Source organism: Lampropedia cohaerens (assembly GCF_001005215.1).
Lineage (GTDB): Bacteria > Pseudomonadota > Gammaproteobacteria > Burkholderiales > Burkholderiaceae_C > Lampropedia > Lampropedia cohaerens.
This window is the reverse complement of the sequence record NZ_LBNQ01000033.1, coordinates 169,368-224,896: the sequence shown is the minus strand read 5'-3', so window position 1 is coordinate 224,896 and position 55,529 is coordinate 169,368. Positions and strand designations below refer to the sequence as shown.

At 63.9% G+C, this 55,529-nt stretch carries 58 protein-coding genes and 2 pseudogenes (2 of these 60 cut by a window edge); 23 read left to right on the top strand and 37 right to left on the bottom strand.

Annotated elements, in window-relative coordinates; translation table 11 throughout:
- The 4 genes from gltX to AAV94_RS11465 form a co-directional block, all read right to left on the bottom strand.
- A protein-coding gene (gene gltX, locus AAV94_RS11480) for a glutamate--tRNA ligase (protein ID WP_046742367.1) crosses the window boundary here: on the bottom strand, positions 1-50 show its start. Its footprint begins 1,384 nt before the window's first position; only the first 50 of its 1,434 coding nucleotides appear in the window; it begins with the start codon at positions 48-50; its stop codon lies off the left edge, out of view.
- A 69-nt stretch (positions 51-119) separates the two neighbouring features.
- On the bottom strand, positions 120-782 hold the full coding sequence (locus tag AAV94_RS11475) for a LysE family transporter (protein ID WP_197408066.1): 663 nt from the start codon (positions 780-782) through the stop codon (positions 120-122).
- 10 nt (positions 783-792) lie between these two features.
- Positions 793-2,031 (bottom strand): O-succinylhomoserine sulfhydrylase, encoded by a 1,239-nt coding sequence (locus tag AAV94_RS11470; protein WP_046742365.1) that lies wholly within the window; start codon positions 2,029-2,031, stop codon positions 793-795.
- Between the two features lie 98 nt (positions 2,032-2,129).
- Positions 2,130-3,026: a DMT family transporter gene (locus AAV94_RS11465; RefSeq protein ID WP_046742364.1), complete on the bottom strand. Its 897-nt coding sequence runs from the start codon at positions 3,024-3,026 to the stop codon at positions 2,130-2,132.
- Between the two features lie 230 nt (positions 3,027-3,256).
- On the opposite strand from AAV94_RS11465, the gene hemW reads away from it, so the two are divergent.
- The gene (gene hemW, locus AAV94_RS11460) at positions 3,257-4,465 is read left to right on the top strand and encodes a radical SAM family heme chaperone HemW (RefSeq protein ID WP_046742401.1); all 1,209 of its coding nucleotides are present in this window, start codon (positions 3,257-3,259) and stop codon (positions 4,463-4,465) included.
- Positions 4,466-4,671: 206 nt separating this feature from the next.
- Here hemW and AAV94_RS11455 read toward each other — a convergent pair whose 3' ends face one another.
- Positions 4,672-5,619: an NAD-dependent epimerase/dehydratase family protein gene (locus tag AAV94_RS11455; RefSeq protein WP_046742363.1), complete on the bottom strand. Its 948-nt coding sequence runs from the start codon at positions 5,617-5,619 to the stop codon at positions 4,672-4,674.
- A 125-nt stretch (positions 5,620-5,744) separates the two neighbouring features.
- Between AAV94_RS11455 and AAV94_RS11450 the strand changes: the two genes are divergently transcribed.
- From AAV94_RS11450 to trpA, 6 genes are all read left to right on the top strand, one after another.
- Positions 5,745-6,806 (top strand): CDP-6-deoxy-delta-3,4-glucoseen reductase, encoded by a 1,062-nt coding sequence (locus AAV94_RS11450; protein ID WP_046742362.1) that lies wholly within the window; start codon positions 5,745-5,747, stop codon positions 6,804-6,806.
- 274 nt (positions 6,807-7,080) lie between these two features.
- Entirely contained in the window at positions 7,081-10,056 is a 2,976-nt protein-coding gene (locus AAV94_RS11445) for a FimV/HubP family polar landmark protein (protein ID WP_046742361.1), read from the top strand.
- A 112-nt stretch (positions 10,057-10,168) separates the two neighbouring features.
- Positions 10,169-11,083, top strand: coding sequence for a tRNA pseudouridine(38-40) synthase TruA (gene truA / locus AAV94_RS11440; protein ID WP_084824887.1), 915 nt, complete (start codon positions 10,169-10,171; stop codon positions 11,081-11,083).
- Complete coding sequence (locus tag AAV94_RS11435) at positions 11,050-11,751, top strand: phosphoribosylanthranilate isomerase (RefSeq protein ID WP_046742360.1); 702 nt, start codon at positions 11,050-11,052, stop codon at positions 11,749-11,751. The genes truA and AAV94_RS11435 overlap by 34 nt, the downstream gene beginning before the upstream one ends.
- A gap of 37 nt (positions 11,752-11,788) precedes the next feature.
- Positions 11,789-13,075, top strand: coding sequence for a tryptophan synthase subunit beta (gene trpB, locus AAV94_RS11430; RefSeq protein ID WP_046742359.1), 1,287 nt, complete (start codon positions 11,789-11,791; stop codon positions 13,073-13,075).
- A complete protein-coding gene (trpA, locus tag AAV94_RS11425; RefSeq protein ID WP_046742358.1) occupies positions 13,072-13,917 on the top strand; it encodes a tryptophan synthase subunit alpha in 846 nt (281 codons plus the stop codon). Before trpB ends, trpA begins: the two co-directional genes overlap by 4 nt.
- 13 nt (positions 13,918-13,930) lie before the next feature.
- Here trpA and AAV94_RS11420 read toward each other — a convergent pair whose 3' ends face one another.
- From AAV94_RS11420 to AAV94_RS14420, 5 genes are read right to left on the bottom strand one after another with little or no spacing between them, the layout of a single operon-like run.
- Entirely contained in the window at positions 13,931-14,614 is a 684-nt protein-coding gene (locus tag AAV94_RS11420; RefSeq protein WP_046742357.1) for a response regulator, read from the bottom strand.
- Entirely contained in the window at positions 14,611-15,486 is an 876-nt protein-coding gene (locus AAV94_RS14435; protein ID WP_052755023.1) for a HAMP domain-containing sensor histidine kinase, read from the bottom strand. Before AAV94_RS14435 ends, AAV94_RS11420 begins: the two co-directional genes overlap by 4 nt.
- Positions 15,487-15,981, bottom strand: a complete 495-nt coding sequence (locus tag AAV94_RS14430) for a hypothetical protein (protein WP_052755022.1) — start codon at positions 15,979-15,981, stop codon at positions 15,487-15,489.
- Positions 15,978-16,295: an alpha/beta fold hydrolase gene (locus AAV94_RS14425; RefSeq protein WP_052755021.1), complete on the bottom strand. Its 318-nt coding sequence runs from the start codon at positions 16,293-16,295 to the stop codon at positions 15,978-15,980. Before AAV94_RS14425 ends, AAV94_RS14430 begins: the two co-directional genes overlap by 4 nt.
- A 6-nt stretch (positions 16,296-16,301) precedes the next feature.
- Positions 16,302-16,877, bottom strand: a complete 576-nt coding sequence (locus AAV94_RS14420; RefSeq protein WP_269430778.1) for an alpha/beta fold hydrolase — start codon at positions 16,875-16,877, stop codon at positions 16,302-16,304.
- Between the two features lie 238 nt (positions 16,878-17,115).
- Between AAV94_RS14420 and pqqA the strand changes: the two genes are divergently transcribed.
- From pqqA to pqqE, 5 genes and pseudogenes are all read left to right on the top strand, one after another.
- A complete protein-coding gene (pqqA, locus tag AAV94_RS15100) occupies positions 17,116-17,331 on the top strand; it encodes a pyrroloquinoline quinone precursor peptide PqqA (RefSeq protein ID WP_197408065.1) in 216 nt (71 codons plus the stop codon).
- Positions 17,332-17,409: 78 nt separating this feature from the next.
- Positions 17,410-18,291, top strand: a complete 882-nt coding sequence (gene pqqB / locus AAV94_RS11400) for a pyrroloquinoline quinone biosynthesis protein PqqB (RefSeq protein ID WP_046742355.1) — start codon at positions 17,410-17,412, stop codon at positions 18,289-18,291.
- A 20-nt stretch (positions 18,292-18,311) separates the two neighbouring features.
- The gene (pqqC, locus tag AAV94_RS11395) at positions 18,312-19,046 is read left to right on the top strand and encodes a pyrroloquinoline-quinone synthase PqqC (protein WP_046742354.1); all 735 of its coding nucleotides are present in this window, start codon (positions 18,312-18,314) and stop codon (positions 19,044-19,046) included.
- A complete protein-coding gene (gene pqqD / locus AAV94_RS11390; RefSeq protein ID WP_046742353.1) occupies positions 19,043-19,336 on the top strand; it encodes a pyrroloquinoline quinone biosynthesis peptide chaperone PqqD in 294 nt (97 codons plus the stop codon). The genes pqqC and pqqD overlap by 4 nt, the downstream gene beginning before the upstream one ends.
- Before the next feature lie 65 nt (positions 19,337-19,401).
- Positions 19,402-20,542: pseudogene (gene pqqE, locus AAV94_RS11385) on the top strand (pyrroloquinoline quinone biosynthesis protein PqqE).
- Between the two features lie 18 nt (positions 20,543-20,560).
- On the opposite strand, the gene AAV94_RS11380 reads toward pqqE, so the two are convergent.
- Positions 20,561-21,262, bottom strand: a complete 702-nt coding sequence (locus AAV94_RS11380; protein WP_231731369.1) for a uracil-DNA glycosylase — start codon at positions 21,260-21,262, stop codon at positions 20,561-20,563.
- A gap of 170 nt (positions 21,263-21,432) precedes the next feature.
- On the opposite strand from AAV94_RS11380, the gene AAV94_RS11375 reads away from it, so the two are divergent.
- Together AAV94_RS11375 and AAV94_RS11370 are read left to right on the top strand one after the other, a co-directional pair.
- Positions 21,433-21,816 carry a diacylglycerol kinase gene (locus tag AAV94_RS11375; RefSeq protein ID WP_046742351.1) on the top strand — a complete coding sequence of 128 codons (384 nt, stop codon included), beginning with the start codon at positions 21,433-21,435 and terminating at the stop codon, positions 21,814-21,816.
- Positions 21,813-22,412 (top strand): LOG family protein, encoded by a 600-nt coding sequence (locus AAV94_RS11370; RefSeq protein WP_046742350.1) that lies wholly within the window; start codon positions 21,813-21,815, stop codon positions 22,410-22,412. The genes AAV94_RS11375 and AAV94_RS11370 overlap by 4 nt, the downstream gene beginning before the upstream one ends.
- A gap of 42 nt (positions 22,413-22,454) precedes the next feature.
- Here AAV94_RS11370 and AAV94_RS11365 read toward each other — a convergent pair whose 3' ends face one another.
- Entirely contained in the window at positions 22,455-25,004 is a 2,550-nt protein-coding gene (locus AAV94_RS11365; protein ID WP_046742349.1) for an ABC transporter permease, read from the bottom strand.
- 442 nt (positions 25,005-25,446) lie between these two features.
- On the opposite strand from AAV94_RS11365, the gene urtA reads away from it, so the two are divergent.
- The 5 genes from urtA (at position 25,447) to urtE (ending at position 31,288) form a co-directional block, all read left to right on the top strand.
- Positions 25,447-26,709, top strand: coding sequence for an urea ABC transporter substrate-binding protein (gene urtA / locus AAV94_RS11360; protein WP_046742348.1), 1,263 nt, complete (start codon positions 25,447-25,449; stop codon positions 26,707-26,709).
- A 171-nt stretch (positions 26,710-26,880) separates the two neighbouring features.
- Positions 26,881-28,518: an urea ABC transporter permease subunit UrtB gene (urtB, locus tag AAV94_RS11355; RefSeq protein ID WP_052755019.1), complete on the top strand. Its 1,638-nt coding sequence runs from the start codon at positions 26,881-26,883 to the stop codon at positions 28,516-28,518.
- 23 nt (positions 28,519-28,541) lie between these two features.
- Complete coding sequence (gene urtC, locus AAV94_RS11350; protein ID WP_407927316.1) at positions 28,542-29,642, top strand: urea ABC transporter permease subunit UrtC; 1,101 nt, start codon at positions 28,542-28,544, stop codon at positions 29,640-29,642.
- Positions 29,635-30,501 (top strand): urea ABC transporter ATP-binding protein UrtD, encoded by an 867-nt coding sequence (urtD, locus tag AAV94_RS11345; protein ID WP_084824884.1) that lies wholly within the window; start codon positions 29,635-29,637, stop codon positions 30,499-30,501. Before urtC ends, urtD begins: the two co-directional genes overlap by 8 nt.
- A gap of 88 nt (positions 30,502-30,589) precedes the next feature.
- The gene (gene urtE, locus AAV94_RS11340; protein ID WP_046742346.1) at positions 30,590-31,288 is read left to right on the top strand and encodes an urea ABC transporter ATP-binding subunit UrtE; all 699 of its coding nucleotides are present in this window, start codon (positions 30,590-30,592) and stop codon (positions 31,286-31,288) included.
- A gap of 134 nt (positions 31,289-31,422) precedes the next feature.
- Here urtE and rarD read toward each other — a convergent pair whose 3' ends face one another.
- From rarD to AAV94_RS11310, 6 genes are all read right to left on the bottom strand, one after another.
- Positions 31,423-32,310: an EamA family transporter RarD gene (gene rarD, locus AAV94_RS11335; RefSeq protein ID WP_046742345.1), complete on the bottom strand. Its 888-nt coding sequence runs from the start codon at positions 32,308-32,310 to the stop codon at positions 31,423-31,425.
- 217 nt (positions 32,311-32,527) lie between these two features.
- Entirely contained in the window at positions 32,528-32,824 is a 297-nt protein-coding gene (rpsT, locus tag AAV94_RS11330) for a 30S ribosomal protein S20 (protein WP_046742344.1), read from the bottom strand.
- A 129-nt stretch (positions 32,825-32,953) separates the two neighbouring features.
- Complete coding sequence (locus tag AAV94_RS11325; protein WP_046742343.1) at positions 32,954-33,712, bottom strand: iron ABC transporter ATP-binding protein; 759 nt, start codon at positions 33,710-33,712, stop codon at positions 32,954-32,956.
- 21 nt (positions 33,713-33,733) lie between these two features.
- Positions 33,734-34,756, bottom strand: coding sequence for an iron chelate uptake ABC transporter family permease subunit (locus AAV94_RS11320; RefSeq protein ID WP_084824883.1), 1,023 nt, complete (start codon positions 34,754-34,756; stop codon positions 33,734-33,736).
- A gap of 5 nt (positions 34,757-34,761) precedes the next feature.
- Positions 34,762-35,721 (bottom strand): ABC transporter permease, encoded by a 960-nt coding sequence (locus tag AAV94_RS11315; RefSeq protein WP_046742396.1) that lies wholly within the window; start codon positions 35,719-35,721, stop codon positions 34,762-34,764.
- A 141-nt stretch (positions 35,722-35,862) separates the two neighbouring features.
- A complete protein-coding gene (locus tag AAV94_RS11310) occupies positions 35,863-36,786 on the bottom strand; it encodes a siderophore ABC transporter substrate-binding protein (RefSeq protein WP_046742342.1) in 924 nt (307 codons plus the stop codon).
- A 592-nt stretch (positions 36,787-37,378) separates the two neighbouring features.
- Between AAV94_RS11310 and AAV94_RS11305 the strand changes: the two genes are divergently transcribed.
- Positions 37,379-37,648: an SWIB/MDM2 domain-containing protein gene (locus AAV94_RS11305; protein WP_046742341.1), complete on the top strand. Its 270-nt coding sequence runs from the start codon at positions 37,379-37,381 to the stop codon at positions 37,646-37,648.
- 108 nt (positions 37,649-37,756) lie between these two features.
- Here AAV94_RS11305 and AAV94_RS11300 read toward each other — a convergent pair whose 3' ends face one another.
- From AAV94_RS11300 to AAV94_RS11290, 3 genes are read right to left on the bottom strand one after another with little or no spacing between them, the layout of a single operon-like run.
- Positions 37,757-38,740, bottom strand: coding sequence for a quinone oxidoreductase family protein (locus AAV94_RS11300; protein ID WP_046742340.1), 984 nt, complete (start codon positions 38,738-38,740; stop codon positions 37,757-37,759).
- Between the two features lie 12 nt (positions 38,741-38,752).
- The gene (locus AAV94_RS11295) at positions 38,753-39,556 is read right to left on the bottom strand and encodes an SDR family oxidoreductase (RefSeq protein WP_046742339.1); all 804 of its coding nucleotides are present in this window, start codon (positions 39,554-39,556) and stop codon (positions 38,753-38,755) included.
- A gap of 53 nt (positions 39,557-39,609) precedes the next feature.
- Positions 39,610-40,221 (bottom strand): isochorismatase family protein, encoded by a 612-nt coding sequence (locus AAV94_RS11290; RefSeq protein WP_046742338.1) that lies wholly within the window; start codon positions 40,219-40,221, stop codon positions 39,610-39,612.
- A 264-nt stretch (positions 40,222-40,485) separates the two neighbouring features.
- Here AAV94_RS11290 and AAV94_RS11285 point away from each other — a divergent pair, with 264 nt between their 5' ends.
- Entirely contained in the window at positions 40,486-41,112 is a 627-nt protein-coding gene (locus AAV94_RS11285) for a C40 family peptidase (protein WP_231731368.1), read from the top strand.
- Positions 41,113-41,127: 15 nt separating this feature from the next.
- Here the strand turns inward: AAV94_RS11285 and phaR are convergent, their stop codons facing one another.
- From phaR to AAV94_RS11265, 4 genes are all read right to left on the bottom strand, one after another.
- Complete coding sequence (gene phaR / locus AAV94_RS11280; protein ID WP_046742337.1) at positions 41,128-41,694, bottom strand: polyhydroxyalkanoate synthesis repressor PhaR; 567 nt, start codon at positions 41,692-41,694, stop codon at positions 41,128-41,130.
- 221 nt (positions 41,695-41,915) lie between these two features.
- Positions 41,916-42,404 carry an HIT family protein gene (locus AAV94_RS11275; RefSeq protein WP_046742336.1) on the bottom strand — a complete coding sequence of 163 codons (489 nt, stop codon included), beginning with the start codon at positions 42,402-42,404 and terminating at the stop codon, positions 41,916-41,918.
- Positions 42,401-43,042 carry a uracil phosphoribosyltransferase gene (gene upp / locus AAV94_RS11270; RefSeq protein ID WP_046742335.1) on the bottom strand — a complete coding sequence of 214 codons (642 nt, stop codon included), beginning with the start codon at positions 43,040-43,042 and terminating at the stop codon, positions 42,401-42,403. Before upp ends, AAV94_RS11275 begins: the two co-directional genes overlap by 4 nt.
- 105 nt (positions 43,043-43,147) lie before the next feature.
- Positions 43,148-44,602, bottom strand: coding sequence for a short-chain fatty acyl-CoA regulator family protein (locus tag AAV94_RS11265; RefSeq protein ID WP_046742334.1), 1,455 nt, complete (start codon positions 44,600-44,602; stop codon positions 43,148-43,150).
- A gap of 235 nt (positions 44,603-44,837) precedes the next feature.
- Here AAV94_RS11265 and tgt point away from each other — a divergent pair, with 235 nt between their 5' ends.
- Complete coding sequence (gene tgt, locus AAV94_RS11260; protein WP_046742394.1) at positions 44,838-46,010, top strand: tRNA guanosine(34) transglycosylase Tgt; 1,173 nt, start codon at positions 44,838-44,840, stop codon at positions 46,008-46,010.
- A 23-nt stretch (positions 46,011-46,033) separates the two neighbouring features.
- On the opposite strand, the gene AAV94_RS11255 is transcribed toward tgt, so the two are convergent.
- Entirely contained in the window at positions 46,034-47,050 is a 1,017-nt protein-coding gene (locus AAV94_RS11255; protein WP_046742333.1) for a zinc-binding alcohol dehydrogenase family protein, read from the bottom strand.
- Positions 47,051-47,150: 100 nt separating this feature from the next.
- On the opposite strand from AAV94_RS11255, the pseudogene AAV94_RS11250 reads away from it, so the two are divergent.
- A pseudogene (locus AAV94_RS11250) lies at positions 47,151-47,477 on the top strand (winged helix-turn-helix transcriptional regulator); the annotation flags it as partial.
- Between the two features lie 81 nt (positions 47,478-47,558).
- On the opposite strand, the gene AAV94_RS11245 reads toward AAV94_RS11250, so the two are convergent.
- From AAV94_RS11245 to cyoB, 11 genes are all read right to left on the bottom strand, one after another.
- Complete coding sequence (locus tag AAV94_RS11245) at positions 47,559-47,924, bottom strand: pyrimidine dimer DNA glycosylase/endonuclease V (RefSeq protein WP_046742332.1); 366 nt, start codon at positions 47,922-47,924, stop codon at positions 47,559-47,561.
- A gap of 30 nt (positions 47,925-47,954) precedes the next feature.
- Complete coding sequence (recR, locus tag AAV94_RS11240) at positions 47,955-48,548, bottom strand: recombination mediator RecR (protein WP_084824881.1); 594 nt, start codon at positions 48,546-48,548, stop codon at positions 47,955-47,957.
- 58 nt (positions 48,549-48,606) lie between these two features.
- A complete protein-coding gene (locus AAV94_RS11235) occupies positions 48,607-48,945 on the bottom strand; it encodes a YbaB/EbfC family nucleoid-associated protein (RefSeq protein ID WP_046742331.1) in 339 nt (112 codons plus the stop codon).
- 69 nt (positions 48,946-49,014) lie between these two features.
- A complete protein-coding gene (dnaX, locus tag AAV94_RS11230) occupies positions 49,015-51,030 on the bottom strand; it encodes a DNA polymerase III subunit gamma/tau (RefSeq protein WP_046742330.1) in 2,016 nt (671 codons plus the stop codon).
- A 70-nt stretch (positions 51,031-51,100) separates the two neighbouring features.
- A complete protein-coding gene (gene tolA, locus AAV94_RS11225) occupies positions 51,101-52,081 on the bottom strand; it encodes a cell envelope integrity protein TolA (RefSeq protein WP_197408064.1) in 981 nt (326 codons plus the stop codon).
- Between the two features lie 104 nt (positions 52,082-52,185).
- The gene (locus AAV94_RS11220; protein WP_331396816.1) at positions 52,186-52,584 is read right to left on the bottom strand and encodes a biopolymer transporter ExbD; all 399 of its coding nucleotides are present in this window, start codon (positions 52,582-52,584) and stop codon (positions 52,186-52,188) included.
- Between the two features lie 69 nt (positions 52,585-52,653).
- Positions 52,654-53,361, bottom strand: coding sequence for a protein TolQ (tolQ, locus tag AAV94_RS11215; protein WP_046742327.1), 708 nt, complete (start codon positions 53,359-53,361; stop codon positions 52,654-52,656).
- A complete protein-coding gene (gene ybgC, locus AAV94_RS11210) occupies positions 53,358-53,801 on the bottom strand; it encodes a tol-pal system-associated acyl-CoA thioesterase (RefSeq protein ID WP_046742326.1) in 444 nt (147 codons plus the stop codon). Before ybgC ends, tolQ begins: the two co-directional genes overlap by 4 nt.
- 150 nt (positions 53,802-53,951) lie before the next feature.
- Positions 53,952-54,356 (bottom strand): cytochrome o ubiquinol oxidase subunit IV, encoded by a 405-nt coding sequence (cyoD, locus tag AAV94_RS11205; protein WP_046742325.1) that lies wholly within the window; start codon positions 54,354-54,356, stop codon positions 53,952-53,954.
- Positions 54,353-54,997: a cytochrome o ubiquinol oxidase subunit III gene (gene cyoC / locus AAV94_RS11200; protein WP_046742324.1), complete on the bottom strand. Its 645-nt coding sequence runs from the start codon at positions 54,995-54,997 to the stop codon at positions 54,353-54,355. Before cyoC ends, cyoD begins: the two co-directional genes overlap by 4 nt.
- A 21-nt stretch (positions 54,998-55,018) precedes the next feature.
- Positions 55,019-55,529 carry the end of a cytochrome o ubiquinol oxidase subunit I gene (cyoB, locus tag AAV94_RS11195; protein WP_046742323.1) on the bottom strand. Its footprint extends 1,523 nt past the window's final position, so 511 of the gene's 2,034 nt are visible here — the last part of the coding sequence; the start codon falls outside the window, past its right edge; it ends in the stop codon at positions 55,019-55,021.

Below are 55,529 nucleotides of genomic sequence, written 5' to 3'. Positions count from 1 at the left end.
CGGGTGCGGACCTTGCCTTGGATAGGCGTGGAAGCAGTGGAAACAGTCATGAGAGAAATACAGCTATGGCATCCAGATCACTGCCTGCAGCAGCGCTCCGGATGCCGGTCAATGAATCATCAGGTCTGGCTGGCCGCGCCATGCACGACCTTGATGCCAATGGTGCCGAGCAACATGCCGGTGGCCTTGTCCAGGTAATAAATGCTGCGATCGAACCAGGCGCGCACCGCGCCTCGCGTGAGCAGCAGGACAATGGCCGCCTCCCAGAGAAAAACTACTGCGGTCATCCAGATGACTAGCAGCATTTTGAAGGCCAATCCGACGTCCGCCGTCAACACCAGCGAGAAAAGGCTGAGGTAGAACAACAAATTCTTTGGATTGAGAATGCCTGAAGCAAACCCGGCTGCGAACTCGTGCCAGAACGCCCGGCGGCAATCGGCGGGATCAGCCGCATCCAAGGCGCCTTCGCCGGCACGCGCAAGCAGCGCCGCGTAATCGCTTTTGCGTGCCCGCAGTGCGCACAGGCCCAGCCATATCAGAAACAGTCCACCGGCGATGCGCACAAGCATCAGCAAACCGGCCGACTGGCTGAGCAACGTCGCCACGCCGGCCAGACAAAGACCGATGTAGACAGCATTGGCCGCGGCAATTCCGGCCGCAACACCGATGGCCACACGGGCAGAATGGCGCACCGCGCTCTTGACGATCATGACGAAATCCGGTCCAGGACTAAGCAGGGCCAGAAAATGCGCCAGGGCCACCGCGGCGAAAATGGCGAGCATCTCCATGCGCCTATGGGCTCGGCGGAGACTGCACCGGCAGCGTCATCAACCCACCAAGCAAGTCGTTCTGGATGTCAAGCGGATACTCCAGTCCCACCGATATGCGCACCAGCCCCTGACCGACACCAGCGGCCTGGCGCTGGGCTTCGCTCAGACGCCCGTGCGACGTGGTGGCAGGGTGCGAAATCGTCGTCTTGGTATCGCCAAGATTGGTGGTCTTGCTGATTACACGGCACTGGTCGATGACGTGAAATGCATTGGCGCGCAACGTCTCGGGGCTGTCACCGCGCACATCGAATGCCAGCACCGCGCCTCCCGAACCGTTCTGCTGGCGCATCGCCAGTGCATGCTGCGGATGGCTGGCGAGGCCTGGATAGTACACGCGCGCAACCTGCGGCTGCTGCTCCAGCCATTGCGCAAGCGCCAGCGCGTTGCGGCTTTGCTCACGCATGCGGATGAACAAGGTTTCCATGCCCTTGAGCACCACCCAGGCATTGAATGGAGAAAGATTGAAGCCGGCGCTGCGAATGAACGCGCCCAGCTTCTCCTCGACGATAGCCCGCGGGCCACAGACGGCGCCAGCCAGCACCCTGCCCTGGCCTTCGAGGAACTTGGTGCCGGAATGCACCACCAAGTCCGCACCCAGCGCCGCCGCACGCTGCAGCGCCGGCGTCAGGAATGAGTTGTCGACGGCCAGCAGAGCCCCGGCATCGTGCGCCAGCTGCGCCAGTGCAGCGATGTCGCAGACGTCGGTCAGCGGATTGGTCGGCGTCTCGGCAAAAAACAGCTTGGTGCTGCCCGGGCGGATGGCCTGCTTCCACTCCTGCAGGTCGGTCTGCGCAACAAAGGTCGTCTCCACGCCAAAGCGCGCCAGCTCGGTGCCCAGCAACTTGATGGTCGAACCAAACAGCGAACGCGAGGCAACCACGTGATCGCCCGATCGAAGCAGGCCGAATGCCATCAGTGAAATCGCCGCCATACCGGTGGCCGTACCGATGGCGCATTCGGTGCCCTCCAGCCCGGCCAGCCGCTGCTCGAAGCTGGTCACGGTCGGATTGGCTGTGCGTGAGTAGGTGTAGCCTGCCTCCTCGTTGGCAAAGCGCCGCGCAGCCGATGCGGCGTCAGGCTGCACATAGCTGCTGGTCAGGTACAGGGCTTCGGAATGCTCGCCATACTGGCTGCGGGGAATGGCCTGACGGACTGCAAGCGTCTGCGGATGCAGGCCATCTGGCAAGAGTGAATCGGTCACCGTAGAGGTTCCTGTGGCAAAAGAAGCAAAGCGTTAGTTTAGAACCTGCCCGCATCGCGCGCAGGAATTGCAGCAGCATTGCATCGCGCGGGCAACCATCAGGCGGCCTTGCTGCTGCGAGCACGCAACAGCGTTGCCGCCAAGCCGCAGCCAATAATGATCGCCATCCCGACCCAGCCCCAGAACGGAATGGTGTCATCGAAGATCAATAGGCCATAACCGGAAGCGAACACGATCCCGGAGTATTGCAAGCTGGCCACCACCAGCGTATTGCGCGGGCTGGCGGCGGTGGAGTAGGCATGCGTCATGCACAGTTGGCCAAGCGTGGCAAACAGGCCCATTGGCAGCAGCCACAACGCAGCCGGTGTCCACAAGCTGTGCATGCCGGTGAAACACATGGCGATGCCTCCGGCGAGCGCGCCACCCACGGCAAAGTAAAACACCACCCGCGTCTCGGGCTCGCCTGCGCGCGCCAGTACCACGACCTGCATGTAAGCCAGCGCCGCAAACATGCCGGAGATCAACCCCACCGTGGCCGCAAAGCTCTGCTCTGCAGCAAAGCTGGGGCGCAGCATGAGCACAACACCCACGAATCCCAGCAAAATGGTCAGCAGCAGTGGGCCATGCAGCGGCGGGCGCGGTGTCTGCGGCGAGGGGCGCCAATGCAGCAGGCCACTGGCGATGACGAAAATCCCGATCCAAATGCTGCTCATGTAATTGAGCGTCATCGCAGAAGGCAACGGCAGATGGCCAATTGAATAGAACCACGCTCCCAGGGACATCACGCCTACCAGACTGCGCCAGGCGTGCATCCCCGGATGGCGCGTAGCCAGGCTGATGCGCTGGCGCCTGGCCAGCAGGGCCAGCAGCACGATGCCGATCAATCCACGGTAGAAGACCTGCTCGGCGGCGGAAAAATCCGCCGAGGCCAGTTTCACGCAGGCACCCATGGATGCGAACAAGAACGCACCCAGCACCATCCATAAAGCGTGCATATGTATCCTGAGTCTGACGACGCGCGCTGCGTGCGCCACGTGCAGTCGATTTTGAAGAAGCTGCCCCAAGTCCCGGCGTGCATGGCCGCTTGCTGCGACCCCGGCACTGGCACTGGCACATCGGGTGAAAACGCCCTGCAAACGGGTTTTAATCAAACAGGTTCTAATTCTAGGCTCGGCCCACCATTGCAGCAGGCACTGATGGACCTGCCAGCGTGCCTTTCTTCTTCATGCCTCACGACATCCAACATTACATGCGCCCCGGCATCCTGCAGTTGCAGGAATTGCCGCCGCTTTCGCTCTACATCCATCTGCCGTGGTGCATCCGCAAATGCCCGTATTGCGATTTCAACTCCCACGGCATGGCGGCGCCACAGCAGGCGCAGGAACAGACGCAGATGCAGCGCTACCTGGAGGCGCTGCAGGCGGATCTGGACGCGGCATTGCCGCTGATCTGGGGCCGCAGCGTCATCAGCATCTTCATCGGCGGTGGCACGCCCAGCCTTTTTTCCGCCGCGCAGATCGATCAGCTTCTGGCCGCCGTACGCGCGCGCCTGCGGCTGGTGCCCGGCTGCGAGATCACGCTGGAGGCCAATCCCGGCACCTTCGAGACCGACCGTTTCGCCGCCTACCGCGCCGCTGGCGTGACGCGCCTATCGGTCGGCGTACAGAGCTTCAATGACGCCCATCTGCAGCAGCTCGGGCGCGTGCACAACCGCCGGCAGGCGCTGGCAGCGCTGCAGGAAGCGCACGATGCGTTCGAGACTTTCAACCTCGACCTGATGTATGCGCTGCCCGGCCAGGACATGGCCATGCTGCAGGAAGATATCCGTACCGCCCTGGCAATGCAGCCACCGCACCTGTCGATCTACCATCTGACCATTGAGCCCAACACCTTCTTTGCCAAGCACCGCCCTGCGCACCTGCCCGACGACGATCTGGCCTACAACATGCTGGACGCCCTCACCGATGCCACCGCGCAAGCGGGCCTGCAGCGCTACGAGGTCTCCGCTTACGCCAGGGCCGGCCATCGCTGCGTGCACAACCTCAATTACTGGCAGTTCGGCGACTACCTGGGCATCGGCGCCGGCGCGCACAGCAAGCTCAGCTTTGCGCACCGCATCGTGCGGCAGGTGCGCCTGCGCGATCCACAGCGCTACATCGACGGCGCACTGCAGGGCGCAGCCATCGCCCAGGAGCAGGAAGTCGCCCGCAAGGACTTGCCGTTCGAGTTCATGCTCAACGCCCTGCGCCTGCGTGAAGGCTTCAGGCTGGACGATTTCTCCGCACGCACCGGCCTGCCCCTGTCAAGCATCGAGGCACCCCTGCAGCAGGGAATCGAACGCGGCCTGTTGGAGCAGCCGGAACCCGGCCACATCCGCCCCACGGCAAGAGGCTTTGACTTTCTCAGCGACCTGCAGGAGATGTTCATTCCATAAGAACCTGTTGGCGATCTTTCTCATGCGCCGCGGTGCCTTACCAGACCATGCGATGCAACACACAAACCGCAGTCGGGCTAGTGCCCGACGAAAATTTGCCAGGCTGCAGCGCGCCGCTGCCGACTCAGCCACAAGGGCAGGCTGGCTGAAACGCATACAACGATCGTGAACAGATTCTCAGCATTCAACACGTGCTGCGGCGCGCATCAAGGCTGGCGCAAGCCTTCCTGCGGCGTGGGGTAACGCCAGCGCAGGCGCAGCTCCGCCTTGATGCGGCGGTTGTCCAGTCGCCGCGATTCATTGAGAAAGCTCATGCGTAACGGGCTGAATTGCTGCTCGGCCCGCACGCGGGAAATCCGCGGCGGCCGAGGCAGCGCCAGCAGATCCGCTGCCAGATCGAAGTAATCCCCCATCTTCAGCACCGCATCGTCGCAGACGTTGAAAACACGCATGGGGCTGGCACGCCAGAGCGCCAGCCAGCACGCACGCGCCAGATCCTCGGCGTGGATGCGATTGGTGTAGACGTCGTCTGCGGCGGCCAGCACTGGTTCGCCCCGGCGCAGCCGTTCAGCCGGCGAGCCGCCGACGCGATCGAGCGCATAGATGCCAGGCGCGCGCAGCACAGATACTGCCGTGCCGCGCCGCGCAAGGCCGCGCAGCACCTGCTCCGCATCCACCCGGCGGCGCGCCCGCTGATTGTGCGGCGCCACGGGCCGCGTCTCCGCCACCCAGGCGCCTGCGGCATCGCCATACACCCCGGTGGTGGACACGTAGGCGAGTGCGCGCGGCACCTGCCGGCCAAGCCGCAGCGCCCGTACCAGGGCTCGGCTGCGCAGATCCTGCACGCCACTGCGCTGCGGCGGCGCCAGATGCACCACCCGCGTCGCCAGCCCGGCCAGCCGGCGCAGGCTGCGAAAATCGTCCAGATCGCCCAACAACGGCACCGCCCCCGCCTGGCGCAATGGCACCATCCTGGATGGAGTGGAGGTCAGCACCCGCCAGCCGCGTGTGGGCTGCTGGCGCAGCAGGCGCAAGCCGACATCGCCACAGCCGATCACCAGCAGGCGCTCGCGCCGAAATCGCGCAGGCAGTGCACCTTTGTGCTGCTTCGCATGGCGCGCGTCTCGTCGGTGTGCCCAGATGCTTGCGCGCATATGGCTTAAAGGCACAATGCAGCCCTTTCCAATAAAAAGCGTTCTCCCGCCTGGCGGGCACAGCCCGCGCTGCGGCCGCATTCTGCGACAAAACCGACACTGCCTGCATTTTTGTCACCGCCACGATGACCACTGTCACTGTATCTTCCAGCCATACCGTTACTGTCCTGCCCAGCGCGCGCAGCTTCACCACGCAGCGCGGCGAAACCATTCTGGGCGCGGCCATCCGCGAAGGCGTGGGGCTGCCCTACGGCTGCAAGGATGGTGCCTGCGGCTCCTGCAAATGCCAGCTGCTGGCGGGTGAAGTCGACATGCTGCCCTATGCGAGCAAGGCATTGAGCGATACAGAGCGTGCAAGCGGCCTCATCCTGACCTGCCGGGCCAAACCGCTGGCCCCGGTGACGCTGGAATCGCGTCAGGTTACCAGCGCCGACGCCTACCCCATCCGCAAGATGCCCGTGCGCGTACGCGCACTGGAGCGCCTCACCGACGACGTGATGCGCGTGGAAATGCAGCTGCCTGCACTTGAGGTGTTTCAGTACCACGCCGGGCAATACGTCGAGTTTCTACTCAAGGAGAGAGTGCGCCGCGCCTACTCCATCGCGCTGCCACCGCACGAGCAGGCCAGGGCACCACGCCTTGAGCTGCACATTCGGCACTTTCCGGGAGGATTGTTCACCGATCACGTCTTCCAAAGCATGAAGGTCAGGGACATTCTTCGTATCGAGGGGCCGTTCGGCAGTTTCTATCTGCGCGAGGACTCCGACCGCCCCATCGTGCTGCTGGCCTCGGGCACCGGCTTTGCGCCCATCAAGGCGATGCTGGAGCACATGGCGCACAAGAAAATCGCACGCCCGGTGCATGTCTATTGGGGTGGCCGCAGACCGCGCGATCTCTACCTGGATGGCTGGGTACGCGAGATCGCCACCCGCATGCCCGACCTGCATTACATCCCTGTCATCTCGCACGCGCTGCCCGAGGACCACTGGCAGGGGCGCGGCGGGTTCGTGCATCGCGCAGTCATGGAAGATTTCAGCGATTTGTCACAGCACGAGGTCTATGCCTGCGGCGCGCCCGTCATGGTGGAAAGTGCCCGGCACGCCTTCACCGCAGAACGCGGCCTGCCCCCGGAATGCTTCTATGCGGATGCCTTCACAACTGCCGCCGATCTCGCAACCCACCCTTGATCAGGGCGCGCGTGTTGTAGGCAAATCGCGCATAACCAACTGATCCAGCACACAGTCGACGTCCTATCGTTGCTAGGTGACAACACTGCTTAAATTGTTTTGAATCGTAACAATTCCAGTCAATAGATCGGCTTGCCAGCGCCAGGGCTTACTGCTATTGTCGGCCCACTCAGAATGAGAACCTTGGCCCGCCAGTCAAGGATTTGTGTTGCCAGCGCGGCGCGTTGCAGGGCCACACTCGCTCTCATTTCCTTACATTTACTAAAAGACTCTCATGGCTATTACGCACCGCTGGAAACATACCGCTGTGACTGCCGCCATCTTGCTGGCTGCCGGTGGATGGCACTGGTCCGAAGCCCAGGCGCTGACCCTGGGCCCAATCCGCGTCGAGTCCCATCTCGGTGAGCCGCTGCGTGCCACCATTCCGGTGACCAACCTCAACGCCAACGAAGCCCAGAGCCTGCGCGCGAATCCGGCCTCACCCGACGTTTTCAACGCCCATGGGGCCAATTACTCGCCGGTGATGACCCGGCTGCGGGTGACATTGCAGCAGCTCGATGACGGCACAGCATTGCTGCAACTGACCACGAATGAGCCGGTCAACGAGCCGTTCCTGGATCTGGTCCTCAATACCAGCTGGGACGGTGGCAATGTCGTGCGCAGCTATGCGCTGCTGCTTGACCCGCCTGCAAGTGGCGCCGTGGCACCCGTCGCCCCGGCGCGCGTGGAGCCTACGTCCGTTCAGGCGCCTGTTGCGCCCCCAGCCGCGACGGCAGCTGCCGCTGCAGCTGCGCCAGCGCGCGTGACTACGCCAGTCGTCTCAACCGATGTCTACCAGCGGGCCACAGAATGGCTGCGCCGCCAGGGACAGGCCGTTGCGCCCTCTGCCCCGACACCGGCTGCACGCCCCGCCGCTGGCTCGGTGTCGGAAGGCCAGGTCACGACCGCAGCACCGGCACCTGCTGCACCCGCTTCCCAGTCTGTCACCACACAACGTGGCGATACCGCCGGCGCCATAGCACGGCGTCACCTGCCCGCCAATGTCTCGCTGGACCAGATGCTGGTCGCCCTGCAGCGCGCCAACCCCAACGCATTCATACAGGGGAACGTGAACCTGCTGCGCGCCGGCGTGACGCTGACGATTCCCGATGCCGCTGCAGCCCAGCGCATCAGTGCGCAGGAAGCACGCCAGCTGGTGGCCGCACAGACGCGCGACTTCCGCGAATACCGCGCCCGTGTTGCGCAGGCAGCCCCCCCGGCGGCTGTCCCGGCCCAGCCATCCGACACCGCCTCAGGCGTCGTGACCGCACCGCCGGTGACGCCACCAGCCTCGACGGGTGACGCGCTGGTGCTCAGCAGTCAGCAGGCCGAGCAGGCGCGTCTTGCCGAGGAAGCCCGCATCGCCGCCGAGAAGCAGGCTGCAGAGGATGCTGAGCGCAAGCGTGAGGCCGAGGCGAACATCGCACGCATGGAGGCTTTGCTCAAGGAGGCCAGCCAGGAAACCGCGCAGGAAGGCGAAACTGCCAGCGTCGGCAGCGATTCCGGTGGTCTGATTCCCGTGCCTGGAGAGTCACCGCTGCCTGCCGCTGCCACGCAACCGGTAGCCCCCGATGACGCGGCAACGGGGCAAGCCAGCGACGCGACACCTTCCGAAGATAACGCGGCAGCGGCAACCGACACCGTGATTGCTTCTGGCGCACAGGACGCGGCCGCACAGGCAGAGGAACCGGCCGCGCCAGCCGACCCGCTGGCAGATACATCGGCAGCCCCTGCCGTTGCAGCGGTGGAGGAGACCGCCAGCACCCCGGCGCCGCAACCCGCTGCGCCTGCCGAGCCGGCACCTGCCCCGGCAGCACCGCCACCGCCCGCCCCTGCGCCACCTGAGCCATCGCCCATCAGCTTCCTGGCAGACAACCCCAACCTGCCGTTGGCTGGCGGCGCGCTGGCCATCTTGCTGCTCGGTTATGGCTACTACCGCTACCGCAAGCGCCGCGGCGAAGCCGAGGTCGTTTACGAAAACAGTGGCAACATTCCAGATTCCTTTTTCGAGGAGGAAGGTGCCAGCGACAAGGAACCCGCCAAGTCCGAGTCGCCTTCCACGCGCGGCAGCAGCACGGGCATGTCCACGGGGGTTTCCTCCATGTCCTACTCGCCCAGCCAGATCGACGCCACTGGCGAGGGCGACCCGGTGCTTGAAGCCGATGTACTGCTTGCCTATGGACGCGATCAACAGGCAGAGGAAGTGCTCAAGGAAGCAGAGCTTCACAATCCCACCCGCGTTGCCATCAAAGTACGGCTGGCGGAGATCTACGCCTCACGCCAGGACAAGCTGGCCTTCGAGGCCAAGGCCCAGGAAATTGCACGCATGACCGAGCAGTCGGGTCCGGAATGGATCAAGGTGGCCGAGATCGGCCGTAACCTTGACCCTTCGAATGCGCTGTACAGGAAGGTGGCAGGCGCTGCTGGCGCGGGAGCCGCCGCAGCCGTGGCAGGTGCCACCGGCCCGGATAGCGGCGGTGACGCCAGCATTCTGTCCGGCTTCGGGCCTCTGTCCGGGCTGGACTTCGACTTCCAGCCATCCTCCCAGCCTGCGACGGAAGCTGATACGGGTCAAAACAGCCAAAGCGCCGTCAATTCCGCTTCAGCGCCATTGACCGACCTGGGCCTGGACCTTGATCTCGGTGAGATCGAATCGCGTCGCGCAGGCCTGCCCAGTGCCCAGCCGTCGGCACCTACCGACCGCGCCGGCCTGCCTTCGGCGTCCAGTGCACTCGATTTCGAGCCGGCTGCGCAGGAGGACCTTGCCACCTCTTTCCAGACGGCGGGCAGCGAACAGCTTGACGCCAGCACGTCGCGCGCTGGGCTGGATGATGCGGCGCCAGCGCAGGACGATGGGCTGTTTGGCGCCCCTTCCAGCCTGCCGACCGATCTGTCCCCTTCCCTGCCCAGCGAACCCGATACGCCGACACGCGCGCTTGAGCTGGATCTGAGCAATCTCGACCTGGAGGACTTTGCCTCGCCATCTACGGTCGCGCATGGCACGCAGTCCGACGCCGGCAGTACCATTGCCGGTCTGAGCCTGCACGACAGTGCCTCCGAGGACCCGCTGTCCACCAAGCTGGCACTGGCCAAGGAGTTTCTCGCACTCGGCGACAAGGAAGGTGCCAGGGCGCTGGCGCAGGAAGTCCTCAAACAGGCCGATGGTCCGCTGAAGGCAAGCGCCCAGTCGCTGATTGACGCGCTCGGCTAGAATTGCCGGCGCATCGCCATGGCACCGATTGACTTGCGGTGCCGGCCTCTTGCCTTCCATGAGCGCCGAAGCCACTGCTTCGGCGTTTTTTCATCGTCATTGTCAGAACCCGATGCGCATTGCCCTTGGTCTCAGCTACAACGGTCAGCACTACCACGGCTGGCAGAGCCAACCCGATGGCTGCACCGTGCAGGACAAGCTGGAGGCGGCGCTGGCTCAATTTACGGGCCAAAAGGTGTCGACCCTGTGCGCCGGTCGTACCGACACCGGCGTGCACGCGCTGATGCAGGTGGTGCACTTCGACGCACCCGTCGAGCGCGCGCTGATGTCGTGGGTGCGCGGCGTCAACCGCTATCTGCCCCCGGATATTGCGGTGCAATGGGCGAGGGCCGTGCCGCCACAATTCCATGCGCGCAACCGTGCGCTGTCGCGCCGCTATGTGTATGTGTTGCTGCAGTCGGCCGTTCGGCCCAGCCTGGAAGCCGGCCGTGTGGGCTGGTCCTTCATGCCGCTGGACGGACAGGCCATGCAGCAGGCCGCCACGCACCTGCTCGGCCAGCAGGATTTCACCTCGTTTCGTGCTGCGGCTTGCCAGTCGCATACGCCCATCAAGACGATCTTGCGCGTGCGAATCAGTGCCTCGCCGCTGCGCCACAACCACCCGCCGGCCGGGGACGGCCCACAGGCAGTGCCGACCTGCTACTGGCGCTTCGAGTTCGAGGCCAACGCCTTTCTGCACCACATGATCCGCAACATCATGGGCTGCCTGGTGGCCATTGGGCAGGGCAACCGCCCGCCCGAATGGCTGGCGCAGGTGATCGCAGCGCGCTCGCGCGATGCGGCTGCGCCAACCTTCGCGCCCGATGGGCTGTATTTCCTCGGCCCGCGCTATGCCCCCGAATGGCAGCTGCCCGCAAGCACGGCGCTGCTTGACAGCCTTCCCGGCGGACCGCTTGCGCCACACGCCCAGGACCACTCCACGGATTGCTCGCCATGCCCAACCCTGTCCCCACACGCACCCGCGTGAAATTCTGCGGCTTCACGCGCGAAGCGGACGTTGCCGCCGCCGTCGCCGCTGGCGCAGACGCCGTAGGCTTTGTGCTTTACGCCGCCAGCGCACGTGCCGTCACAGCTGCGCGAGCCGCGCAGCTCGCAGCCCTGCTGCCGCCGTTCGTCACCCCGGTACTGCTGTTCGTCAACGCCAGCGCTGCCGAGGTGGATGCGGCACTGGCACTGATACCGCATGCATTGCTGCAATTTCATGGCGATGAGACGCCCGAGGACTGCTGGCAGCTGAGCCGTCAGGGCAGGCATCCCTACCTGCGCGCGGCCCGCATTCCACTGGATGCGCGTGCTGCCGCATTTGATCTCGTAGAATATGCGGCTCGTTACTCCCGCGCACAGGCCATCTTGCTCGACGCCCACGTACAGGGCTTTGGCGGTGGCGGCAAGGCATTCAATTGGTCACTCCTTCCAACAAGCGTCAGCTCTCACCTCGTCTTAAGTGGTGGGCTCACACCAGCAAATGTGATCGATGGCATTCGTGAACTGCGCCATCGCGGCCTGTCGCTGGCCGTCGATGTGAGTTCCGGAATCGAGCAGACCGGCCCCGATGGCCGTCCGCTCAAGGGCATCAAGGATGCCACGCTGATGCAACGCTTTATCGCTGCGGTACGCCAGGCAGACGCGCTCTGAACGTCCTGCGCCACCGCAGCCTGCCAAGGAGAGATAGATGTCATCCCCCTCATCACCTGCCACGCCCTCTGCGGGCGCCTATCAGCAACCCGACGCGCAGGGCCATTTCGGCCCGTACGGCGGCAGCTTCGTGAGTGAGACGCTCACACACGCCATCGAAGAGCTACGTGCGGCCTACGCCCGGTACCAGCACGATCCGGGCTTCCTGGCCGAATTCGCCTACGAGCTCAAGCACTACGTCGGGCGGCCTTCGCCGATCTACCATGCTGCGCGCATGAGCCGTGAGCTCGGCGGCGCGCAGATCTTCCTCAAGCGCGAGGACCTCAATCACACTGGCGCGCACAAGATCAACAACGTCATCGGCCAGGCCATGCTGGCCAAGCGCATGGGCAAGCCACGCATCATTGCCGAGACCGGCGCCGGCCAGCATGGCGTCGCCACGGCCACCATCTGCGCGCGCTACGGACTGGAATGCGTGGTCTACATGGGCAGCGAGGACGTCAAGCGCCAAAGCCCCAACGTCTACCGCATGCAACTGCTGGGCGCCAGCGTGGTGCCGGTCGAGTCGGGCAGCAAGACGCTCAAGGACGCCCTCAACGAGGCCATGCGCGACTGGGTGGCCAATGTTGACAACACCTTCTACATCATCGGTACCGTGGCCGGCCCGCATCCCTACCCGATGATGGTGCGCGACTTCCAGAGCGTCATCGGCAAGGAGTGCCTGACGCAGTTCCCCGCGATGAGCCAGCAACTCAAGCTGGCAGCCAGCCAGCCAGACGCGGTGGTGGCCTGTGTGGGCGGTGGCAGCAACGCCATAGGCATCTTCCACCCCTACATCGACCATGTGGCCACGCGGCTGATCGGCGTCGAGGCCGCCGGCAACGGACTGGATACCGGCCGGCATGCTGCCTCCATCCAGCGCGGCAGTGCCGGCGTGCTGCATGGCAACCGCACCTACATCATGCAGGACGACAACGGCCAGGTCATTGAGACGCACAGCGTCAGTGCCGGGCTGGACTACCCCGGCGTCGGCCCCGAACACGCCTGGTTGCACGACATCGGCCGCGCCGAATACGTCGGCATCACCGATGAAGAGGCCTTGCAGGCCTTTCACCACCTGTGCCGCACCGAAGGCATCATCCCGGCACTGGAATCCAGCCACGCCGTGGCCTATGCAATGAAGCTGGCACCGACCATGCGCGCCGACCAGTCCATTCTCGTCAACCTCTCTGGCCGGGGTGACAAGGATATCGGCACGGTTGCGGGTCTGGACGACGGCAGCCTGTTTGCGAAGATGAACAACCAGCAAGGAGGTACGCAATGAGCGAGACATCCTTTGCGCAGCCAGGCCGCATCGCGCGCACATTTGCCAGCTTGCAGGCCCAGGGCCGCAAGGCATTGATTCCGTTCGTGACGAGCGGCTATCCCGACGCGCACGGCACGCCGGCACTGATGCACGCCATGCGCGCGGCCGGTGCCGACATCATCGAACTGGGCGTGCCGTTTTCGGACCCGTCCGCCGATGGCACCACCATCCAGCAAGCCAGCGACGCAGCGCTGGCAAACGGGGTTGGCCTGCCGCAGGTGCTGGCGCACGTGCGCACCTTCCGTCAGCGCGACATGGACACGCCCGTCGTGCTGATGGGCTACGCCAACCCGATCGAGCGTTACGACCAGTTGCGCGAGTCCGGCGCTTTTGTGCGCGATGCTGCGCAGGCGGGTGTCGATGGCCTGCTGGTCGTCGACTACCCGCCCGAGGAGGCGCAGACGCTGCAGGCGCAGTTGCGTGCCCATGGCATGGACCTGATCTTCCTGCTCGCGCCGACCTCCACCGCAGCGCGCATGCAGCAAATCAATGCCGTGGCAAGCGGTTACGTGTACTACGTGTCGCTCAAGGGCGTGACAGGCTCGAAGGCGCTGGACACCGCCCAGGTGGCCCAGGCGCTGCCGCGCATCCGCCAGCACGTGAAGCTGCCCGTCGGGGTGGGCTTTGGCATCCGCGACGCGGATACGGCCAAGGCCATTGCGCACCAGGCAGGCGCCGACGCAGTGGTCATCGGCTCGCGGCTGATCGAACTGCTGCGCGATCAGCCCGGTCAGGCGGGCGTGGAGGCGGTTGCAAGTCTGCTCGCGCAGATGCGCTGCGCCATGGATACGAAGGGCTGATGCGCGCGAGGCGTTATGTCGCATCAAGCCAGCCCTGGCGAATGGCCAGCAGGGTCATTTCCGCCTGGTTGCGCAGGCCCAGCTTCTGCTTGATGTTGTAGAGGTGCGTGCCGGCAGTGCTGGCCGAGACATGCAGGCGCTCGGCCACGTCCTGCACCGTATCGCCGGCAGCCAGCGCCAGGAAGACTTCGAATTCGCGCGGTGACAGCAGGCTGCGGGCATCCGCGCCCGGCAAGGCCGTGCGATGTGCGGCCACGTCCTCCTGCACCAACTGCGGCGCCAGCAAAGGATCGACATAGCGCTGCCCCTGCAGCACCGCGCGCACGGCCTGCACCAGCAACTCCGGCGCACTGCGCTTGCAAAGGTAGCCATCGCCTCCGCCCTGCAGAAACTGCCGGATATGGCTGGGCTCCTCATGCGCACTAAAGCCCAGTACCCGGCATTGCGGGTGACAGGCCTTGATGGCACGCAAGGCCGCATGACCGCCCATGCCCGGCATGGCCACATCAAGCACGATCAGGTCCGGCAGCTGCGAGGGCTGTCCGGCATGCGCATCCAGCCAGGCGATGGCCTGCTCGCCCGAGTCCGCCTCGGCGATCACTTCCGCCTGCGCGGCACTTTCCAGCAGCAACCGAAACCCCGCCCGCACGATGGCGTGGTCGTCCACCAGCATGATGCGCCAACGGATGTCGCTCATGCCCTGCCCTCCTGCGGCGGCACTGGGGCGTGCGACAGCGGCAGACGCGCCAGCACGACCACGCCGGAGCCAGGCCTTGCCAGCCAGCGCACGCTGCCGCCAAGCGCCTGGGCCCGCTCGACCATGCCTATCACGCCAAAATGGCCCGCCCTGGGGGCAATGGCATCGGCCCGTCCGCAGCCGTCATCGGCAATGCGCAGATGCAATGCCGCAGCGGACGCGCGCAGCGACACGCGGATGTTCTGGCATGCCCCATGGCGAATCGCGTTGGTGCATGCCTCCTGCACCAGGCGGTAGGCATGCATCTGCAGCGCTTCCGGCAATGACGGCAGTGTGCGGCTGTGAAAACGCAGCTGCAACTGCGGATGAAACTGCCGGTACTGCGCCAGCAAGTCCTCCACCGCCATGGCCAGACCCAGCCCGTCCAGCGCCGCCGGACGCAGGCTGGAAAGCAGACCGCGCAGCACCAGCTGCATGCGCTCGACGCTGTGCTGGATCAGCGCCACCGCGTCGCGCTGGCGCTGCTGGTCGACCTGCGCCATGCCCAGCACGTGACTGACGCTGCGCAACGCTGTCAGCGATTGGCTGAATTCATCATGCAGCGTGGCGGCCAGCTGCTTGCGCTCCAGTTCCCGGTCGGCCTGCAGGCGATAGGTGTAGTGCCGCTGCGCCTGCTGATAGGCCTGCGCCTGCGCCCACGCCAGCCGCTGCCGGTGCAGGCCGGCAAGCGCGTCCGCCATTTCGTTGAAGCGCCGCGCGATGCTGCGCGCCTCCTTGCCGCTGAGCCGTGGCAGGCGGGTGTCGGTGCGGCCTGCCGCATGCTCCTGCAGGGCATGCTCGATCAGCGCAAACGGCCGCGTGCTGCGGCGCACTCACCACAGCAGCGCCAGCTGCGACAGCACCAGCAACGCCAGCGCCGTCAGCAGCTGCCCGCGCAGCTCATCCCACGCATCCAGCACGGCGCGGCTGGTGTGCGCGCGCACCTGCAGTATCGCGCCCTTGAGTGGCAGTTGCGTCACCGGCAGGGCCGGCTCGACCAGACGCGCGTACCAGCGCGGCGCCTCACGACCTGGCTTGTATTGCGAAGGTGGCGATTGGTAGCGCAGTCGGCCCTGTGCGTCATACAGTGCAATGTCGTTGGCACGAATGCGGCCGGTGCGCTCCAGAAACATCAGAAAGCCGGCGGGATCGCCGTGGATGAATGCCGTGTCAATCCGCCGCAGCAGATTGACGGCAATCAGATTGGAAGCGCGGATTTCCTCAGCAATGGCCGCGCGCGAATGACGCACGTCCATTGCCACCAGACTGCACATGAAAATCAGCATCATGCTGGTGACGATGAGGCCGATGCGCAGTTGCAGGCTCATGGCGTGCCGTCCTCCCAGCCCGCAAAGTCACCGTCGCGCAGCACGCTCTGCAGCGCAGACTGCCAGCACTGCACCATCCGGGGATGCCAGGGATCGTGCCCGGCGTGCGGCACCAGTGCCAGACGACTCGCCGGCAGATGATGCCGCAGCATGCGCGCATTGTCGGCGGGGCAAAGCCGATCCTGCACACCATGCACCAGGGCAACTGGCAGATTGGCCGTGCGCAGGCGGTTGATCACCTGCGGCAGCTGCGCGGGCCAGTGCAGAAAACAGTCGTGCAGCAGGTAATGCGCCTGGATGCGATAACGCTGCACCAGCGGCTAAGGCGTCGCCGGCGCCCGCCAGGCGGCACCTTCGAGCGCGGCCTCCCAGCGCGCCCATGCCAGCGCCAGCTGCTGCGGCCAGTCGCCCGCACCATGCTGCAGCAGCGCATGGCTCAGCGCCAGCCGCGCCGCGGGCTCGTTCGCTGCACTGGAAGCCGAACCACTCTGCGCCGCGTAGCCATCCCATACGTCCTGCAGCGCACACCAGGCCTCGTGCTGCACGAAAGGTGCGGCCGCGCCTGGCGCGGCAAACAGTGCCGTTGCCTCCTGCCGGCTGGCCAGAAACACATTGCGCAGCAGCAGCGCCGAAACCCGCTGAGGCTGTTGCGCGACGTAGGCCAGCGCAAGCGTAGCGCCCCAGGAGCCCCCGCATACCAGCCACCGGTCAATCCCCAGAAGCTGGCGCAATCGCTCAATGTCATCGATCAGATCCTGCGTCGTATTGTGCCGGCACTCGCCCGCAGGCAGGCTGCGGCCGCAGCCGCGCTGATCCAGCCCGAACACGGACCAGACACGGGCATCGAACTGCCGCAGCAGTCGCGGTGACATGCCGCTGCCCGGCCCTCCATGCAGGCACAGCAGGGGTTGCCCACGGCGCTGCCCCCATTGGTACCAGCAGATGCGATGCCCCCCGTGGCCGGGAGCTCGCCCACCTGGTCAACTGGCCTGCCTGTGCCGGGCCGCGCAGGCAACGCCTGGCCACTCGGCCGGGCATGGAAAGAATTCTCGATTGGCACGGCGGCATTCTACGAAGCTCCCACGCCGCTTGCCTCGCATGGTCGTGGCAGCCCATGGCGCGCATGCAGAAATCATGAAAATCATGACACCACTTCATGATTTCATGGATGAAAAAGTTGACCCGCCTACCGACAATGCAGCCGCACCAACGCAATCGATGTTCAGGTGCGCGCCGGGCAATGGCGCCGGGCGCAGTTTTTCAAGGAGATCCATCATGCAATGGGAAAAACCGGCGGCGCAGAATCTGCGCCTGGGCTTTGAAATCACCATGTACGTGTTCAACCGTTAAAAGCCCTTTGGTGTAAGACGTGCACGCGCTGTGCGCCGCCTGCACCTACGGTTCTCCTCTCCATGCGCATCCGCATTCTTGGCTCCGCCGCAGTGGAACTGCCACTGCGACAACTGCCGCGCCGCCCGCGCAGGCGATCCACGCATCACCCCTCGCACCCAATCCTCCATCGCTGTCAGCTCTGACGGCGCAGACTGGTTGCTCGTCAACGCCTCCCCGGATGTGCTGCAGCAGCTGCGGCACAACGCGATGCTGACCCGCTGCGACAGCTTGCGCGGCAGCGCCATCACGGCCATCTTGCTGATGGACGCGCAGATCGACCACGTGGTGGGCCTGTTCATGCTGCGCGAATCACACCAGCGACTGGTGATACCTGCCACCACTTCGGTGCTGGAGGATTTGCGCACGGCACTGCCCATCCTGCCGACGCTGGAGCACTACTGCGGGGTGGCCGTCAAACCCATCGAGGATTTCGACACGCCATTTGCGATCGATACCCTGGCCGGCCTGCAGCTGCAGGCCCTGCCTCTGTCGAGCAAGGCACCGCCCTATTCCCCCAAGCGCAGCCGGCCCACACCGGGCGACAACATCGGCGTGCGCTTCATCGACGCGGCCAGCGGCCGCAGCCTGTTCTATGCGCCGGGCCTTGGGCAGATTGATCCCCAGGTCTTGCAGGCCATGCAGGATGCCGATGTGCTGCTGGTCGATGGCAGGCTGTGGAGCGAGCAGGAGATGCAAACCCTGGGGCTTGGGCGCAAGACGGCCTCCGAGATGGGCCACCTGCCGTTAAGCGGCCCCGAGGGGATGCTGGAAGTATTGGCGCGGTTTCCCCACAAGCGCCGCATCCTCACCCACATCAACAACAGCAATCCTGCATTGTGCGATGGCAGCGCCGAGCGTCAAGCGCTTGAAGCGGCGGGCATCGAACTGGCCTTTGACGGCATGGAGATCGAACTTTGACCAACCAGGATTGTCCACAGATGCCCGTGGTCGGGCCCGTTGCGCCAGTTTCGCAGGAAGAAGCCATGGCGCCCGAGACCTTCGAGCAGCGCCTGCGCGCCATGGGTGCCGGTTACCACATCCACCATCCGTTCAACGTCCGCCTCAACAGCGGCCAGTGCTCGCGCAGACAGGTACAGGGGTGGATTGCCAACCGTTTCTACTACCAGTGGTGCATTCCCCTCAAGGACGCGGCGATTCTCTCCAACTGCCCGGACCGTGCGGTGCGCCGCGCCTGGAGCCTGCGCCTGCTCGACCATGACGGCCATGGCGACTTCGAGGGTGACGCTGCCGGTGGGCTGGAGGCCTGGACGCAGCTGGGCGTGGCCGCTGACCTGACGCGCGAGGACCTGTGGTCGCTGCGCCTGGTGCAGCCTGGCGTGCGCTTTGCCTGCGACAGTTACGTGAATTTCGCGCGCCACGCGCCCTGGCAGGAAGCGGTGTGCTCCTCGCTGACGGAGATGTTTGCGCCGCAGATCCACAAGGACCGCCTGGCCGGATGGCCTGAATACTACCCATGGATCGAGCCCTACGGCCTGCAGTACTTCCGCAGCCGCATCCCGCTGGCACAACGCGACGTGCGCCATGGTCTGGAAATCACGCTGAAGCACTTTCGCACGCGCGCGCAGCAAGAGCGCGCCTTGCAGATCCTGCAGTTCAAGCTCGACATCCTCTGGGCAATGCTCGATGCCATCGAAAGGGCCTACCCCGAATGACCACCACCTCCCTGGCCGGCGACACGCCGCCACCATTGCCCGCGATGCCGCGCCTGAAACCGCTCTACCGCATGCAGTGGGAGCCCGTGCAGAACGCGCATGTGCTGCTCTACCCGGAAGGCATGGTCAAGCTCAACGCCAGCGCGGCCGCCATTCTCGCGCTGTGCGATGGCTCGCGCAGTCCGCAGGACATCGTTGCCGCCCTGCAAGCCCAGTACCCGAATGCCGATCTAGCGCAAGATGTGCTCGACTGGCTGCGCACCGCCCAGCTGCAGGGCTGGCTGATCTGACTGCGATGACGACCCAAGAAGCCCCTATCGCCTTTCAACGTCAGGCCACGGTGGCCGCCCCGGCAATGGCTGCGACCGCGGCTCCGGCGGTCACCCCACCCTTGTGGCTGCTGGCCGAACTGACCTATCGCTGCCCGCTGCAGTGCGTGTTCTGCTCCAACCCGCTGGATTACGCCAACATCGACCAGGAGCTGTCGACGCAGCAGTGGCTGCGTGTCTTTGAAGAAGCACGTGCGCTGGGTGCGGTGCAGCTGGGCCTCTCGGGCGGTGAGCCTGCCCTGCGCAAGGATCTGGAGACGCTGGTGGCGCACGCCCGCAAGCTGGGTTTCTACACCAATCTCATCACCTCGGGCGTGGGCCTGAACGAGGCGCGCATTGCCGCACTCAAGCAAGCGGGGCTGGACCACATCCAGCTCTCCTTCCAGGACTCGACGCAGGCGATGAACGACTTTCTCTCGCACATCCGCACCTTTGATCGCAAAAAGCGCATCGCCGCGGCGATCCGGGGCAACGGCTTTCCAATGGTGCTCAACTGCGTGCTGCACCGCTTCAACCTGCCGCACATCGGCGCCATCATCGACATGGCGCTGGAGCTCGGCGCCGACTACCTTGAGCTGGCCAACACCCAGTACTACGGCTGGGCCCACCTTAACCGCGCCCAGCTCATGCCCACGCGCGCAGAACTGCAGCAGGCCGAGGCCGTCGTCGAAACGTACCGCCAGCGCATCGGCACGCGCTGCAAGATTCTCTTTGTCATTCCCGACTATTACGAGCAGCGCCCCAAGCCCTGCATGAATGGCTAGGGCCGGGTATTTCTCGGCGTAGCGCCCGATGGCACGGCCTTGCCACAACGCACGGCAGCTACCGGGGCTGGACCTGCCCAAGGTACAGGAGCACAGTCTGCGCTACATCTGGTATGAGAGTTCCGCATTTGGCGCGTTTCGCGGCGACGCGTGGATGCAGCAGCCGTGCCGCAGCTGCCCTGAGCGCGGCGATGACTTCGGCGGCTGCCGCTGCCAGGCCTATCTCGTAACGGGCGATGCCAGCGCCTGCGACCCCGTCTGCGGCCGCTCACCGCAGCGCCACCGCATCGACGCGGCAATCAGCGATCAGGCCGTCGCAGCGGCGCGTCTGCAGGCAGATTCCAGCGCCAAACCCATCGTCATCTACCGCAACGACCGCAATTCCAAAAGCCTGCAGGCATAACACGCCCTGCAGGGCGCCTCAATAGCCGTGCTGCTCGCGAAACGCCTTGGCGGCGCTGAAATGTCCGCAACCAATGAAAGGCCTTGGCGGCTTGAGCGCCGACAGCGGCGAGGGATGATTGGCCAGCAGCACCAGATGGCCCCGATCACGGGGAATCAGTTTCTGCTTGGACTGCGCGTGCGCGCCCCACAGCATGAACACCACGGGTCGCGCCCCTTGCGCGACCTGGGCAATCAGCGCGTCGGTGAGCACCTCCCAGCCCTTGCCTGCATGGCTGGCCGCCTGGCCACGCTCGACCGTCAGGCAGGTGTTGAGCAGCAGCACGCCGTTTTTCGCCCAACGCACCAGGCTGCCGCCCGGCGTAGGGAAAGGCGGCGGCGGCGTGCCGAGATCACGCTGCAGCTCCTTGAAGATATTGCGCAGCGACGGCGGCAGCGGCACGCCCGGTGCGACGGAAAATGCCAGCCCCTCGGCCTGCCCAGGGCCGTGATACGGGTCCTGCCCGAGGATAACCACGCGCACGGCCTCGGGCGCAGTCAGCTCCAGCGCCCGCAGCGGCTGTGGGGGATAAATCGTCGCGCCAGCAGCCAGCCGCTCGGTCAGGAAGGCCTGCAGCGCCCTGCCCGTCGGACTGGCAAAGAAGGCATTCACGGCAGGCTGCCAGCCCGGCGCGACCGGCCAGTCGGCCGGGTTGGCGCTTTGTAGTTGGGGAGCACTCATGGCAGAAGCGATTCGTTCCATCCAGCGCCTGCAAGGCGCCGCAGCATTGCAAAGGAGAAAAGATAGCACGCCTTGGGGGACTTTCGACACGCTGCCAGATTCGCGGCAATGTCACGCCGACGGGGTACATTTGCAGGTTTCGCCCAAGACTCCGTTGAGGCTGCGCTGCCATGTCGTACTCTCGCCCGCATGCCCGCAAAAAGGGGCTGCCCCGCATCGTTTCCGCATTCAGGAACTCCTGCAATGGCTTTGTCGCCGTGTGGGAGGAGCCTGCCTTCCGGCAGGAAGTGCTGCTGGCAGCTGTGCTTGTGCCGGCAGCCTGCTTTGTCGGCCGGAGCTGGCTCGAAGTTTGCGTGCTCATCGGCATGGTGGTCTTTGTGCTGGTCACGGAGATCCTCAACTCCGCCGTGGAAGCCGTCGTGGACCGGGTCGGGCCGGAATGGCACGCACTGTCCAAATCCGCCAAGGACATGGGCAGCGCGGCGGTACTGCTGGCACTTTGCCTGTGCGGGCTGACCTGGGCATGGGCACTTTACGAAAGGTTTTTGGCATGAATGGTAATCCGGCCTTCTCCATCTGCGTCTACTGCGGCTCGCGTGACGGGCACGATCCGGCCATCGGCGCGGCCGCACAGGCAGTGGGCGAATGGATTGGCGGCCATGGCGGCCAGCTTGTCTACGGCGGCGGCAAGACCGGGCTGATGGGCACGGTGGCACAGGCCACGCGCGCTGCCGGTGGCCGCGTCGTCGGCGTGATTCCCACCGCATTGGTGGACCGGGAAATGGCCAACGAGGATTGTGACGAACTGCATGTCGTGGACAACATGCACCAGCGCAAGGCCATGATGGCCGAGCGCAGCGATGCATTCCTGGCCCTGCCAGGCGGCATCGGCACGTTCGAGGAGCTGTTCGAGATCTGGACCTGGCGCCAGCTCGGCTACCACGACAAGCCCGTTGGCATTCTCAACACCAACGGCTACTACGACGCGCTGCAAACCTTTCTGCAGTCCTGCGTATCGGTCGGTTTCATGAACGACTGGCAGATGGGCCTGGTGCACTTCGGCAACGACATCGCGCCGCTGCTGCAGGAGCTCGTGCAGGAAGCGGGCTCCAGTACCGCGGATGCTCAGCTGCTGGCCCGCAATCTATAACCGGTCTCTTCGGGCATTTCCCAGAGCCTGTTTACGCGCTTTTCATGCGTCGCGCAGGCTCTGCGCCACCGGGCGCTGCAGCACCTCGCGCAGGCCCCACCAGCCCGCCACTAGCGCCAGCAGCGCACCGGCAGCGGCGCTTGCGAAGGGAGCGCCCAGCGGGAAGCGCCAGGCGAAATCGAACACATAGCGCGCCAGCGCCCAGCCAATGGCAATGGCGGCCAGACTGGCCAGCACACCGGCCAGCGCGCCAACACCGGCCAACTCTGCGCGCTGTACATGGCGCAGCAACTGCGCGCTGGCACCCAGCGCGCGCATGACGGCATACTCGCGCGCACGCTCCTCCCGGGTGGCGGTTACGGCGGCAAACAGTACCACCAACCCTGCCGCCAGCGCAAAGCCGAACAGCAGCTCCACCGCGCGACTGACCTGCCCCAGAACCTGCTGAATCTGCAGCAGCATGGCCGACAAGTCGACATTGGTGATATTCGGAAACTGCCGCACCAGCGCATTGTCGAACCCCGGGGTCTCCGGTGCCCTGTAGGCGGCCAGATAGCTCACCGGCAAGTCCGGCATGTGGCTGCGGGGAAACAGCACGAAGAAGTTGGCGTTCATCGACGCCCAGTCCACCGTGCGAATGCTCGTCACGCGTGCGGAATGCGGCAGGCCACCGATATCGAAATGCAGCCGGTCACCCAACGCGATTCCGAGGCGCTCAGCCAACTCCTGCTCGATGCTGAGGCCATCGGATTGCTCAGGTACCCATGCACCGGCAACCACGCGATTGTCCGCGGGCAGCACCGTGCTGTGGCTGAGATTGAATTCACGCTGCACCTGCCGGCGCGCATCGGCATCGTCGTAGTCGTTGGCACTGACCGGATGATCGTTGATGGCCACCAGTCGCCCTCGGATCATGGGGTACCACTGATAGTCGTGCACTCCTGCCTGCATCAGGGCCTGACGAAAGGCGTCGGCCTGATCGGGCTGAATGTTGATGACAAAGCGGTTGTTCGCATCAGGCGGCGTGGCACGCTGCCAGCCTTGAATCAGGTCCGTGCGCAGCAACACCAGCAACACCAGCGCAAGCAGCCCCACCGCCAGCGCGCAAACCTGGATGACGGCAAACAGCGGCCGCGCCGCCACTTGCCGCGTTGCCAGCAAGAGCCAGCGCGGCGCCGTACGCTCACTGACGGTGGCGCGCAGCACGCGAATCGCCATCGCCGCCAGCACGGCGAACGACAGCACTGCCACAGCGCAACCTCCGACGGCAATCGCGCCAAGCTGCACGTTGCCGCTGATGACAAACAGCAGCAGCGCAAAGCCCAGCAATCCGGCAGCGACCACCCCGCGCGAAACTGGCCGCAGGTTCCCCACATCCCGCCGCATGACCCGCAACGGCGGCACCTGAGCCAGCTGCAGTACCTGTGCCAATCCAAACGCCATCAGCAACGTCAGGCCCATGCCAATCCCCAGCGCCAGAGGCCACCACCCTGCCGATGGCAGCTGCACCTGCAGCAGCCCGGCAAGCATGTGCACGAACACGTGATGCACCGCGTAACCGACCAGCGCGCCGGCCAGGCTTGCCAGCAGCCCGGCCACGAGGAACTCCAGCAGATAGGCGCCGAAGATGGCACGCTGGCTGAGCCCCAACACTCGCCAAAGCGCCGCCGCATCCAGGTGTCGCTGCGCAAACGCGCGCGCTGCCAGCGCCACGCCCACTGCAGACAGCAGCGCCGCCAGCAATGCCACCAGTCGCAAGAACGCCTCGGCGCGCTCGAGCGTGCGGCGCATTTGCGGACTACCATCATCCTGCGTCATCAACCGCAAGCCCCGCTCGGCGTCACTGCCAATATACGCACGCATTTGCGTGATAAACAGCTGCACCGCGTCGGCATCTTCGCCAGCAACAAGCAGCCGCCAGCTTAATCGGCTGGCCGGCTGCACGAGACCCGTAGCATCTAGCTGGTCCATGTGCATCATCACGCGCGGCGAGAAGCTGAGAAATCCTGCGCCCCGATCCGGCTCCTGCGTGATCACGCGCGTCACCCGCAACGCTGCATCCCCGAGATGCAGGGTATCGCCCAGATCAATCTCCAACGCCGCCAGCAGCGCGGCATCAACCCACACCTGCCCCGGTGGGGGCGCCGATACCATCGGCTCGCCGGCCTGCGCCAACTCAGCGGCAGTCATCGCCGGCTGCCACGCAGCTGTGGTTCGCAACTGGCCACGCAGCGGATAGCCCGATTCCACCGCCTTGAGGGAAACCAGCCTGCTCGCACCGCCTTGCGCATCATCCGCGCGCGCCATGGTTGGAAACACCACCGTCACTGCGGTATGCAGACCCAGTACCTCGGCCTGCGCCCGCAGCGCGGCGCTGATGCTGTGGTCACTGGATACGACCACGTCCGCAGCCAGCAGCTGCGCGGCGTTGCGCTGCAGGCCGCTTTGCAGGCGGTTCGCAAAAAATCCCACCGCCGTCAACGCAGCGACGGCCAGCAGCACCGCCGCCAGCAGCACCGTCAGCTCGCCCGCACGCAGGTCGCGGCGCAGTGTTTTCCAGCCGAGGCGAATTGCTTGTGCGGAAGTTTTCATAAATGTCGGGCAGGGTGAGTAGGCGCTGCCCATTGTGACATCGCTGACGCAATGCAGCATTTACGTGCATGCAGTTGCCAAAAATGGCCCGGGGAACTCAGCATGCGAGCGTTTCCGCGCTATGCGTAGGAGCGCTGCCGCACCGCGAATCGCCGAAAGTCAGTCGCCCTAATGCACCACTTCTATGCATCCTCGATCAATATGCACCGAATGATTGCAAATATTCCCCTTTTTGGCTCTCTCTTGCACCACAAAAGGTAAATCGTTGCAAACTGCCGGTGGCCTACGGGGATTTCCCCGTGTCGACAGCGGGCATGGCACACGAATTGCACTGCATCCGTGGGGCGGTACCAAGTACGACATACCCATACGGACGTGCCCCCTGTCCGAGCGCCGCCGCGTCGTGGCGCGATCTCCAAGCACTGAATAGGGCCTCACCACCATGCAACGCAGATTCGTTCTCAAGCAACTGACCGCCGCCACCCTGCTGGCTACTGCCGGACTGTCCCTGCCGGCCTTCGCGCAAGACACCATCAAGGTCGGCATCCTGCATTCGCTGACGGGCACCATGGCCATTTCCGAGACGGCACTCAAGGACGTGGCGTTGATGACCATCGAAGAAATCAACGCCAATGGCGGCGTGCTGGGCAAGCAGCTGGAGCCCGTTGTGGTCGATCCGGCTTCCAGCGAACCGATGTTTGCCGAAAAGGCCCGCGAGCTGCTCGCGCAGGAAAAGGTGGCGGTGGTGTTCGGCAACTGGACGTCCGCCTCGCGCAAGGCGGTGCTGCCGGTGTTCAAGGAGCTCAACGGCCTGCTGTTCTATCCGGTGCAGTACGAAGGCGAGGAGCTGGAGCGCAACGTGTTCTACACCGGCGCCGCGCCCAACCAGCAGGCGATTCCAGCCGTCGAGTACCTGCTCAGTGAGGACGGCGGCGGCGCCAAGCGATTCGTGCTGCTGGGTACCGACTACGTCTACCCACGCACGACCAACAAGATCCTGCGTGCCTTCCTGCATACCAAGGGCATCAGCGACGATGACATCATGGAGGTCTACACCCCATTTGGCCATTCTGACTACCAGACCATCATTGCCGACATCAAGCGCTTTGCAGCGGGTGGGCCGACTGCCGTAGTGTCCACCATCAACGGCGACTCCAACGTACCGTTCTACCGTGAACTGGGCAATGCAGGCCTGTCCGCCACCGAAGTACCAGTCGTGGCATTCTCGGTCGGCGAGGAAGAACTGCGCGGCGTGGACACCAAGCCGCTGGTAGGCCACCTGGCAGCGTGGAACTACTTCCAGTCGCTGGACAACCCCACCAATGCGGCGTTCGTTGCCAAGTGGAAGGCCTACGCCAAGGCGAACAACCTGCCCAACGCAGACACCGCCGTCACCAACGACCCGATGGAAGCCACTTACATCGGCATCAACATGTGGAAGCAAGCGGTCGAAAAAGCAGGCACCACCGACGTCGATGCCGTGATCGATGCGGTGGGTGGTCAGACCTTCGACGCACCGAACGGCTTCACCATCAAGATGGACGAGACCAATCACCATCTGCACAAGCCGGTCTACATCGGCGAGATCCGCGAGGATGGGCAGTTTGACGTGGTATGGCAAACCGAAGGGCCAATCCGCGCCCAGCCCTGGAGTCCCTACATCGAGGGCAACGCGAACAAGCCGGATACGGCGCCCGCGAAGTAAGGCGGACCTGCCCGCTGCCACTGCATTTGCGGCGGCAGCGGCGGTGCTGCGAAATTCCGCTTCGGCACCGCCCCCGCGCGCCATACGCGGCAGCCTGCCATCGCTGCAGCTGGCGCGCGTCGATTGTGCAGCAGCATGACGCCTTCCCCATACGACCAACGCCTTCCAAGCATGCGTATCACCATTCTTTCCTGGTCCGGCCTGCTGCACCGCTGGGCAGCCGTGCTGGCACTGAGTGTGCTGGCCTGGCTGCCGCAGCAAAGCCATGCGGCGTTGGAAGCCGGCTTGCTCCAGCAATTGGCCACCGGTTCCATCAGCGCTCGCGCGGACGCCATTGCCAGCATGGGGTTACTTGATGATCCCATGGCTGAAACCGTGCTGCGGGCCATGCAGGACGGCCTGTTGCGAGCAACGCCCGACGGACAGCTGTGGATCGAACAGCCCGACGGCTCCGCCACCAACGTCGCCAATGGCGCCATCACCGCCATGCCAGGCGATGCCCGCCGCATTACCATCAACAACCGCCTGCGGCGCGCCCTTGCACTGGCACTGGCGACCAAGCAGCTGCATGCGCAGGACAGCCAGCAGCGTCTGGCCGCCGCACAGCAGCTGCGCAACAGCGATGACACGCAACTGCTGCCGGCCATTCAAGCAGCATTGCAGCGCGAGTCCAATGCCCGGGTGCGCGATGCGCTGGAAGTTGCCAAGGCAAACCTTGAGCTGCAAAGCAGCGATTCCGCCACCCGCCTGCAGGCCGTGCAGACGCTGGGACGACTCAAGGACGCATCATTTCGCAGCGCACTTGAGGCCCTGACGCGCCAGGAAGGCGGTCAGTGGCGCGAACCTGATGCCGAAGTGCGCGCCGCAGCAGCCCAAGCGGTGGCCGCCATCGACGCCCATGTGCGTACCGTGCAGTGGGTCGGCAACGCCTTCTACGGCCTGAGCCTTGGCAGCGTCCTGCTGCTGGCCGCGCTGGGGCTGGCCATCATCTTCGGTTTGATGGGCGTCATCAACATGGCCCACGGGGAATTCCTGATGATCGGCGCCTATGCCACCTATGTGGTGCAGATGGCGTTTCGCCAGTGGGCGCCGGGCTGGCTCGACTGGTACGTGATCGCCGCGCTGCCGGTGGCCTTTGTCGCCACCGCCTGCGTGGGCATGGTACTGGAGCGCACCGTGATCCGCTGGCTCTACGGTCGCCCGCTGGAGACCCTGCTGGCCACCTGGGGCATCAGCCTGATCCTGATGCAGGCCGTGCGCAGCCTGTTTGGGGCGCAGAACGTCGAGGTGGCCAACCCTGGTTGGCTCTCCGGTGGTGTCGAAGTCATGAACGGGCTGGTACTCAGCTACAACCGGCTGGCTGTCATCGCGTTCTCGCTGCTGGTCGTGCTGTTTGTCTGGCTGCTGCTCAACCACACGCGGCTGGGCCTGTTCGTGCGCGCCATCACGCAGAACCGCCGTATGGCCGACTGCGTGGGCGTGCCCACCGGGCGGGTGGACATGCTGACCTTCGGCCTGGGTGCCGGCATTGCCGGGCTAGGTGGCGTGGCGCTATCGCAGCTGGGCAATGTGGGGCCCGATCTGGGCCGCGCCTACATCATCGATTCCTTCATGGTCGTGGTGCTCGGCGGTGTGGGCCAGCTGGCCGGCACCGTGATCGCGGCCTTTGGCCTGGGTGCGATCGGCAAGTTCATCGAGCCGTTCTCCGGCGCAGTGCTGGCAAAAATCGCCATTCTCGTGCTGATCGTGCTGTTCATCCAGAAACGCCCGCAAGGCCTGTTTGCGCCCAAGGGAAGGAGCGTGGAATGAACACCCCCGTCACTTACCAAGACATGCTGGCCGTCACCCGTCCGCGGCTGTTTTCTCCCGCGATGTGGACGGCGCTGCTGGCCGCCTGTCTCGTCCTTGCCCTGCTGCCGCTGCTGAACCTCATCTTCGAGCCCGGCCACACGCTGCACATCCCGGCCCACACCATTGCGCTGCTGGGCAAGTTCATGTGCTATGCGCTGGCGGCGCTAGCGCTGGATCTGGTCTGGGGCTATGCGGGCATTCTCTCACTGGGCCATGGCATTTTCTTTGCGCTGGGTGGCTATGCGCACGGCATGTATCTGGTGCGCGTCACTGCGGCGAGCCAGGACCAGGCCATGCCAGGCTTCATGGGCTTTCTGGGCTGGAGCGACTACCCCTGGTTCTGGTGGGGCACCGGCCATTTCCTTTGGGCCATGGTGCTGGTAGTGCTGGTGCCAGGCGTGCTGGCCTTCGTGTTCGGCTACTTCGCGTTCCGTTCGCGCATCAAAGGCGTGTATTTCTCCATCATCACCCAGGCGCTGACGTTTGCGGCCATGTTGCTGTTCTTCCGCAACGAGACGGGACTGGGCGGCACCAACGGCTTCAACGACTTCCGCCGCATTCTCGGTTTTGACCTGACCGCCGCCGGCACGCGCGCCGCCCTGTTCTGGGTCACGCTGGCTGTGCTGTTTGCCACGCTGATCGCCTCACGGGCGCTGGTGCAATCCAAGTATGGCCGCGTACTCACCGCCGTGCGCGATGCCGAAAGCCGCGTGCGCTTTCTGGGCTATGAACCGCTGGGCTTCAAGCTGTTCGTGTGGACGCTCTCGGCCATCATCTGCGGCATTGCGGGCGCACTCTACGTACCACAGGTTGGCATCATCAACCCGTCCGAGATGTCACCAGCCAACTCGATCGAGATGGTCATATGGGTTGCCACTGGCGGGCGCGGCACGCTGATCGGCCCCATCATCGGCGCCGGCGCCGTCAACGGGCTGAAAACCTGGTTCACGAGTGCCATGCCTGAATACTGGCTCTACGCGCTGGGAGCGCTGTTCGTGCTGGTGACCATTTTCCTGCCGCAAGGCATCGTCGGCCTGGTGCGCAAGCTGCTGGCCCGCCGCAAGGGAGCTGCCCATGACTGAAGCACGCGCACTGGTGGATACGGCCACAGCCACAGCCGGCCAGCCCGACCCGGAAAACCACCTCGGCGGTCAGGCCAGCTATGGCCGCCCTGCCAGCGAGGGGGTGGATACCTCGCATGGCGTCATCCTGTATCTGGAGAACGTCAGCGTCGTCTTTGACGGCTTTCGCGCCATCAACAACCTCTCGCTGGATATCGGTGTGGGCGAGTTGCGCTGCATCATCGGCCCCAATGGCGCGGGCAAGACCACGATGATGGATGTCATCACCGGCAAGACCCGCCCTACCAGCGGCAGCGCCTTCTTCGGCCAGAACCTGGACCTGACGAAGATGAGCGAAACACAGATTGCCAATGCAGGCATCGGCCGCAAGTTTCAGCGCCCCACCGTGTTCGAGGAACACACGGTGCTGGAGAACCTGGAGCTGGCGATGAAGGCCGACAAGCGCGTCTGGCCGATTCTGCGCGCACGCCTCAATGGCGAGCAGGCAGACCGCATCGCCGAAGTGCTTGAGACCGTTGGCCTGATGCAGGCCTATCGCCGCCCGGCCGGCCTGCTCTCGCATGGTCAGAAACAGTGGCTGGAAATCGGCATGCTGCTGATGCAGGAGCCCAAGCTGCTGCTGCTTGATGAACCCGTCGCAGGCATGACCGATGCCGAGACCGAGCGCACCGGCGAGCTGTTCAACACCCTCAAGGGCAAGCACTCGCTGATGGTGGTCGAGCACGACATGGACTTCGTTGCCCAGATCGCGCAGGGCGGCAAGGTCACCGTGCTGTGCGAAGGATCGGTGCTGGCCGAAGGCACGATGGACGAAGTGCAAAGCGACGAGCGCGTGATCGAGGTGTACCTGGGGCGGTAGCGCAAAGGTCCGCGGCCAGGCATGCGTGCGCCGTCGCCACCGGCCTGCCCACACATCCGGCCCACACCCCATCCAATGAAAGACTGGCATGCTGGAAGTCAAGCAAATCAACCAATACTACGGTGGCAGCCACACTCTGCGCGGCGTCAGCATGGACGTGCGCGCCGGCGAATGCATGGCACTGCTGGGGCGCAACGGCGTGGGCAAGACCACACTGCTCAAGTGCCTGATGGGCGTGCTACCCATCGCCAGCGGCAGCATCACCTTTGACGGACAGGACATCGCCCGCCTGCCGCCACACCGGCGCGCGGGGCTGGGCATGGCCTACGTGCCACAAGGCCGCGACATCTTTGCGCGCCTGACGGTGGAGGAAAACATCCTGATGGGCATGGCGCGGTTCCCATCCAGCCGCGCCAAGGCCATCAAGGAGGAAATCTACGAGCTGTTCCCGGTGCTCAAGAGCATGCTGGCGCGCCGTGGCGGCGACCTGTCAGGCGGGCAGCAACAGCAGCTGGCCATTGCCCGCGCACTGGTGGCAGAACCCAGGCTCATCATCCTGGATGAACCCACCGAAGGCATCCAGCCGTCGATCATCAAGGACATTGGCCGCGTCATCCAGATGCTCAAGGGCCGGGGCGATATCGCCATCCTGCTGTGCGAGCAGTACTTCGACTTCGCGCACGAGCTGGCCGACCGCTTCGTCGTGCTCAATCGCGGCGAGGTCGTCGCTCAGGGCGAACATGCCCAGATGGGCAGCGATGATGTGCGGGCGCTGCTGGCCGTGTGAGCGCGGCCGACCCCAGTCCATGGGCCCACCGACAATGCGCGACTCATCCCAATCAGCCACAGGCACCCTGATGGCGACGCAGGCGCCCGGCACCTGTTCCCGCTCCGCGCAGCGTGAGCTGCCAGCACGTGCCATCACCGCCGTGCACGCAGCAGCGCATGCGCGGAAAATACCGCCAGCCCCGCCCAGATCCAGCCGAAGGCGATGAGGTGATTCACGGTGAAGTTCTCGTGGAAGGCAAACACCCCCAGCAACAGCTGCGTCGTCGGCGCCACGTACTGCACCAGCCCCAATGTCGTCAGCGACAGCCTGCGCGCTGCGTTGGCAAACCACAGCAACGGCGCGGCAGTCAGCACGCCGCTGAGCGCCACCAGCACTGCCCCGCCCCAGCCATGGCTGAGAAAATGACTGCCGCCCGCGGCATCAGCCGACCACAGCAAATACCCCAGCGCAATCGGGGCAATCAGAGCCGATTCGACCGTCAGCCCGACCGTGGCTGAGACCGGCGTGAACTTGCGCAGCAACCCGTACACCGCAAACGTACCCGCCAGCATCAGCCCTATCCAGGGCACCTCGCCCTGCCAGATGACCAGCCACAGCACGCCCACGCCGGCCAGTGCAATCGCCAGCCACTGCGCGACACGCAACCGCTCACCGAGCAAGGCTACGCCCAGCAGCACGCTCAACAGCGGATTGATGAAATAGCCCAGACTGGCCTGCAGCACGCGCCCGCTGTTGACCGCCCAGACAAACCCCAGCCAGTTGACCGAGATCAGCGCCGCGGTCACGAACAAGATGCCCAGCAACCGCCTGTGCCGCATCACCTGCAGCAACTCACGCCAGTTGCCCATGGCCACCAGCAGCGGCACCATCAGCACCACCGTCCACAGCACGCGGTGGGCGATCAGCTCCAGACTCGGCATCCAGCTGACGCACTTCCAGTAAATCGTCATCAAGCCCCAGGAGCCGTAGGCGGCTAAGGCGTACATCAGGCCGACATGGGCTTCACTGCGCTGGGGCATGGCTGAAAAGAGAAAGGAAATGCAAGGTGCGCGCTGCACGGCAGCGCCACGCGCATCATACGCACGAACTCACCGTCAAGCTGTTCGCAGCACGCCCATGAAAAAACCGCCTGGATCGCTCCAGACGGTTTTTCATTGCAAACAGCGCACCCTGATCAAACGGCGGAGTTCAAAGGCGAACTCCGTGCTTTTTCAAAAAAATGGAAATTCGGGGAAATCAGGCAGCCTGTGCCAGGGCCTTGACCTTGGCCGACAGACGGCTCTTGTCGCGTGCGGCCTTGTTCTTGTGGAAGATGCCCTTGTCGGCGATGCTGTCAATGACGCTCTGCGCCTTGACAAAGGCTTCAGCGGCCTTGGCCTTGTCGCCAGTGGCAACGGCCTTCTCGACATTCTTGATGTAGGTGCGGTACTTCGAGCGCAGCGACGTGTTGGCTGCATTCAGTGCCACATTCTGGCGGGCGCGCTTGCGGCCAGAGGCAAGGCGCGGGTTCTTCTTGGCGGGCTTGGTTGCCATCTCAGTGTGTCCTTAAAAGGTTTGTGGATGTTGTTTGCAAAACCGGCAATTGTACCTTGCCCGCAGGCCACCGGCAAGCGTGCTTTGCGCAGGTACGATGGCGATGCATAAAAAGACCGTAAGCAGGTTCTAACGGTAGAACGTGCAGATGCGCTGCCCCTCGATCTCGTGCACCGCGATGTCCAGCTCATACAGGGGCCTGAGAACCTCGGGCCGGATCAGCTCCGCTGGCGTCCCCGCAAAAGCCACGCGGCCCTTCTTCATGGCAATGATGCGGTCCGAATAGGTGGAGGCAAAGTTGATGTCGTGAATGACGATGACCACCGTCTTACCATGCACATCGGCCAGTTCGCGCAGCAGCCGCATCATCGCCACGCCATGGTGCATGTCGAGGTTGTTGAGGGGCTCGTCCAGCAGTACGTAATCGGTGTCCTGGCACATCACCATTGCCACAAAAGCGCGCTGGCGCTGCCCACCCGAGAGCTCGTCCAGGTAGCGGTCCGCCAGATCCGTCAGCTCAAGATGGTTCAGAGCATTGTGAACATGCTGCTCATCGCCGGGCAGCAGTCGCCCCTTGGAATGCGGAAAGCGCCCGAACGCAACCAGATCACGCACCTTCAGCCGCAGCGTCATCGGGTTGTCCTGGCGCAGGATGGCCAGTTTGCGCGCCAACACGTCGCTCGGCGTGTGGCTGACGTCCAGTCCGTCCACGCGCACACAGCCTGCGCTCATCGGCAACAGACGACTGACCATGGACAGCAACGTCGACTTGCCGGCGCCGTTGGGCCCGATGATGGAGGTCACCCCTCCCTTGGGCAGGGTCAGCGTCACGCTATCGACCACCGGCGTCGTGCCATAGCGTTTGGTGACTTGCTCGATTTCGATCATGAAGAGACTTTGAACAGGTTCTTAGCGCGTGCGCTGGCCGCGCAACAGCAACACCAGGAATGCCATGCCACCGACGAATTCGATGACCATGCTCAGCGCCGAGTTGTAGCCCAGGCCATGTTCGAGGATCAGCTGCCCGCCCACCAGGGCAATCGCCCCGAGCAGCACGGCGGCCGGCAACGTGTAGCGATGGCGCATGTCGCCCAGCAACAGGTACGCCAGGTTTGCCACCAGCAGGCCGAGGAAAGTGACCGGCCCGACCAGCGCCGTCGAAACCGACACCAGCACTGCGATGCAAAACAGTATCTGCATCACCCGTTTCGGATAGTCCACGCCCAGGCTGATGGCCAGATCGCGGCCAAGCGCAATCACATCGAAACTGCGGCGGATGCGCCAGAGAAACAGCGAGGTCAGCGCCAGCACGGCCGCAGCCGACCACAGCAAGTGCGTGGCCATGAGGTTGAAGCTGGCAAAGAAGCGATCCTGCAGTGTGCCGAACTGATTCGGATCGATCAACCGCAACATCAAGCCGGTGAGCGCGCGAAACAGTACGCCCAGCACCACCCCGACCAGCAGCATCAGGTGCAGACTGCGTACCGCGCCGGAAAACAGGCTGCGAAACAGCAGCCACGCCAGCAGCACCATCGCTGCCGTCTCGCCCACGAACTTGAGCGTCGGGTTAAAGGCCAGCACCGCCGTCATGCCAAACGCAAACGCCAGCCCCGTCTGGATCAGCAGGTAAAGCGCATCAAACCCCATGATGGCAGGCGTGAGGATGCGGTTGTGCGTGATGCTGTGAAACAGCACCGTTGAAACCCCAATTGCGTACGCCACCAGCCCCATCGCCGCCAGCCGCGCGCCGCGGTAGCGCAGCGTGAACGCCCAGTCCGTGCGCACCTGCAAGGTGAGGTACAGCGCGGCGCACAGCACCGCCAGTGCCCCCAGCGCCGCCAAGCGCGCACCCGGGCCAAGAGAGCCCCAGCCCCGGAGCCAGCCCAATGCCCGCCGCAGACTGGCACGCTGTTGTGCAACGGTTTGTTTCATTGGCGCTACCCGAGCTCGGCGCGCTTGCGCCATAACAACCCCAGAAACAGCACGCTGCCCAGGACCCCCATGATGGTGCCAATGGGAATCTCATAGGGATGAATGATCAGCCGGCCCACGATGTCACAGGCCAGCATCAGCAGCGCGCCAAGCAGCGCCACCCAGACGACCGAATGGCGCATGCGATCACCCACCCAGAGACTGACGATGTTGGGCACGATCAGCCCGAGAAACGGGATCATCCCCACAGTCACCACCACCGAGGCGGTGACCATCGACACGATCAGCAAGCCAATGAAGATCCAACGCCCGTAATGCACCCCCAGACTGGTGGCCACGGATTCACCCATGCCTATCACCGTGAAACGGTCTGCCGCCAAGAATGCGGCCACGGTCAGCGCCAGGGATACCCACAGCAACTCATAGCGGCCTTGCAGGACCGCAGAAAAGTCCCCTATCGTCCAAGCGCGGATGGCCTGCAGCATGTCGAAGCGGTAGGCCAGAAAGCTGGTCGCCGCCTCAATCATGCCGGCAAACACCAGGCCAACCAGCGGCACCAATAACGTGCTGCGCAGCGGTAGCCGTTGCAGGATCAGCAGGAAAACACCGGTCGCGGCCAGCGCAAAACACGCAGCCACCAGCATCTTGCCGAACAACGCCATGCCGGGGGCGATCAGTGCCACCACCAGCATCCCGAGACTGGCGGCGCTGACCGTGCCGACGGTCGCCGGCTCGACAAAGCGGTTGCGCGCGACCATCTGCATGATCATGCCCGCCACGGCAATGCTGGCACCGGCCAGTACCAGCGCCAGCGTGCGCGGCACACGGCTGACGAACAGGATCTGCGCCAGCATGTCGTCACTCTCGGGCCGCAGCAATGCGCGCGGCGACAGCCAGATGGCGCCCACCAGCGTGCTCCATACGGCCAGCAGAACCAACAGCACCAGCGCAATCACCAAGAGCATGGCCCGGTGCCAGCGGCGCGGCCGCCACGCGCTGGCGGGCGCCGTGAACATCGACGTCATGGCCTCACCGCGCAAACTGCCCCCAGCGCACAGCCGGGCAAACGGAACAGAAGACGTTGTACATCGTCATCACACAGGGCATCACTGCGCCGCCAGACTGCGCGCAAACACTTCGTGAAGCTGCCGCACGTTCTCGCGCAAGGCGGTGATGCCAGCACCATCGAGCGCGTACCAGTTCATTCCATCCAGAAACACGATCTGGCCCTTCCTTCCCGCGGTCGTCGCCTTCACCAACGCATTGTCGAGCAGCTGCCTGGCGGCCTCGCCCTCGCGGCCAATGGCGCCATCGCGGTCAAGCACCAGCAGCCAGTCCGGATTGGCCTGCAGGATGTACTCGAACGAGATCGACTGCCCATGCCGCCCGTGCACATTCTCAAGGCCCGTGCGCATCGCCGGCTGTACGCCGAATACGTCAAAGATCATGCCCATGCGCGAGCCGGGCCCGTAAGTGTTGATGCGTCCGCCACTGACCAGCAAAACCATCGCCGTCCCCGCCCTCGGGGCGATGGCGCGCAGCGCCTCGATTTCGGCCTGCGCCTCAGCGATCAGGCGTTCAGCGCGGTCCTCACGGTCAAACAGCCTGCCCAGTGCGCGTAGATTGGCAAAGATGCTGTCCACCGCATGGCTCTCGTCAATGGCCATGTCCACGGTAGGTGCCAGTTTGGCCAACTCCGCCTCGCGCGCTTGGCTGCGGCGCCCAATGAAGATGACCTGCGGATTTAGCGCGCGAATCGCCTCGTAATCAGGCTCGAACAGGCTGCCCACCTTTGCCACCGAATCACTCTCGAAGGCCTTGAGATGCTCGGGCATACGAAATGCCGGCACGCCGACAACGGCATCCACACCCAGGGCCTGCAGCATGTCCAGCGTGGCAAGGTCAAATACCACCACACGCGCAGGCGCAGCGGGCACCGCAACCTGCTTGCCCAGACTGGTCTCGAAAATCACCTGCGACGCGGGCTGCGCAGAAGCCGGCGCAGCCGCAAGTGCTGCAGCCAGTGCCATGGCACACAGAACCGCCGCACGCGTGCCCCGCAAACCAAGTGCTGAAAAGAAACCGCCCGACAAAGTAGAAGATGGCATGAATGGACTCGCAACAGGAATTGAAACCGGCAGTCTGACTCTTGAATTGAGAATCAGTTTCAGAACCAATTGTAGGGGCGTATCGCACATCGCACAGTGCATTGCGCGCGCCGCTGCGCACCGACTCTGCCCGGGTTACCAGCCAATGACAGCTTCGTGATGACGGGATAGCCCGGCGGGACTCGGCGCGGTGACGCGGTGTTGCGCGCACGCCATAGCGGCAGTGATCCACAAGCGCCTTGCGCCGCCCCGAAACACCGGCGGGGCGAGAATCCCCGCCGGCAGCAGGCGAGAGTGTTAGACTCTGGCGCCCTTCTCGCAGGGCAACAGATGTTAACGAAGTCACCGCGGCCTTTTTCCGAGGACCGCGTGAAATGTCGGATACTGATTGCCTTGTGCGAGCCGGGACGCATCCCTGCTCGCGCGACGAGCGTCAGATGCGGGCTGCGTCCGGCCAGCCGGCCTACCCGCTGATCGATTCGAAGTTCCATCATCAAGTCTCAAAGGATTGTCCATGGCTACAGCCAAGAAACGTACTCCCAACGCCGCCTTCATGAAGCCGCTCAAGCCCAATGCACAACTGGCCGCGGTCATCGGCGACACCCCCGTGCCGCGCACGGAAATCGTCAAGAAGCTGTGGGACTACATCAAGGCCAACAACCTGCAAGATGCCAAGAACAAGCGCAACATCAACGCCGATGCCAAGCTGCGCCCGCTGTTCGGCAAGGACCAGATCACCATGTTTGAGCTGGCAGGCCTGATCGGCAAGAACGTCGAAAAATAAACGGCACATCAGTGATGTCCGGCACTGCCGCGACCGCGATCGCGGCATGCAAAGGAAAAACGCCTCCCATGAGGCGTTTTTTCATAGGCGGGTCGCCCGCTGCGGCGCTCAAGGCAGCAAGATGGTCGAACCGGTTGTCTTGCGTGCTTCCAGCGCCCGGTGCGCATCAGCTGCATCGGCCAGGGCAAAGCGCTGGTCGATGTGGATCTTGACCGCACCGGATGTCACCACCTCGAACAGATCATCGGCCATGGCCTGCGTGCGCTCGCGCGACGTGGTGTGCGCAAACAGCGTCTGGCGCGTCACGTACAGCGAACCCTTGGCAGCCAGCACTGCCGGCGCAAACGGCGGCACTGGCCCGGACGCATTGCCAAAGGTCACCATCAAGCCAAATGGCTGCAGACAGTCAAGCGAGCCTTCCCAGGTGTCCTTGCCGATGGAGTCGTACACCACCTTCACCCCCTGTCCGCCAGTGATGTCCTTGACGCGCGCGACAAAGTCTTCCGTTCTGTAGTTGATCGCATACGCGGCACCATTTTCCAGCGCCAGGCGGCATTTTTCCTCGGAGCCAGCAGTGGCAATCAGCCGCAGGCCCAAATGACGCGCCCATTGGCAGGCGATCAGCCCCACGCCCCCGGCGCCAGCATGAAACAGCACGTAGTCGCCGGCATGGAGGCCTTCGACAGGCTTGCATTTCTTGAGCAGGTACTGCACCGTCAGGCCTTTGAGCATCATGGCCGCGCCGGTCTCGTAGCTGATACCGTCGGGCAACCGGCAGACGTTCTGCGCCGGCATGGTGCGTTCCTCGGTATAGCTGCCCAGCGGGCCACTCGCGTAGGCGACGCGATCACCCTCTTTGAGATGCGTGACGCCTTCGCCAACGGCAATGACCTCGCCTGCGGCTTCCATCCCCAGATTCAGAGGCAGCGTGTTGGGGTACAAACCCGTGCGGTGGTAGACATCGATGAAGTTCACGCCGATGGCGTGCTGGCGCAACCGCACCTGCCCGGCTGCGGGATCCGGTACCGGCAGGTCCGCCAGCTGCAGGACTTCGGGGCCGCCGAATGCTTCAATACGTATGGTTCTTGCCATGCTTTCAGTCCTTCAAAAAGTTCCAGGGTACTGGCCGCCGTCGAGCAACCAGTTCTGCCCGGTGATGTAGCCAGCGTGCTGGCTGCACAGAAATGCGCACGCGGCGCCGAATTCGTCGGCGTTACCAAAACGCCCCGCCGGGATGGCCCTGGCCTGCGCCGCAGCGAAGGCCTCCAGGGACTGGCCACTCTTGGCTGCCTGTGCCCGCTGGGTCTGCCGCAATCGATCGGTGTCGAACTTGCCGGGCAGCAGGTTATTGATCGTCACGCCCCGCGCGGCCACGCCGGAGCGAGCCAGCCCGGCGACAAACCCCGTCAGGCCGCTGCGCGCACCATTGGACAGCCCCAGCACATCGATCGGTGCCTTGACCGCGCCGGAGGTGATGTTGACGATGCGCCCGAAGCCGCGCTCGGCCATGCCGTCGATGACCGCCTTGATCAAGGCGATCGGCGTGAGCATGTTGGCCTGCAGGGCCTGCTGCCAGATGGCGTCATCCCACTCGCGGAAATCCCCCGGCGGCGGCCCGCCAGCGTTGTTGACGAGAATGTCGAAGGCATGGCCCGGCCCGCCGGCGACCTCGAACAATGCCGTTCTGCCCGCATCAGTGGTGACATCTGCCACCACCGCCAGCACCTTCGCACCACTGACTGCCGCCAACGGCTGCAGCTGCTGCACCGCTTCCTGCAGGCGCGCCGCGTTGCGTCCATTGATGACCACGTGCACCCCTTCGCGCACCAGTGCGCGCGCGCAGCCTAGTCCCAGCCCGGCGCTGGACGCACATACCAGCGCCCAACGTCCCTGAATGCCCAAGTCCATCGGCTTTCCCCCTGTTACTCAATGATTGGTCGCGCGGTGGCGCGCGTTGCTGGTTACTTGATCAGCGCCAGCACTTGCTTGAAGCGTGGGTCCTCCGCAGTCTGGCACCATTCGAATGCCACCATCTCGGTAGTGACTAGCTCTACCCCCGCTCCAGCGAGGCGGTCGAACGCGGCATCGCGGTCGCGTTCGCTGCGTGAGCTGCAGGCATCGGTGACGACCCACACCTCGAACTCCTCCTCCAGCAGCCCCAGCGCCGTCTGCAAGAGGCAGACGTGCGCTTCGCAACCGGCCACCAGAATCTGATCGCGCGATGGCTGCTGTGGTTGCTCCCGGCTCTTCTGCAGATGTCGAGGCAGGCTGCGTGCGTTGCCCCCGGCAGGCTTGACGGGCGGGCGCAGCGCCTGCACCAGGTCTGGCTCCGCACAGGCACCGAAATACATCTTCGCGAACGTCTCACGGCAGGCCGCACGCACCCGCGCATCATTGGCGCCGAGCTTGGCGGGGTTCTGCTCGGTGCCCCAGCAAGGCACATCGAACAGGGTGGCCAGCTGCCCCAGTATTGCGGCGCGTTGCAGCACCTGCTGCGCCTCGAAAATCGCCGGCATCAGCTTCGCCTGATAATCCACCAGCACCAGCTGTGCGCGCTCCACATCCAACAACATTGCGTTCTCCCAAACGATTGGATTCACCAGCAACGGGTAATCCGCTGCGATGAACAAGAAATCCAGACAGGGTTGGCAAGCAACTTGCTTGCGTGCAAAAGAGTATGTTCAAATGCAGCCTTCGTCTTGCAACAAGGCGACGCATACAAGTATTTTTACCAAACGGATCATAGAGTTGAAGCAACTTTATGTATTCTTTCTGTAGAAAAGATGGTATCTTCGCCGACCATGCCTCGCCCTATTCTCGCGTTCGCCGCCCTTGCCATGACAGTGTGCCTGCAAATTCCTGCGCACGCCGATGAACAGAGCGAGGATGTGATCGCCAGCTTTCTGCACAGCCGTGAGCTTGGCGCATCCGGCGAGGCCGTCGGCAATCGCCACAAAACCGCCGCACTCGGATATGCCGGCCCTCAGCCACGCGTGAACCTGTTTGGCCATCTTGGCTCGGACGACAGTCCCCACTTCCCCTCGCAAACACTTGTGATGTCGGACGTGGTGCTCACGGCCATGGGCTATCTCGGGCGCCCCTATGCGTACGGCAGCAGCACCATGCAGGGCGGCTTTGACTGCAGCGGCTTCGTGCTTTCGCTGTACCAGCGCACCCTTGGGTACACGCTGCCGCGCACCGCGGCCGAACAGGCACGCGCCACCGAAGCCATCGACCGCAGCGAGCTCAAGCCTGGCGACCTCGTGTTTTTCAACACCCTGCGTCGCAAATTCAGCCATGTCGGCGTCTATATTGGTGACGGCCGCTTCATCCACTCACCGCGCGCCGGCGCCAGCATCCGGGTGGAGAACATGAATGTACGCTACTGGCGCAGCCGCTTCAACGGCGCACGCCGTGTGATCACGCCGGAGCTGGCGCAGACGGTGGCCGCAGCGTCCGTGTGACGGCACGCGCCGCCCTCACCTGCCCGCCTTGAAGCCAAACAACTGCATGAACTGCTCGGTCTGGCGGCGCACCTGCTCCTGCATCTGCTCCTGTGCCCTGGCAAAGGCCTGACGCGACTGCTCGGTGTAGTCGCCCATCAGGTTGGGCATCACCGGCTGCCCCAGCGCCTGGAACTGGTTCCAGAGCTCCGGCGGCATCTGCCGCGCCTGCTCGGCCCATTGCGACTGCAGCTCGGCCATCGCCTGAATGTTCTTTTCGATGTAGGCGCCCATGAAGCCTTGCATGGTGTGCCCGTAGAAACGGATCAGATTGGCCAGCACCGCCTCGCTGAAGATCGGCGTGCCAGCTACCTCCTCCTCAAGAATGATCTGCAGCAGAATGCTGCGCGTGATGTTCTCGCCCGTCTTGGCATCGACCACGACAACCGGCTCGTGCTCCATGATCAGCTGTTTGACGTCGGCCAATGTGATGTAGCACGAGTGGGCCAGGTCGTACAGCCGCCGGTTGGGATACTTCTTGATGATCCGACCCTGCAATGACGATTGCTGCTGGTCTGACGTCGCTTTGGATGGGGTCGCCATGGTGGTCGCGATTCCTCGTTGAAGGGATGAACTGCAGCATCGGGGCTGCCAGACGGAATGGCCAAAAAGCTTGGCTTATGTGGCTCCGCAGGCCAGTACTGCCGCCGGCTGCGGCGTTGCATGCTGCCGGTGGGAGGCTAGGCAAGCCGTGCATCTGCACCGATTCTAGCCATGCGAAGACATGGCGCTGGCAGTGCAAACCCTGTTGCGTGCCGCATCGACTACGCAGGCGGCGCAGGCAGTCGGGTCAGTGCCTGGCACATGGCCTGCTCCAGCGGCTCGCGCAGGGCTGCCAGACGGGCTGCCGCATCGCGCTGCTCAGGCGCATCGAGCGCGCGCTGCGGCGCGGCCCACACCGGCGCCGGGAACCACGCATCCCACCGGTAGCGGGCGATCACATGCCAATGCAGATGGGCCACCATGTTGCCCAGCGTCGCCAGATTGACCTTGTCAGGCGCAATGATGTCTCGCATGGCCTGTTCGACGGCGGCCACAGCGCGCAAGCAGCGCAACTGCGCCGGCTCGGGCAGGTCCGTCCACTCCCGCACATGGGCGCGCCATATGACCCGGTAAAAGGCAGGCAGTCCTGGCTCGTCGGCATGTACGACGCGCAGGTGGGCGTCGTGATAGATCACCCGCCCGCCCGGCTCCTGACACAGCGGACAGTCAGTCAGGCATTGCGCGTCCTTCGGAGTGCACGGCGCGGTCATTTGGTACCAAAGATGCGGTCACCAGCATCGCCAAGACCAGGGCGAATGTAGCCATGATCATCCAGCCCGCGATCGACCGCCGCCGTGTAAATATGCACATCCGGATGCGCCTTCTGCAGCGCTGCCACTCCCTCCGGCGCGGCCAGAATACACAGGAACTTGATGGAACGCGGCTTGAGCTCCTTCATGCGGTTCACCGCCGCAATGATGGAGTTGCCGGTGGCCAGCATCGGATCAACCAGGATGACATCGCGCTCGGCCACCTCCGAGGGCATCTTGAAGTAGTACTCGACCGCCTCCAGCGTATCCGGATCCCGATACAGCCCGATGTGACCCACGCGCGCGCCGGGGATGACATTGAGCACGCCGTCGAGAATGCCGCCACCTGCACGCAGGATGGACACGAGCACCAGCTTCTTGCCATCGATCATCGGCGCACGCATGGACTCCAGCGGCGTTTCGATCTCCACCAGCTGCGTCGGCACGTCACGCGTGACTTCATAGGCCATCAACGTGCTGACTTCCGTCAGCAGGCGCCGGAAGCTGTTGGTACTGGCCGTCTTGGACCGCATCAGGGTGAGCTTGTGCTGCACCAGTGGATGATCAACCACGTGCAGGGTTTGGGGATTCTGTGTCATGCTGAGAAAGGAAAATGCGCGGCAGCCGCCGTCGGTGGCTGCGCGTTGAGATCGGCTGAAACAGCCCGATTCTACGAAGGCAGTCGCAGTCACCGCGTAAAAAAATCAAGGCAGCGCCGCATAGGGGGCGCTCTGGTTCACGTTCTCGTCGACCTGCAGGGGCCGGCCCAGCGGCGGGAATGCCCGCTGTGTGCAGCCCTGGCGCTCACACACCTTGCAGCCCATGCCGATGGGCACGGCCGCCTGCGGGTCGGCCAGATCCAGCCCCTGCGCATACACCAGTTCGCGCGCATGCCGGATGTCGCAGCCCAATGCCACCGAGAACGTTTTGCGCGGCCGCCCCCAGCCCGTGCCGGCGCCACTGACCGTGCGCGCCAGCCACAGATAGGTGCGTCCGTCGGGCATGCGCGCCAGCTGCACGACAATCCGTCCCGGCTGTGCAAAAGCCTCGTAGACATTCCACAAAGGGCATGTGCCACCGATCTTGGAAAAGTGAAAGTGGGTCGCCGATTGCCGCTTGGAGATGTTGCCCGCCCGGTCAACCCGGATGAAGAAGAACGGAATGCCCCTGTCGGAAGGTCGCTGCAGCGTGGAGAGGCGGTGGCAAATCGTCTCGAAGCCAACGCCGAAGCGTTGCGACAGTACTTCCACGTCGTACCGGCAGTCCCGCGCCGCCTGCAGAAACGCCCCATACGGCAACAGCAAGGCGCCCGCATAGTAGTTGGCCAGGCCAATGCGCGCCAGCCCGCGCGCGTGGTCAGAGCCAAAGCCGGCCGACTGCACGAGCAGATCGATGTGCGACCCCGCCTCCAGCAACGCCAGCTGCGTCGCCAGCTGAAACGCACGCTGGCCTGCGGAGATGCTGGCGCGCACACACAGCACGCGCCGTTGGGGATCGTAGTGGCGCAGCATGCGCGGCGTATCCTCACCCACCCCGGTCAGCATGCGCGTTTGCACGCCGTGACGCTGGCGCAGCTGCGCCACCAACGCCGCTTCGGCTGCCGCACCTTGCGGCAGATCGCACTGCTGGGCGAATGCCTCGGCTGCCTCATCGAGCAATGCGATGTGGTTGTTGCGCGCAAAGAAGAAGTCACGCACCTCCTCGTACGGCGCCGAGGGGGGCATCCCGGCAGCCGGCTGCCCGTTGCGCTGCGCATCCGTGCCCACGGTCAATGCCTCCAGTTGCTCCGTCAGATGGCGGCGCTGCTGGTACAGCGTCACCAGTGCACGCGCCGCGCCTGGCATGTTGGCTACCAGCTCCTTGATCTCGGCCTGCGACAGCGGCATCCCACCGCCCTGCCCCCCCGCTGGCAGATCGTGTGCGATCTCACGCAGCTGCGCTACCAGATGCATGCCCTCGTCATCGCCAAATCGCTCCACCTCGGCGCCGAACTGCGCCTTGAGCTTGAGCAGCACGGCCACGGTCAGCGGGCGCTGGTTGTTCTCAAGCTGGTTGAGATAGCTCGCCGAGAGGCCGAGTCGGCGCGCCAACTCAGCCTGCGTCAGGCGTGCCTCTTCGCGCAGGCGCCGCAATCGCCCGCCCATGAATTGCTTGTGCATGGTCGCATCCGTCGTGTCGAGATTTGGGGCTGGCCGCGCCGGTCATCGCAGAGTTCACACGTACGGGTCACTGGGGACTCGCGTCGGCTGCACCCTTCTTGCAATGTTGGCCAATGGCTTGCCACCCCGCGCGATCATAGCGCTGCGCTGGCCAGCTGCAACGGCGCGGGGGCGGACCGAAGTCCCCGCCACGCAAAGCCGCGATAATGCGCGTTTGCCCGCAACGAACCCGTTCATGCTGCAGTTCGACCTCATCACCACCGATTCCGCCAGCCATGCGCGACGTGCACGGCTGACGCTCAACCACGGCGTCGTGCAGACGCCTATCTTCATGCCTGTGGGAACCTATGGCACTGTCAAGGGCGTCATGCCGCGCAGCCTTGAGGAAATGGGCGCGCAGATCATTCTAGGCAATACCTTTCACCTGTGGATGCGACCGGGGCTGGACGTGATGCGCAGCTTCGGTGGCCTGCACGCCTTCGAACAGTGGGACAAGCCAATCCTCACTGACTCCGGCGGTTTCCAGGTCTGGAGCCTGGGCGAGATGCGCAAGATCACCGAGGAAGGCGTGCACTTTGCCTCGCCCGTCAACGGCGACAAGCTGTTCATGTCCCCCGAGGTCAGCATGCAGATCCAGACGGTGCTCAATTCCGACATTGTCATGCAGCTCGACGAGTGCACGCCTTACGAAACCAAGGGGCACATCACCACCGAAGCCGAAGCACGCCAGAGCATGGAAATGAGCCTGCGCTGGGCGCGCCGCAGCCAGGAGGAATTTGCGCGGCTGCAAAACCCCAATGCGCTGTTTGGCATCGTGCAAGGCGGCATGTTCGAACACCTGCGCGAGGAGTCGCTGCAGCAGCTGGTGGCGATGGACTTTCCCGGCTACGCCATCGGCGGCGTCAGTGTTGGCGAGCCCAAGGAGGAAATGCGCCGCATCATGGCGCACACGCCGCACCGCCTTCCGCAGGACAAGCCGCGCTACCTGATGGGCGTGGGTACGCCCGAAGATCTGGTTGAGGGCGTGGCCTGTGGCGTGGACATGTTCGACTGCGTGATGCCCACGCGCAACGCGCGCAACGGTACGGTATTCACCCGTTATGGCGATTTGAAAATCCGCAATGCCCGCCACCGCAGCGACCATCAACCGCTTGATCCCAGCTGCACGTGCTATACCTGCGCCGGCACCAGCGGCGTGAGCTGGGAAAACGGCGGCCGCGGCGGCTTCTCGCGTGCCTATCTGCACCATCTGGACCGCTGCGGCGAAATGCTGGGGCCGATGCTGACAACCATCCACAACCTGCATTACTACCTGAACCTGATGCAGGAAATACGCACGGCACTGGAGCAGGCCTGCTTTGGCGCGTTCCGGACGGCATTCGCCGAGCAGCGCGCGCGCGGCGTGTGACCAACGACGCGCTTGCGCCCGCGCTACGCAAAGCCCGCCAGCGTGACCTTGCCAATGCTTTGTCCGCTCTCCAGCAGCGCATGGGCCTTGCGCAGGTTGGCCGCATTGATGGCGCCCAGCGACTGCCGCCGCGTCGACACGATTTTCCCCTGCTTGGCAAGCTGCGCGACCTGCTGCAGGATCTCCTGTTGCCGGGCGATATCGGCCGTACAAAACAGCGGCCGGGTGAACATGAACTCCCAGTGCACCGACACGCTCTTTGATTTGAGGGGCATGATGTCCAGCCCCTGCGGATCATCGATCAGCGCCATCCGCCCTTGTGGTGCGATGAACCGGGCGATGTCGGCCAGGCAGTCCTGCGTCTGATTGGTGGAAAACACGAACGCGGGCGCACCCAATCCCAGTGCCTCGACCTGCGGAGCCAGCGGCTTGCGATGGTCGATGACATGGTGCGCGCCCATCTGCCGCACCCATGCAACCGATTCGGGACGTGAGGCTGTGGCGATGACTGTGAGATCGGTGAGCGCACGCACCAACTGAATCGCCATCGATCCCACGCCCCCCGCTGCGCCAAGAATGACGATCGCGCGGGTGCCGCCAGCCACCAACTCCGCGACTTTCAGGCGATCAAACAGCGTTTCCCAGGCTGTCAATGCCGTCAGCGGTAGCGCAGCCGCGTCCTCGTCACCCAACGAGGCGGGCGCATGCGCGGCAATGCGCGCATCCACGGCCTGCCGCTGTGCATAGCTGCCGGGGCGATCCAGCGCACCGGCATAGAACACCCGGTCACCCGGTTGAAAACCCCGCACTGCAGCGCCTACCGCCACAACCTTGCCGGCGGCATCCCAGCCGGGAATGCGCCAGTTTCCCTCAGCGGGCGTCGCAGACGCGCGCACTTTCGTATCCACCGGATTGACGGCAATGGCCTGAACGTCGACCAGCAGGTCGTGCTGACCGTATTCCGGATCAGGCAGTTCAAGATCGACCAGGGCTTCTGGATGGTCGATGGGCAAGGGGCGGTTGAAACCCACGGCTTTCATGATGGACTCCTAGAACAATTGGAGGCGTCATTGTTGATAGTATTCTTATATTTTTAAAGTACGCACATACCTTGCATATAGTGTCGAAAAAGGAACCATGATGGGCCGTACCACCCATGCATCATTTGATTGCGCAGTCGGCTGTTCGGTCGAAGCTACGCTGAGCCTCATTGGCGGCAAATGGAAAGGCGTGATCCTCTATCGGCTGCTGGAAGCGCAGGTGCTTCGTTTCAATGAGCTGCGGCGCATATTGCCCAACATCACGCAGCGCATGCTGACCAACCAGCTGCGCGAGCTTGAGCGCGACGGTCTGGTCGCGCGAAAGATCTATGCGGAAGTTCCCCCAAAGGTGGAATACCGCCTGACCGATTACGGGCTGACGCTGGCACCTGTCATTGAGGCACTAAAGAACTGGGGCGATACGCATCTGCAGCAGACGGTGCAGCAAGCAGCCTGAGCATGCATGGCCCGCAGAACCCGGCAGCGCGAGACGCGTGCCGAACGCGGGTTACCCACTACGCTCGCGAATACGCTGGCGATTGATCGCCAGCGCTTGCTCAGTAGGCTCCCAGTCGCCCCAGAACGCATCAGGGATGGCTGGAAAATCCGCGCGCGTGATGCCAGGATAGGTAGGTTTGTAGCCACGCCGGCGCATCTCCGCCACCAATGCCTGATGGCGCTTGGCAAGAAACTGCAGGCGCGTATAGAAAAACAGCACGTGTCCCTTGCCAAGCGTGTAGGCGGCGGGCTGCACGAACGTGCCGCGCGCTGCCGCTTTTTCGGCCAGCGCGAATACGCGGGGTAGCTCCCGGTATTCGGCGACCAGGTGCGGACCACTCAACTCTTCAACGGGCACGCAGTTGATACGGGTCATGGCGCTCCCCAAACCAGCAGAGGCACCTAATCAATGGCGATCTGCCAGCGCATGTGCAATGGTGCCCAGATCAACGTATTCCAGCTCACCGCCGATAGGTACGCCACGTGCCAGCCGCGTGGCACGGATGCCGCGCTTGGCCAGCGCCTGACTGATGATGTGCGCCGTTGCCTCGCCCTCGGCGGTAAAGCTGGTGGCCACGATGACTTCCTCAATCACGCCGTCGCTGGCGCGGACCATCAGTTCGGCCAATCCCAGCTCGGCAATGCCGACACCGTCAAGCGGGCTGATGCGCCCCTGCAGCACAAAGTACAGGCCGTCGTAGGCGCCCGTGCGCTCCAGCACCGCCTGATCGGAGGGCGTCTCGACCACGCACAGACGGGTCTGGTCACGCGCCGGATCGGCGCAGGTGCTGCAGATCGGCTGCTCGGAAAACGTGTGACAGCGCTCGCAATGCCGGATGTTGCGCACCGCCGCCATCAGCGCATCGGCCAGCCGCTGCGCGCCGTCGCGATCGTGCTGCAGCAGATGGTAGGCCATGCGTGCAGCCGATTTCGCGCCCACGCCCGGCAGTTGGCGCAGCGCCTCGATCAACGCCTCCAGGCTGTCAGGAATGGTGCTCACGAGTGACAGGTTGCAATGGCACGCCGCACGTGCATCGACGACGCTACCGGCATCCGCATCAGAACGGCAGTTTCAGACCGCCCAGGCCTCCCAGGCCGCCCATTCCACCGGTGAGCTTGCCCATCTTTTCCTGCTCGACTTCGCTGGCCTTGCGCAGGCCCGCATTGAATGCGGCCGCGACGAGATCCTCCAGCATGTCCTTGTCCTCGGCCAGCAAGCTGGGATCGATGGTGACACGGCGCACCTCGTGCTTGGCGGTCATCACGACCTTGACCAGTCCGGCACCAGACTCGCCCTCGACCTCGATGTTGGCGAGTTCTTCCTGCGCTTTCTTGAGGTTTTCCTGCATGGCCTGGGCTTGCTTGAGCAATCCGGCCATCTGTCCCTTGTTGAACATGGAGTTTCCTTGGTTGATTGAATGATGATGAGAGCCAGCAAGTCACGCCAGGCGCAACCGCCAAACTATTTATTGGTGTGACGCAGCCTGCGTCACCACAGGATGGATGCTGCCGGGCACGATCTGCCCGCCCAGATTCTCGCGCAACCACTGCACGCGCGGATCTTCCTCGACAATGGCTTCGGCGCGGCGCTGCGCGGCTTCCTTCAATGCCTGCTGCTGCTGGGCGGGGCTGTGCTCGGCCTGGCCCTGCTCGACAACGATCCGGAACGCAACACCGGTTTGCGCCAGCACCGTCTCCAGTTTCTTGCGCAGGGCATCGCCCAACAGGCTGGTGTTGGCGATGCGCAAGCTGAGTTGCGCGCCATCACGGCCCACCAGCTGCGACTGCATTGCCAGTTCACGCACCAGTGCAGTCAGCTGGCCACGCTCCACCAGGTCGCTTACCAACGCATGCCACCATGCATCGAGTGGCAGTGCGGCATCCGGCAAGCGCACCGCACTTTCTTGCGGCGCCGCCGCGCAGGGCTGACTGTTCTCGTCAGGGCGCGCCGGTACAGCTACGTCCGTTGGCGTGTCAACAGCGGACGAAGGTTGTGGCACGACGGCCTCAACGGATTGCGGCACGACGGTTTCAACGGATTGCGGCGCCGACGCCGCGGAGGCAACGGATTGCGCTGCATCCGGCTGTTGCACCACGGCCGGAGGCTGAGACATTTGCGGCGGCTGTACCTCCCACGGCGGCAGCGTGCGTGCGTCCGGCGCCGGTATGGCGGTCTCCGGCTTCTTCTCGGCTTCGATCACAGCAGAGTGCGCCTGATGATCCAATGCGTGGGTGTGCTCCCGCGGCGCCAGCGCGGCTGGGGCCTGATCTACGGAAGTCGCAGCGGATGGTGCCGGCTGCGCCGATGGCGCTGGTGCTTCGACGTTGGCTGGCGCGAAACCGCCGGCAGGCTGCGTCTGCACCCGGATTTCCCCCGGCGGCAGCTTGAAGGCAAGAAGCCGCAGCAGCACCATGACCAGCCCGGAATACTCGTCCGGGGCCAGCCCTAGTTCTTCCCTGCCCTTGAGACACAACGTGTAGAGCAGCTGCGTCTCATCGGGTGGCAGCTGGGCGGCCAAGTCCTTCAGGCGCGCGGCATCAGGCTCGTCCAGCGTTTCTTCTGCCAAGTTCGGCAAACTCTGCAGCAAAGCCATCTTCTGCAGTGCCAGTGCCATATCCTCCAGCAGGGACGCGGCTGCGATGCCTTCCTGGCGCAATGCATCGACCAGCGCAACCACGGCCGCGCCATTCGACTGCGCAAGCGCCCCGATGGCATCCAGCACATAGCGCTTGTCAACTACACCGAGCATGCGCCGAACCGTTGCCTCCACCAGCGCCCCATCGCCGAAGGCAATCGCCTGGTCTGTCAGCGACAGTGCATCGCGCATCGAACCCCGCGCGGCGCGAGCCAGCAACTGCAGGCTGGGCCGATCGTAGGGCACGCCTTCCTTGCCGAGTACCTGCTGCAGGTGCTCGGCCACGGTCTGTGGCGCCATGGGCCGCAGATTGAACTGCAGACAGCGCGAGAGCACCGTTACCGGAACCTTCTGCGGATCGGTCGTGGCGAGCACGAACTTGAGGTACTCCGGCGGCTCCTCCAGCGTTTTCAGCATCGCGTTGAACGCGGTGTTGGAGAGCATGTGCACTTCGTCGATCATGAAGACCTTGAAGCGCCCCTGCACCGGCTTGTAAACGGCCTGTTCCATCAGGCTCTGTACTTCTTCAACGCCACGGTTGGATGCCGCATCAAGCTCGGTGTAATCGACGAACCGGCCTGCATCGATATCGCGACACGCCTGACAGACGCCACAGGGATGCGCTGTGATGCCACCCTGCCCGTCCGGGCCCTGGCAGTTGAGCGACTTGGCCAATATGCGTGAAACGGTGGTCTTGCCCACGCCGCGCGTGCCCGTGAACAGATAGGCATGGTGCAGGCGCTGCTTGGCCAGTGCATTGGAGAGGGCCTGCACCACGTGTTCCTGCCCCACCATCTCCTCGAAGTTCTGAGGACGGTATTTGCGGGCGAGCACGAGATAAGACATAGCACTCGATTCTAAGGCAAGGCTTGGCACGGGGGCTTTAGCCCACTCTCCAGCCAGACGCGCCAATGGCTTATCCGTTGGGCGAGAATTCCAGCGTCAACACCGGATGCACCCGCCCATTATCCTTGGGCAGAGTCTCTGCCGCATCCAGCGCACGCAGCACAGCGTCATCCCAGGCAACGTTGCCGCTGGAGCGCATGACGCGTCTGCTGGTTATACGGCCTGCGCTGTCGACGCGGACTTCCACGACAGCGGTTGGATTGCCCACCAGCACGCCAGGGAACTGGATGTGGGGCCGCACGCGCGCAATGACCTGACCGGCATAGCCTGCAGATGGCCCTGAGGTCTGCGCCGCAGTACCGGTGGAACCAGTGGCTCCAGTCGCGCCGGCAAGGCTCTGGATGCGTTGCAGCTCCGCCTCACGCCGTGCCTCGGCTTCGGCGGCCTCGCGCTTTTTCTTCGCGGCAGCCTCTTGTTCTGCCTTCTTCTTCTTCGCAGCGGCCTCTTGCTCAGCCTTCTTTTTCGCGGCGGCAGCCTCCGCTGCTTTCTTTTGCTTGGTCGCCTCCTCCTCGGCACGTTTCTTTTGAGCCGCGGCTTCTTCTTCCGCCTTTTTCTTGGCGGCGGCAGCCTCCTGCGCCTTCTTGCGCTCGGCCTCCTGCTGCTGGGCTTTCTGCCTGGCCGCTTGCGCCTCCTGCGCCTTGCGCCTGAGCTCGGCCTGTTTGGCCAATTCCCGCTTGCGGCGCTCTTCCTGCAAAACGAGTTCCGGATCTGGCTCGGGTGCCGGCTCCTCCACGGGTTGCGGCGCGGAGGTTGGTTGTGGCTGCGGTGATTCGAAGGACTCGGCAGGTTCAGTCGTCGGGCCATCTGACTGCGCAGAGGCAGCGGCAGGCGCCGCCTGCTGCGGCAGAGCAGACCACAGCTCCGCTGCGACCAGCGTTTCAGTGGGCCGCTTGAAGCTGGCACCGATCATGAAGGCAGCAATCAGCCCCACATGCACCAGCACCGCCCATGCCACGGCGCGCAACGGCATGCGCTGCGGTGGCGGCGTCAATGGGACTTGTGAAGGAGAGCTTATCGGTGGCATGGGCCTGGATTCCAAAGCGTTGGTGAGTGGTCGGGGCACGCTGCCGCGTCCACCTCAGAAATTGGCTGCGCTCACTCACGGTTGACCAAAAAGGCCACCCGTGCGGTGATGCTGCCCTGCAGCGCCCCCATGGCATTCATGACATGTTCGTAGTTGGCTTGCTTGTCACCCACGATGACCACCGCAATCTGCTCGGCCGCCTTGCCTTGGGCCATTTGGCTGTCTTGCCATGCCTTGACGACATCGCCCACTTCATCCAGCGTCACGGCGCGCTGCACACCCTCGAACTCCCATTGCAGCGTACCGTCTGTGGCAACGTGCACCTGGGCAAATACCGGCGGCGTCTGGTCAGCGCTGCCCACCTTGGGGGCGTTGATCACCCCCGGGGTGACCATGGGCGCCGTGACCATGAAGATCACCAGCAGCACCAGCATGACGTCGATGAACGGCACGACGTTGATCTCACTCATCCCGCGGCGACTGCGTCCACGGCGTGCTATGGCGGCCATACTCGTGGTCCTCGAATACGCGGCGTATCGTCAATGACCTGCACCACTGCTGGCGTGGCTGGCACTGAGATTGCGCTGCAGAATGTTGGTGAACTCGTCGGTGAACGTCTCCAGCCTGATGGCCGTGCGGTCAATCTCCCGGCTGAACCGGTTGAAGGCGACCACTGCGGGAATGGCCGCAAACAGCCCCATGGCGGTGGCAACCAGCGCCTCGGCAATGCCTGGCGCTACGGTTGCCAGGGAAATCTGCTCCATGCTGGCAAAGCCCGTAAAAGCATGCATGATGCCCCAGACCGTACCGAACAGACCCACATAGGGTGCGATCGAACCGACGGTGCCGAGAAAGGACAAACCGTCTTCAAGTGCATCCATCTCCCGATTGAAGCTGGCCAGCATGGCCCGACGCGAACCGTCAATCAACGTCGCAGCATCTTGCACCTGACGCTCGCGCAGCTTGTGATATTCCCGCATGCCGTTGGCAAACACCCGCTCCAGAGGCCCCGCCGAGCGGGCATTCTGCACCGCGGCGGTGTAGAGGTCGTTGAGACTGGCGCCGGACCAGAAGTCCTCCTCGAACTCACCATTGAGTCTGCGCACGTCCTTGAGCATTTTGCGCTTTTTGAAAATGACCGCCCAGCTGGCGATCGAGCCGGCGATCAGAATCAGCATGACTGCCTGCACCACCCACGTGGCGTGCAGGATCAGCTGAACAATCGACATGTCGGTTTGGGGAGTCATGAAAACAATTGCTGAACGTGTTGAGGAATGCGCGCAGGCCTGAGGCTGTCGGCCTGCACCCAGCCAATGCGCACTTGCGCATCAACCAGAAGTGTAGAGCCACCGCCTGCTTCCGCGCGCAGAACTTGCTGGTGCATCTGCATGGATGCCCTACCCATCTGCGCCACACGGGCGGTAGCGAGCAAGGCGTCATCCAACCGGGCAGGCAGAAGGTAGCGCAGCTGCAGCTCGGTTACGACAAACATTCCGCCCAGTTGTTCCCGCGCCTGTGCCTGGCCAATCCCCTTGCTGCGCAACCATTCCGAGCGCGCGCGCTCCATGAACTTGAGGTAGTTGGCGTGGTAGACGATGCCCCCAGCATCCGTGTCTTCCCAATAAACCCGCAGTGGCAGCACAAACGGTTTGTCTGGCGCTGCGCTGTCTGCATAACGATCAGGCATGTCTTACGCTCCTCGAGTTCTCAATCATGCACAAGGGACATGCGCGCGCAGCGTCCATGCGGCGCACCAACAGGCCAGAAGCGAAAGGCCTCACTTGACCTGCTTCAGGTCAGGCGAGGCCTGCGCGAGATGGTAAACCTGTCGAGCCGTTTATTCGCGCGAGACATCGCGCGCGCTTGGCGGCACAAAGGGCTGCTCACCCGGCATGGCATGCGGCATCATATGCGACTCTAGGTTGCGCATCACCCAGATGGAACCGACCACAGCGATGACCAAAGTAATGATTGTAAAAATCATCGCCATGAAGTTCCAGCCGCCATCCGACTTGGGGCTCATGTGCAGGAAATACACCATGTGCACCAGCACCTGTGCCACAGCGAATATCAGCACCACCGCCACTGTCGTGGCGCGGCTCTCGAACGTACCGGCCATCACCACCCAGAACGGGATGACCGTCAGGATCACGGACAGAACGAAGCCAATCACATAATCCTTGAGGGTCCCATGTGAAGCGCCGTGCGCGTCATGGCCATGTTCATGGTTTGTCTGGCTCATCCCACCACTCCAATCAGATAAACGTAAGAAAACACCACGATCCAGATAACGTCCAGAAAGTGCCAGAACATCGACAGGCACATCAGGCGGCGATGGTTGGCCTCGATCAGCTTGTGCTTGCGGATCTGGAACACCAGCACGATCAGCCAGATCAGGCCAAACGTCACGTGCAGGCCATGGGTGCCCACCAGCGTGAAGAATGACGACAGGAAGGCACTGCGCTGGGGTGTCGCCCCTAGGTGAATCAGGTGGCGGAACTCGTAGATCTCGATAGCCAGGAACGCCAGGCCGAACAAAGCCGTCACCAACAGCCACAGAATCGTGCCGCGCACATTGTTTTTGTACGACTGCAGCATCGCAAAGCCGAAGGTGATCGACGAGAACAGCAGCATGAACGTGTTGACCAGAATCAACCGCAGATCGAACAGATCGGCCGGCGCCGGTCCGGCCGCATAACTACGCCCGAGCACGGCGAACACTGCAAACAGGATCGCGAAGATGAGGCAGTCGCTCATCAAATAGATCCAGAAGCCGATGCCTGTGGTGTTGTTGGTATGACCATGCCCGTCATGGGCGTGGGGGTCTTCCTTGACGAAGTACTCGCGCTGCCCTGCAGCAGCGCCAACGGTAGGGGCTGTCATATCTTTGCTAACTCCGTCAAATCAATGGCTCGTCTGCGCAGCCAGTTGCAGCTGCCGCGCGCGCGCCTCTTCCGTCTTGCGGACCTCTTCGGCGGGAATGTAGTAATCCCGGTCGTAATTGAAGGTGTGGTAGATCGCCAGGCCAATGATGGCCGCAAAACTCACAATGGCCAGCCACCAGATGTAGAAGATCATGGCAAACCCAAAGACCACGCTAATGGCACTGAGCACCACCCCCATGCCGGTGTACTTGGGCATGTGGATCGGAACAAAGCCGTCTTGTGGTGACTTGGCACCGTGTTTCTTCATGTCCCACCACGCATCGTTGTCATGCACGATCGGCGAGAACGCGAAGTTGTAGGCCGGCGGCGGGGAAGAGGTTGCCCACTCCAGCGAACGACCATCTCCCCAGGCATCACCTGTAAGGTCACGGGTCTTCTCGCGCTGCATCCAGCCTACGACGATAGATAGCACGAACGCCAGAATCCCTGCCCCGATCAACAAGCCTCCGAGCAGCGCCACGATGAAGTAA

Bases quoted from the DNA above. Each gene is read 5' to 3' on its own strand.
- AAV94_RS11475 (WP_197408066.1), bottom strand. From the start codon at position 782: ATGCTCGCCATTTTCGCCGCGGTGGCCCTGGCGCATTTTCTGGCCCTG.
- AAV94_RS11465 (WP_046742364.1), bottom strand. From the start codon at position 3,026: ATGCACGCTTTATGGATGGTGCTGGGTGCGTTCTTGTTCGCATCCATG.
- hemW (WP_046742401.1), top strand. From the start codon at position 3,257: ATGCCTCACGACATCCAACATTACATGCGCCCCGGCATCCTGCAGTTG.
- AAV94_RS11455 (WP_046742363.1), bottom strand. From the start codon at position 5,619: ATGCGCGCAAGCATCTGGGCACACCGACGAGACGCGCGCCATGCGAAG.
- AAV94_RS11450 (WP_046742362.1), top strand. From the start codon at position 5,745: ATGACCACTGTCACTGTATCTTCCAGCCATACCGTTACTGTCCTGCCC.
- AAV94_RS11445 (WP_046742361.1), top strand. From the start codon at position 7,081: ATGGCTATTACGCACCGCTGGAAACATACCGCTGTGACTGCCGCCATC.
- truA (WP_084824887.1), top strand. From the start codon at position 10,169: ATGCGCATTGCCCTTGGTCTCAGCTACAACGGTCAGCACTACCACGGC.
- AAV94_RS11435 (WP_046742360.1), top strand. From the start codon at position 11,050: ATGCCCAACCCTGTCCCCACACGCACCCGCGTGAAATTCTGCGGCTTC.
- trpB (WP_046742359.1), top strand. From the start codon at position 11,789: ATGTCATCCCCCTCATCACCTGCCACGCCCTCTGCGGGCGCCTATCAG.
- trpA (WP_046742358.1), top strand. From the start codon at position 13,072: ATGAGCGAGACATCCTTTGCGCAGCCAGGCCGCATCGCGCGCACATTT.
- AAV94_RS11420 (WP_046742357.1), bottom strand. From the start codon at position 14,614: ATGAGCGACATCCGTTGGCGCATCATGCTGGTGGACGACCACGCCATC.
- AAV94_RS14430 (WP_052755022.1), bottom strand. From the start codon at position 15,981: ATGAGCCTGCAACTGCGCATCGGCCTCATCGTCACCAGCATGATGCTG.
- pqqA (WP_197408065.1), top strand. From the start codon at position 17,116: ATGAAAATCATGACACCACTTCATGATTTCATGGATGAAAAAGTTGAC.
- pqqC (WP_046742354.1), top strand. From the start codon at position 18,312: ATGCCCGTGGTCGGGCCCGTTGCGCCAGTTTCGCAGGAAGAAGCCATG.
- pqqD (WP_046742353.1), top strand. From the start codon at position 19,043: ATGACCACCACCTCCCTGGCCGGCGACACGCCGCCACCATTGCCCGCG.
- AAV94_RS11380 (WP_231731369.1), bottom strand. From the start codon at position 21,262: ATGAGTGCTCCCCAACTACAAAGCGCCAACCCGGCCGACTGGCCGGTC.
- AAV94_RS11375 (WP_046742351.1), top strand. From the start codon at position 21,433: ATGTCGTACTCTCGCCCGCATGCCCGCAAAAAGGGGCTGCCCCGCATC.
- AAV94_RS11370 (WP_046742350.1), top strand. From the start codon at position 21,813: ATGAATGGTAATCCGGCCTTCTCCATCTGCGTCTACTGCGGCTCGCGT.
- AAV94_RS11365 (WP_046742349.1), bottom strand. From the start codon at position 25,004: ATGAAAACTTCCGCACAAGCAATTCGCCTCGGCTGGAAAACACTGCGC.
- urtA (WP_046742348.1), top strand. From the start codon at position 25,447: ATGCAACGCAGATTCGTTCTCAAGCAACTGACCGCCGCCACCCTGCTG.
- urtB (WP_052755019.1), top strand. From the start codon at position 26,881: ATGCGTATCACCATTCTTTCCTGGTCCGGCCTGCTGCACCGCTGGGCA.
- urtC (WP_407927316.1), top strand. From the start codon at position 28,542: ATGCTGGCCGTCACCCGTCCGCGGCTGTTTTCTCCCGCGATGTGGACG.
- urtD (WP_084824884.1), top strand. From the start codon at position 29,635: ATGACTGAAGCACGCGCACTGGTGGATACGGCCACAGCCACAGCCGGC.
- urtE (WP_046742346.1), top strand. From the start codon at position 30,590: ATGCTGGAAGTCAAGCAAATCAACCAATACTACGGTGGCAGCCACACT.
- rarD (WP_046742345.1), bottom strand. From the start codon at position 32,310: ATGCCCCAGCGCAGTGAAGCCCATGTCGGCCTGATGTACGCCTTAGCC.
- rpsT (WP_046742344.1), bottom strand. From the start codon at position 32,824: ATGGCAACCAAGCCCGCCAAGAAGAACCCGCGCCTTGCCTCTGGCCGC.
- AAV94_RS11325 (WP_046742343.1), bottom strand. From the start codon at position 33,712: ATGATCGAAATCGAGCAAGTCACCAAACGCTATGGCACGACGCCGGTG.
- AAV94_RS11320 (WP_084824883.1), bottom strand. From the start codon at position 34,756: ATGAAACAAACCGTTGCACAACAGCGTGCCAGTCTGCGGCGGGCATTG.
- AAV94_RS11315 (WP_046742396.1), bottom strand. From the start codon at position 35,721: ATGCTCTTGGTGATTGCGCTGGTGCTGTTGGTTCTGCTGGCCGTATGG.
- AAV94_RS11310 (WP_046742342.1), bottom strand. From the start codon at position 36,786: ATGGCACTGGCTGCAGCACTTGCGGCTGCGCCGGCTTCTGCGCAGCCC.
- AAV94_RS11305 (WP_046742341.1), top strand. From the start codon at position 37,379: ATGGCTACAGCCAAGAAACGTACTCCCAACGCCGCCTTCATGAAGCCG.
- AAV94_RS11300 (WP_046742340.1), bottom strand. From the start codon at position 38,740: ATGGCAAGAACCATACGTATTGAAGCATTCGGCGGCCCCGAAGTCCTG.
- AAV94_RS11295 (WP_046742339.1), bottom strand. From the start codon at position 39,556: ATGGACTTGGGCATTCAGGGACGTTGGGCGCTGGTATGTGCGTCCAGC.
- AAV94_RS11290 (WP_046742338.1), bottom strand. From the start codon at position 40,221: ATGTTGTTGGATGTGGAGCGCGCACAGCTGGTGCTGGTGGATTATCAG.
- AAV94_RS11285 (WP_231731368.1), top strand. From the start codon at position 40,486: ATGACAGTGTGCCTGCAAATTCCTGCGCACGCCGATGAACAGAGCGAG.
- phaR (WP_046742337.1), bottom strand. From the start codon at position 41,694: ATGGCGACCCCATCCAAAGCGACGTCAGACCAGCAGCAATCGTCATTG.
- AAV94_RS11275 (WP_046742336.1), bottom strand. From the start codon at position 42,404: ATGACCGCGCCGTGCACTCCGAAGGACGCGCAATGCCTGACTGACTGT.
- upp (WP_046742335.1), bottom strand. From the start codon at position 43,042: ATGACACAGAATCCCCAAACCCTGCACGTGGTTGATCATCCACTGGTG.
- AAV94_RS11265 (WP_046742334.1), bottom strand. From the start codon at position 44,602: ATGCACAAGCAATTCATGGGCGGGCGATTGCGGCGCCTGCGCGAAGAG.
- tgt (WP_046742394.1), top strand. From the start codon at position 44,838: ATGCTGCAGTTCGACCTCATCACCACCGATTCCGCCAGCCATGCGCGA.
- AAV94_RS11255 (WP_046742333.1), bottom strand. From the start codon at position 47,050: ATGAAAGCCGTGGGTTTCAACCGCCCCTTGCCCATCGACCATCCAGAA.
- AAV94_RS11245 (WP_046742332.1), bottom strand. From the start codon at position 47,924: ATGACCCGTATCAACTGCGTGCCCGTTGAAGAGTTGAGTGGTCCGCAC.
- AAV94_RS11235 (WP_046742331.1), bottom strand. From the start codon at position 48,945: ATGTTCAACAAGGGACAGATGGCCGGATTGCTCAAGCAAGCCCAGGCC.
- dnaX (WP_046742330.1), bottom strand. From the start codon at position 51,030: ATGTCTTATCTCGTGCTCGCCCGCAAATACCGTCCTCAGAACTTCGAG.
- AAV94_RS11220 (WP_331396816.1), bottom strand. From the start codon at position 52,584: ATGAGTGAGATCAACGTCGTGCCGTTCATCGACGTCATGCTGGTGCTG.
- tolQ (WP_046742327.1), bottom strand. From the start codon at position 53,361: ATGACTCCCCAAACCGACATGTCGATTGTTCAGCTGATCCTGCACGCC.
- ybgC (WP_046742326.1), bottom strand. From the start codon at position 53,801: ATGCCTGATCGTTATGCAGACAGCGCAGCGCCAGACAAACCGTTTGTG.
- cyoD (WP_046742325.1), bottom strand. From the start codon at position 54,356: ATGAGCCAGACAAACCATGAACATGGCCATGACGCGCACGGCGCTTCA.
- cyoC (WP_046742324.1), bottom strand. From the start codon at position 54,997: ATGACAGCCCCTACCGTTGGCGCTGCTGCAGGGCAGCGCGAGTACTTC.